The organism is Pseudomonas sp. 31-12 (assembly GCF_003151075.1).
In the GTDB taxonomy this organism is placed as follows: domain Bacteria; phylum Pseudomonadota; class Gammaproteobacteria; order Pseudomonadales; family Pseudomonadaceae; genus Aquipseudomonas.
The window spans coordinates 1,826,790-1,884,460 of sequence record NZ_CP029482.1; the positions used below are offsets into that span (position 1 = coordinate 1,826,790).

The 57,671-nt window shown below is 58.8% G+C and carries 43 protein-coding genes and 1 pseudogene (2 of these 44 cut by a window edge); 22 read left to right on the plus strand and 22 right to left on the minus strand.

Features of this window, described 5'->3' with window-relative positions:
* On the plus strand, positions 1-894 hold the 3' portion of the coding sequence (locus DJ564_RS08500) for an aldehyde dehydrogenase (NADP(+)) (RefSeq protein ID WP_109628476.1). Its footprint begins 687 nt before the window's first position; 894 of the gene's 1,581 nt are visible here — the last part of the coding sequence; its start codon lies beyond the left edge, outside the window; the stop codon is at positions 892-894.
* 128 nt (positions 895-1,022) lie between these two features.
* On the opposite strand, the gene DJ564_RS08505 is transcribed toward DJ564_RS08500, so the two are convergent.
* Entirely contained in the window at positions 1,023-1,931 is a 909-nt protein-coding gene (locus DJ564_RS08505) for a DMT family transporter (protein WP_109628477.1), read from the minus strand.
* Between the two features lie 156 nt (positions 1,932-2,087).
* On the opposite strand from DJ564_RS08505, the gene aceK reads away from it, so the two are divergent.
* The 5 genes from aceK (at position 2,088) to DJ564_RS08540 (ending at position 10,398) form a co-directional block, all read left to right on the plus strand.
* Complete coding sequence (aceK, locus tag DJ564_RS08510) at positions 2,088-3,806, plus strand: bifunctional isocitrate dehydrogenase kinase/phosphatase (RefSeq protein WP_109628478.1); 1,719 nt, start codon at positions 2,088-2,090, stop codon at positions 3,804-3,806.
* Positions 3,807-4,055: 249 nt separating this feature from the next.
* Positions 4,056-7,967 (plus strand): ATP-dependent RNA helicase HrpA, encoded by a 3,912-nt coding sequence (gene hrpA / locus DJ564_RS08520; protein WP_109628479.1) that lies wholly within the window; start codon positions 4,056-4,058, stop codon positions 7,965-7,967.
* Positions 7,968-8,280: 313 nt separating this feature from the next.
* A complete protein-coding gene (locus DJ564_RS08530; protein ID WP_109628480.1) occupies positions 8,281-9,402 on the plus strand; it encodes a beta-ketoacyl-ACP synthase III in 1,122 nt (373 codons plus the stop codon).
* Positions 9,403-9,556: 154 nt separating this feature from the next.
* Positions 9,557-10,168, plus strand: coding sequence for an RNA polymerase sigma factor (locus DJ564_RS08535; RefSeq protein ID WP_109628481.1), 612 nt, complete (start codon positions 9,557-9,559; stop codon positions 10,166-10,168).
* A complete protein-coding gene (locus DJ564_RS08540) occupies positions 10,162-10,398 on the plus strand; it encodes an anti-sigma factor (protein ID WP_109628482.1) in 237 nt (78 codons plus the stop codon). Before DJ564_RS08535 ends, DJ564_RS08540 begins: the two co-directional genes overlap by 7 nt.
* Positions 10,399-10,531: 133 nt before the next feature.
* Here the strand turns inward: DJ564_RS08540 and DJ564_RS08545 are convergent, their stop codons facing one another.
* Positions 10,532-11,848, minus strand: coding sequence for a putative porin (locus tag DJ564_RS08545; protein WP_109628483.1), 1,317 nt, complete (start codon positions 11,846-11,848; stop codon positions 10,532-10,534).
* 284 nt (positions 11,849-12,132) lie between these two features.
* Here DJ564_RS08545 and DJ564_RS08550 point away from each other — a divergent pair, with 284 nt between their 5' ends.
* A complete protein-coding gene (locus tag DJ564_RS08550; RefSeq protein WP_109628484.1) occupies positions 12,133-13,257 on the plus strand; it encodes a GNAT family N-acetyltransferase in 1,125 nt (374 codons plus the stop codon).
* A gap of 15 nt (positions 13,258-13,272) precedes the next feature.
* Here the strand turns inward: DJ564_RS08550 and aqpZ are convergent, their stop codons facing one another.
* The 5 genes and pseudogenes from aqpZ to DJ564_RS08580 all read right to left on the minus strand — a co-directional run bounded on the left by aqpZ (position 13,273) and on the right by DJ564_RS08580 (position 18,486).
* Entirely contained in the window at positions 13,273-13,968 is a 696-nt protein-coding gene (aqpZ, locus tag DJ564_RS08555; RefSeq protein WP_109628485.1) for an aquaporin Z, read from the minus strand.
* Between the two features lie 296 nt (positions 13,969-14,264).
* Complete coding sequence (locus tag DJ564_RS08565) at positions 14,265-16,097, minus strand: ABC transporter ATP-binding protein (RefSeq protein ID WP_109628486.1); 1,833 nt, start codon at positions 16,095-16,097, stop codon at positions 14,265-14,267.
* Positions 16,098-16,182: 85 nt separating this feature from the next.
* Positions 16,183-16,740, minus strand: coding sequence for a peptidylprolyl isomerase (locus DJ564_RS08570; protein ID WP_109628487.1), 558 nt, complete (start codon positions 16,738-16,740; stop codon positions 16,183-16,185).
* Positions 16,741-16,743: 3 nt separating this feature from the next.
* Positions 16,744-17,549: pseudogene (locus tag DJ564_RS08575) on the minus strand (alpha/beta fold hydrolase).
* A 13-nt stretch (positions 17,550-17,562) separates the two neighbouring features.
* Complete coding sequence (locus tag DJ564_RS08580) at positions 17,563-18,486, minus strand: LysR family transcriptional regulator (RefSeq protein WP_109628489.1); 924 nt, start codon at positions 18,484-18,486, stop codon at positions 17,563-17,565.
* Positions 18,487-18,535: 49 nt separating this feature from the next.
* Here DJ564_RS08580 and DJ564_RS08585 point away from each other — a divergent pair, with 49 nt between their 5' ends.
* The 3 genes from DJ564_RS08585 (at position 18,536) to DJ564_RS08600 (ending at position 20,826) form a co-directional block, all read left to right on the plus strand.
* A complete protein-coding gene (locus DJ564_RS08585; RefSeq protein WP_109628490.1) occupies positions 18,536-18,850 on the plus strand; it encodes a 3-phosphoglycerate kinase in 315 nt (104 codons plus the stop codon).
* Positions 18,851-19,015: 165 nt separating this feature from the next.
* The gene (locus DJ564_RS08590; RefSeq protein ID WP_102594234.1) at positions 19,016-19,615 is read left to right on the plus strand and encodes an FMN-dependent NADH-azoreductase; all 600 of its coding nucleotides are present in this window, start codon (positions 19,016-19,018) and stop codon (positions 19,613-19,615) included.
* A gap of 344 nt (positions 19,616-19,959) precedes the next feature.
* Positions 19,960-20,826: a carboxylate/amino acid/amine transporter gene (locus DJ564_RS08600; RefSeq protein ID WP_109628492.1), complete on the plus strand. Its 867-nt coding sequence runs from the start codon at positions 19,960-19,962 to the stop codon at positions 20,824-20,826.
* A gap of 47 nt (positions 20,827-20,873) precedes the next feature.
* Here DJ564_RS08600 and DJ564_RS08605 read toward each other — a convergent pair whose 3' ends face one another.
* Positions 20,874-22,172 carry a mechanosensitive ion channel family protein gene (locus tag DJ564_RS08605; RefSeq protein ID WP_109628493.1) on the minus strand — a complete coding sequence of 433 codons (1,299 nt, stop codon included), beginning with the start codon at positions 22,170-22,172 and terminating at the stop codon, positions 20,874-20,876.
* A gap of 193 nt (positions 22,173-22,365) precedes the next feature.
* On the opposite strand from DJ564_RS08605, the gene DJ564_RS08610 reads away from it, so the two are divergent.
* Entirely contained in the window at positions 22,366-23,712 is a 1,347-nt protein-coding gene (locus DJ564_RS08610) for a DEAD/DEAH box helicase (RefSeq protein WP_008153197.1), read from the plus strand.
* Between the two features lie 252 nt (positions 23,713-23,964).
* Here DJ564_RS08610 and DJ564_RS08615 read toward each other — a convergent pair whose 3' ends face one another.
* The 3 genes from DJ564_RS08615 to DJ564_RS08625 all read right to left on the minus strand — a co-directional run bounded on the left by DJ564_RS08615 (position 23,965) and on the right by DJ564_RS08625 (position 25,698).
* Positions 23,965-24,564 (minus strand): hypothetical protein, encoded by a 600-nt coding sequence (locus tag DJ564_RS08615; RefSeq protein WP_109628494.1) that lies wholly within the window; start codon positions 24,562-24,564, stop codon positions 23,965-23,967.
* Positions 24,565-24,576: 12 nt separating this feature from the next.
* Positions 24,577-25,161, minus strand: a complete 585-nt coding sequence (locus DJ564_RS08620; RefSeq protein ID WP_109628495.1) for a papain-like cysteine protease family protein — start codon at positions 25,159-25,161, stop codon at positions 24,577-24,579.
* 261 nt (positions 25,162-25,422) lie between these two features.
* Positions 25,423-25,698, minus strand: a complete 276-nt coding sequence (locus DJ564_RS08625) for a hypothetical protein (RefSeq protein WP_010462036.1) — start codon at positions 25,696-25,698, stop codon at positions 25,423-25,425.
* Between the two features lie 200 nt (positions 25,699-25,898).
* Between DJ564_RS08625 and DJ564_RS08630 the strand changes: the two genes are divergently transcribed.
* The 4 genes from DJ564_RS08630 (at position 25,899) to DJ564_RS32330 (ending at position 42,223) form a co-directional block, all read left to right on the plus strand.
* Entirely contained in the window at positions 25,899-27,605 is a 1,707-nt protein-coding gene (locus DJ564_RS08630; protein WP_109628496.1) for a ShlB/FhaC/HecB family hemolysin secretion/activation protein, read from the plus strand.
* Positions 27,606-27,629: 24 nt separating this feature from the next.
* Positions 27,630-40,388 carry a hemagglutinin repeat-containing protein gene (locus DJ564_RS08635; protein ID WP_162556187.1) on the plus strand — a complete coding sequence of 4,253 codons (12,759 nt, stop codon included), beginning with the start codon at positions 27,630-27,632 and terminating at the stop codon, positions 40,386-40,388.
* The gene (locus DJ564_RS08640) at positions 40,385-40,840 is read left to right on the plus strand and encodes a hypothetical protein (protein ID WP_109628497.1); all 456 of its coding nucleotides are present in this window, start codon (positions 40,385-40,387) and stop codon (positions 40,838-40,840) included. The genes DJ564_RS08635 and DJ564_RS08640 overlap by 4 nt, the downstream gene beginning before the upstream one ends.
* A 624-nt stretch (positions 40,841-41,464) precedes the next feature.
* On the plus strand, positions 41,465-42,223 hold the full coding sequence (locus tag DJ564_RS32330; RefSeq protein WP_256597484.1) for a transposase: 759 nt from the start codon (positions 41,465-41,467) through the stop codon (positions 42,221-42,223).
* Between the two features lie 25 nt (positions 42,224-42,248).
* On the opposite strand, the gene DJ564_RS08655 is transcribed toward DJ564_RS32330, so the two are convergent.
* Positions 42,249-42,983, minus strand: coding sequence for a thioredoxin family protein (locus DJ564_RS08655; RefSeq protein WP_109628498.1), 735 nt, complete (start codon positions 42,981-42,983; stop codon positions 42,249-42,251).
* A 178-nt stretch (positions 42,984-43,161) separates the two neighbouring features.
* On the opposite strand from DJ564_RS08655, the gene DJ564_RS08660 reads away from it, so the two are divergent.
* The gene (locus DJ564_RS08660; protein WP_109628499.1) at positions 43,162-43,551 is read left to right on the plus strand and encodes a transcriptional regulator; all 390 of its coding nucleotides are present in this window, start codon (positions 43,162-43,164) and stop codon (positions 43,549-43,551) included.
* Between the two features lie 63 nt (positions 43,552-43,614).
* Here DJ564_RS08660 and DJ564_RS08665 read toward each other — a convergent pair whose 3' ends face one another.
* The 3 genes from DJ564_RS08665 to DJ564_RS08675 all read right to left on the minus strand — a co-directional run bounded on the left by DJ564_RS08665 (position 43,615) and on the right by DJ564_RS08675 (position 45,688).
* Positions 43,615-44,484: a DUF6279 family lipoprotein gene (locus DJ564_RS08665; protein WP_109628500.1), complete on the minus strand. Its 870-nt coding sequence runs from the start codon at positions 44,482-44,484 to the stop codon at positions 43,615-43,617.
* A 78-nt stretch (positions 44,485-44,562) separates the two neighbouring features.
* On the minus strand, positions 44,563-45,279 hold the full coding sequence (locus DJ564_RS08670) for a TorF family putative porin (RefSeq protein WP_109628501.1): 717 nt from the start codon (positions 45,277-45,279) through the stop codon (positions 44,563-44,565).
* A 220-nt stretch (positions 45,280-45,499) separates the two neighbouring features.
* Positions 45,500-45,688: a hypothetical protein gene (locus DJ564_RS08675; protein WP_017337097.1), complete on the minus strand. Its 189-nt coding sequence runs from the start codon at positions 45,686-45,688 to the stop codon at positions 45,500-45,502.
* Between the two features lie 351 nt (positions 45,689-46,039).
* Here DJ564_RS08675 and DJ564_RS08680 point away from each other — a divergent pair, with 351 nt between their 5' ends.
* From DJ564_RS08680 to DJ564_RS08700, 4 genes are all read left to right on the plus strand, one after another.
* A complete protein-coding gene (locus tag DJ564_RS08680; protein WP_109628502.1) occupies positions 46,040-46,876 on the plus strand; it encodes a S1 RNA-binding domain-containing protein in 837 nt (278 codons plus the stop codon).
* Positions 46,877-46,922: 46 nt separating this feature from the next.
* Complete coding sequence (locus tag DJ564_RS08685) at positions 46,923-47,315, plus strand: DUF2177 family protein (RefSeq protein WP_109628503.1); 393 nt, start codon at positions 46,923-46,925, stop codon at positions 47,313-47,315.
* A gap of 376 nt (positions 47,316-47,691) precedes the next feature.
* Positions 47,692-49,137, plus strand: coding sequence for an NCS1 family nucleobase:cation symporter-1 (locus DJ564_RS08690; RefSeq protein ID WP_109628504.1), 1,446 nt, complete (start codon positions 47,692-47,694; stop codon positions 49,135-49,137).
* 251 nt (positions 49,138-49,388) lie between these two features.
* Positions 49,389-50,321 (plus strand): DMT family transporter, encoded by a 933-nt coding sequence (locus tag DJ564_RS08700; RefSeq protein ID WP_109628505.1) that lies wholly within the window; start codon positions 49,389-49,391, stop codon positions 50,319-50,321.
* Here DJ564_RS08700 and DJ564_RS08705 read toward each other — a convergent pair.
* Entirely contained in the window at positions 50,266-51,447 is a 1,182-nt protein-coding gene (locus DJ564_RS08705; protein WP_109628506.1) for an MFS transporter, read from the minus strand. The genes DJ564_RS08700 and DJ564_RS08705 overlap by 56 nt on opposite strands.
* Positions 51,448-51,550: 103 nt before the next feature.
* Between DJ564_RS08705 and DJ564_RS08710 the strand changes: the two genes are divergently transcribed.
* Positions 51,551-52,444 carry a LysR family transcriptional regulator gene (locus DJ564_RS08710; RefSeq protein ID WP_109635971.1) on the plus strand — a complete coding sequence of 298 codons (894 nt, stop codon included), beginning with the start codon at positions 51,551-51,553 and terminating at the stop codon, positions 52,442-52,444.
* A gap of 139 nt (positions 52,445-52,583) precedes the next feature.
* On the plus strand, positions 52,584-52,712 hold the full coding sequence (locus DJ564_RS32335) for a PA1414 family protein (protein ID WP_007914492.1): 129 nt from the start codon (positions 52,584-52,586) through the stop codon (positions 52,710-52,712).
* A gap of 207 nt (positions 52,713-52,919) precedes the next feature.
* Here the strand turns inward: DJ564_RS32335 and DJ564_RS08715 are convergent, their stop codons facing one another.
* From DJ564_RS08715 to speB, 6 genes are all read right to left on the minus strand, one after another.
* Positions 52,920-53,171, minus strand: coding sequence for a phosphopantetheine-containing protein (locus DJ564_RS08715; RefSeq protein WP_109628507.1), 252 nt, complete (start codon positions 53,169-53,171; stop codon positions 52,920-52,922).
* Positions 53,172-53,225: 54 nt separating this feature from the next.
* Complete coding sequence (locus DJ564_RS08720; RefSeq protein ID WP_109628508.1) at positions 53,226-53,951, minus strand: MBL fold metallo-hydrolase; 726 nt, start codon at positions 53,949-53,951, stop codon at positions 53,226-53,228.
* Positions 53,952-54,036: 85 nt separating this feature from the next.
* Entirely contained in the window at positions 54,037-55,416 is a 1,380-nt protein-coding gene (locus DJ564_RS08725; RefSeq protein ID WP_109628509.1) for a sodium:solute symporter, read from the minus strand.
* A gap of 261 nt (positions 55,417-55,677) precedes the next feature.
* Complete coding sequence (locus tag DJ564_RS08730) at positions 55,678-57,189, minus strand: cytosine permease (protein ID WP_109628510.1); 1,512 nt, start codon at positions 57,187-57,189, stop codon at positions 55,678-55,680.
* A 54-nt stretch (positions 57,190-57,243) separates the two neighbouring features.
* Positions 57,244-57,651, minus strand: a complete 408-nt coding sequence (locus DJ564_RS08735) for a nuclear transport factor 2 family protein (protein ID WP_010462006.1) — start codon at positions 57,649-57,651, stop codon at positions 57,244-57,246.
* Between the two features lie 9 nt (positions 57,652-57,660).
* Positions 57,661-57,671 carry the final stretch of an agmatinase gene (gene speB, locus DJ564_RS08740; RefSeq protein ID WP_010462004.1) on the minus strand. The gene runs 940 nt beyond the window's last position, so the window shows 11 of its 951 coding nt (coding positions 941-951); the start codon falls outside the window, past its right edge — the gene reads right to left on this strand; it ends in the stop codon at positions 57,661-57,663.

The following is a 57,671-nucleotide window of genomic DNA, read 5'->3' on the forward strand; positions in this document are numbered from 1 at the left end:
CACCCGGCGATTCAGGCCGTGGGCTTCACCGGTTCGCTCAAGGGCGGCAATGCCCTGAGCCACATGGCCGCGACCCGGCCGCAACCGATCCCGGTGTTTGCCGAGATGTCGAGCATCAACCCGGTGTTCCTGCTGCCCGAAGCGCTCGCGGTGCGCGGCGAGCAAATTGCTGCGCAGCTGGCCGGGTCGGTCACGTTGGGTTGCGGGCAGTTCTGCACCAATCCGGGCCTTGTCATCGGTTTGCGCTCGCCGCAGTTCAGCCAGTTTCTGGAAACGTTCTGCGCGAGCATGAACCAGCAACCGGCGCAGACGATGCTCAATGCCGGCGCGCTGGTCAGTTACAACCTGGGCCTTGGGGCGTTGCACGAGCATCCGGGGCTGACGCACCTGGCGGGCAAGCCGCAACAAGGCAATCAGGCGCAACCGCAAGTGTTCAAGGCGCACGTCAGCCTGTTGCTCAAGGGCGATGAACTGCTTCAGGAAGAAGTGTTCGGTCCGACCACCATCGTCATCGAGGTTGAAGACCGGGTGCAGCTGGCTGCGGTGCTGCACGGCCTGCGCGGGCAATTGACCGCGACGCTGATTGGCGAGGCGGACGAACTGCTCGAATACCGTTGGCTGGCGGAGTTGCTGCAGGAAAAGGTCGGGCGGATTCTGTTGAACGGCTATCCGACCGGAGTCGAGGTGTGTGAGGCGATGGTGCATGGAGGGCCGTATCCGGCGACGTCGGATTCGCGCGGGACGTCGGTGGGCACCTTGGCGATTGACCGATTCCTGCGGCCGGTGTGCTTCCAGAATTATCCGGATGCGTTGCTGCCCGAGGCGCTGCAGAACGCCAATCCGCTGGGGATTCGGCGGTTGGTGGATGGCGAGGTGAGTCAGTCAGCTTTGTAGTGTTTGGGCTGCCGCCATCGCGGGCAAGCCCGCTCCCACAGTGATTGGTGTCGTATACAGATTCTGTGATCAATACCAAACCCTGTGGGAGCGGGCTTGCCCGCGATGACGGCATCAGCCACACCCAATTACTTGGCAGCCACCGCCGCAGCCTTCACCACCGAAGGCTTCAACACCAGCCACAACGCCGCCGCAATCAACACCCCGCCATAAATGTGCGCCATCGACAACGGCTCATCCAGCAACAGCGCCCCCCACAACACCCCGAACGGCGGGATCAGGAAGGTCGTGGTCATCGACCTCACCGGCCCGATCGAGCTGAGCAGGCGGAAGTAGATAATGTACGCCAGCGCGGTACACACCAGCCCCAACCCGAGCAGTGACAACCAGACATTCCAGCCGCCCCAGCTCGCCGGTGGCTGGCTGATCACGCTGTAGCCGAACAACGGCAACAGGAACAGCGTCGCCCCGAGCATGCTGCCCAGCGCCGAAAGACGACTGTCGAGACCGCCCGCGTGATCGAGCCAGCGGCGGGCCAGGAACCCGGCAAAGCCATAACAGGTGGTGGCGAGCAGGCAGGCGACGGCGCCCATCAGCAATTCCATGTCGAACGCTACCGGACCGGCGCGGGTCAGGACGCCCACGCCAAGCAGCCCGAGGAATACTCCGCCAAGCTTGGCGGCGGTGAGTTTTTCATGGAAGAACAGGCCGCCGATCAACACGCCCATCAGCGGCGTGGTGGCATTGAAAATTGCCGAGTAACCGGCCGGCAGCACTTGGGCGGCCACCGAATAGAGGGTCGCCGGAATCCCGGAGTTGATTACCCCGAGCAGCATCACCGTCTTGAGTTTGCCTTTGAAGTCCCAGCTGATGCGCATCAGCCCGAGGATCACCAGCAAGCCGGTGGCGGCAATCGACACGCGGAAAAAGGCAGTGGGGATTGTGCCAATCACTGGGGCGATGATGCGCATGAACAGAAAGCTCGCGCCCCAGATCGCTGCCAGCGACAGCAAACGGAAAATATCGACAGGGCTCACGGTGCACTCCTTCCTTGATGGGGACGAGAGTGTTGCCGAGCGCCTGATCCATGGCAACCGAAAAACGAGCATTTAACCCGAGCCGAAAATTACGCTTCTCTGCATCCGGTTCACTGGCTAAGCTCAGGGCTCACGAATTCCCGCAGAGGTCTCACCATGCCGCAGCAATGGCCAGCCGCCGACATCGCCCGAATGATCCTCGATGGCTTTGACGATTACCGCGAGCATTTCCGCCAGATCACTGACGGCGCCCGGGCCCGCTTCGAACAGGCCAAGTGGCAGGAGGCGCAGGTAGCCTCGGCCGCGCGGATCAATCTGTACGAAGAGAAAGTCAGCGAAACGGTGGAACGGCTGCGCATCGCGTTCGACGCCGACACGCTGGACGTCAGTTGCTGGCCGCTGGTCAAAAGCGCTTACATCACCCTGATCGACCTGCGTTTCGACGATGAACTGTCCGAAACCTGGTACAACTCGATTTTCTGCGGGCTGTTCAGCCATGACCTGATCAGCGACGGCTGCATGTTCATCCACACCACCCGGCCCAGCCTGCGCCGGGCCCGCGCCGCGCAAACCCGGACCTACAAGCCTCAGGGCCAGTTGTCCGGCATGCTCGCGAGTATTTTTGCCGATTACAGCTTCAGCGAGGATTACGCCGACCTGGCTGGCGACCTGCACCGCCTCGAAGCGCAACTGCGCGAGAACCTGCCGGACTGGGTGTGCAAGGACCCGGAATTGAGCGTCGAGCTGTTTTCCTCTGTGCTCTACCGCAATAAGGGCGCGTACCTGGTGGGGCGCATCTACACCCGGGACGAACAATGGCCGCTGGTGATTCCGCTGTTGCACCGCGAAGGCCGCGGGATTCAGATCGATGCGCTGATCACCGATGAAGCCGATGTCTCGATCATCTTCTCGTTCACCCGCTCGTATTTCATGGTGGATGTGCCGGTGCCGGCCGAGTTCATTGGCTTCCTCAAGCGCATCCTGCCGGGCAAGCACATCGCCGAGCTGTACACCTCGATCGGTTTCTACAAGCACGGCAAGTCCGAGTTCTACCGGGCGCTGATCAATCACCTGGCCAACACCGACGACCAATTCATCATGGCCCCCGGTGTGCGCGGCATGGTGATGAGCGTGTTCACGCTGCCGGGTTTCAATACCGTGTTCAAAATCATCAAGGACCGTTTCTCGCCGTCGAAAAACGTCGACCGCGCCACGGTGATCGAAAAATACCGTTTGGTAAAAAGCGTCGACCGGGTCGGGCGCATGGCCGATACCCAGGAATTCGCCGACTTTCGCTTCCCGTTGAGCAAGTTCGAGCCGGCGTGTCTGGAGGAACTGCTTGAGGTCGCCGCGTCCACGGTGTCGGTGGAAGGTGACACCGTGCTGATCCGCCACTGCTGGACCGAGCGGCGGATGACGCCGCTCAACCTGTACCTGGAAAACGCCAACGACGCGCAAGTCCGCGAGGCGCTGGAGGATTATGGGCTGGCGATCAAGCAACTGGCGGCGGCGAACATCTTTCCCGGCGACATGCTGTTGAAGAACTTCGGCGTCACTCGGCACGGTCGCGTGGTGTTTTATGACTATGACGAGATCTGCTTCCTGACCGAAGCCAACTTCCGCCACATCCCGCAACCGCGTACGCCCGAAGATGAAATGGCGTCCGAGCCGTGGTATTCGATCGGGCCGCTGGATGTGTTTCCCGAGGAGTTTCCGCCGTTTCTGTTTGCCGATTCCGGGCAGCGCAAGTTATTCGACCAATTGCATGGCGAGTTGTACAACGCCGATTACTGGAAAAGCCTTCAGGAAGCCATCCGCGCCGGCAAGGTCATCGACGTGTTCCCGTATCGGCGCAAAGGCCTCGACAACGAATAGCCCGCTCTGAGATGACACCCTGTGGTGATGGGGCTTTTGTGGCGAGGGGATTTATCCCCGTTGGGTTGCGAAGCGGCCCTAAAACCATCCACCGCGGTATTGCAGATAAACCGCGCGGACCGGTTTACGATAGCTTCGCAACCGAACGGGGATAAATCCCCTCACCACAAAAGCGGTTGCATTCGTCGCCGTGGGCGCAAATCTGCGACAATCGCCCCCCTGCGCCACTAGACGACTTTTGCGTACCTGATGACTGACGAATCGCCTTCCATCGACAAACTGCTGAAAAACCTCGATCACGCCATGCTCGCCGACCGCCACCGGCTGCGGCGGCAGTTGCTTGAGCTGCGCAAGAAACCCGACGAGGCCAAGCTGGCCCTGTGGGTGACGCGTATGCAGGCGTCCTGTGACCAGGTGTTGGCGCGGCGCGCCAGCCTGCCGGTGATTCGTTACGACGACAGTTTGCCGATCGCCGCCAAGCGCGATGAAATCAAGGAAGCGCTGCTCAAGCATCAGGTGCTGATCATCGCCGGCGAAACCGGCTCGGGCAAAACCACCCAGTTGCCGAAGATCTGCCTGGAAATCGGCCGAGGCCAGCACGGCCTGATCGGCCACACCCAGCCGCGTCGAATCGCTGCACGCAGCGTGGCCAGCCGGGTTGCCGAAGAACTGGCGACGCCATTGGGCGCATTGGTCGGCTATCAGGTGCGGTTCGAAGACCAGAGCGATTCCAACACCCTGATCAAGCTGATGACCGACGGTATCCTGCTGGCGGAAACCCAGAACGACCGCTACCTCGAACGCTACGACACGATCATCGTCGACGAAGCCCACGAACGCAGCCTCAACATCGACTTCCTGCTCGGTTACCTGAAAACCCTGCTGCCGCGCCGTCCGGACCTGAAAGTCATCATCACCTCGGCGACCATCGACCTGGAGCGCTTCTCCAAGCACTTCGATGACGCGCCGATTGTCGAAGTCTCCGGCCGCACCTTCCCGGTGGAAACCTGGTACCGCCCGCTGACCCTGGAGCAGGACGAAGAGGGCAACCGCGTCGAGGACGACCTGACTGTGGATCAGGCGATCCTCGCCACCCTCGACGAAATCGCCGCGTTCGAACGCAGCGAGCGCAAGAGCCCCGGCGATGTGCTGGTGTTCCTGCCCGGCGAACGCGAGATTCGCGATGCCGCCGACATGCTGCGCAAGGCCCAGCTCAAGCACACCGAGATTCTGCCGCTGTACGCGCGGTTGTCGCCGGCCGAACAGCAGCGGATTTTCCAGTCGCACCCGGGCCGTCGCGTGGTGCTGGCGACCAACGTCGCGGAAACCTCGCTGACCGTGCCGGGCATCCGTTACGTGATCGACAGCGGCACCGCGCGCATCAGCCGTTACAGCTACCGCGCCAAGGTCCAGCGCCTGCCCATCGAAGCCATTTCCCAGGCCAGCGCCAATCAGCGTAAAGGCCGTTGCGGACGGGTCGAACCGGGCATTTGCATCCGCCTCTATGGCGAAGAAGACTTCATCGGTCGCCCGGAATTTACCGACCCGGAAATTCTGCGGACCAACCTCGCGGCGGTGATTTTGCAGATGCTGCATCTGCGCCTCGGCGAGATCACCGACTTCCCGTTTATCGAGCCGCCGGATGGCAAGGCCATCAGCGACGGCTTCAACCTGCTGCAAGAACTCTCGGCAGTGGACCGCAACAGCCAGCTGACCCCGCTCGGTCGCCAGTTGGCGCGCCTGCCGGTGGACCCGCGCATGGGACGCATGCTGCTGGAAGCGGCGAAACTCGGCAGCCTGCAGGAAGTGCTGATCGTCGCCAGCGCCATGTCGATTCAGGACCCGCGCGAGCGTCCGCCGGAGCGCCAGCAAGCGGCGGATCAGGCCCACGCACAGTGGAAAGACGTGGATTCGGATTTCGCCGGGCTGGTCAATCTGTGGCGAGGTTTTGAAGAACAACGCCAGGCGCTGACGGCCAGTCCACTGCGCAATTGGTGCCGTAAGAACTTCCTCAATTACCTGCGCCTGCGCGAATGGCGCGACTCGCACCGGCAGTTGAGCCTGATCTGCCGCGACATGCAGTTGAGCCTGAACAAAGAGCCGGCGGATTACCCGAAACTGCACAAAGCCGTGCTCTCGGGCCTGCTCAGCCAGATCGGCCAGAAAACCGATGAAGGCGATTACCTCGGTGCGCGTCAGCGACGTTTCTGGATTCACCCGTCATCCGGGCTGGGCAAAAAGCGCCCGCAATGGCTGATGACCGCCGAACTGGTGGAAACCACCAAGCTCTATGCGCGCATGGTCGCCAAGATCGATTCCGATTGGATCGAGCCGCTGGCCGGGCACCTGATCAAGAAAAACCACTTCGAACCGCACTGGGAGAAGAAGCGCGGTCAAGTCGTGGCGTTCGAGCAGATCACTTTGTTCGGGCTGATCGTGGTCGGTCGCCGGCCGGTGCATTACGGGCCGATTGACCCGGTGGTGTCCCGTGAGTTTTTCATTCGCGAAGGTTTGGTGCGGGGCGAGATTCAGTCCAAAGCCAAATGTTTGTCGGCCAATGCGCAATTGCTTGAACAGCTCGACGAACTGGAAGCCAAGGCTCGTCGCCGTGACATCCTGGCGGACGAAGAAACCCTGTTCGCTTTCTACGATGCGCGACTGCCGGCGGAGATTCACCAGACCGCGACTTTCGACAGTTGGTACAAGGTCAACAGCCAGAAAGACCCGCAGCTGCTGATCATGCGCGAAGAAGACGTGCTGGCCCGCGAGGCCAGTGAAGTCACCGCCCTGCATTACCCGGACACCTTGCACATCGGCGATCTGGAACTGGCCCTCAGTTACCACTTCGAGCCGAATCACCCGCGCGACGGCGTGACCCTGCGCGTGCCAGCGCCGTTGTTGCCGATGTTGCCGCCGGAACGCCTGGAATGGTTGGTGCCGGGCGTGATCGAGGCCAAGTGCATCGCGCTGGTGCGCAACCTGCCCAAAGCCCTGCGCAAGAACTTTGTGCCGGTGCCGGACTTCGTCAAAGCCGCGTTGCAGCGCATGACCTTTGCCGAGGGCTCGTTGCCGCAGGCGTTGGGCCGCGAACTGTTGCGCATGACGGGCGCGCGAGTCAGCGATGAAGCCTGGGCGGAAGCATCGCAACAGGTCGACAGTCATCTGCGGATGAACCTGGAAATCGTCGACGGCCAGGGCAAGTTCCTCGGCGAAGGGCGAGACCTGGCCGAATTGACCGCACGTTTTGCCGAAGCCAGCCAGGCCGCGTTGGCCGTGCCGCAAACCGCGAAAAGCCAGCAGCCGGTGGAGGCGAAAGTCTTCGCGGCGGTGGCGGAAAAGACTCAACAGAAGATCGCCGGGCTGTCGATGACGGTGTATCCGGCGCTGGTGGAAGAGAGCGGCACGGTCAGGGAAGGGCGTTTCTCGACCCCGGCCGAAGCCGAGTTCCAGCATCGCCGCGCCTTGCAGCGGTTGCTGATGCAACAACTGGCTGACACGGCCAAGTTCCTGCGCGGCAAATTGCCGGGGCTGACCGAATTGGGCCTGATGTACCGCGACATGGGGCGCATCGACAGTCTGGTGGAAGACATTCTGCTGGCCAGTCTCGACAGCTGCATTCTCGACGGCGAAGACCCGTTGCCACGCGATGGCGCCGGATTGGCGGCGCTGGCCGAGCGCAAGCGCGGCGGCTGGACAGAGCACGCCGAGCGTCTGGCCAAGTTGACGCTGGAGATTCTCAAGCACTGGCACGGCCTGCAAAAACGCTTCAAGGGCAAGATTGACCTGGCACAAGCCGTGGCCCTGAACGACATCAAGCAGCAGCTCAGCCATCTGGTGTATCCGGGGTTTGTCCGGGAAACACCGATGCAGTGGCTCAAGGAGTTGCCGCGTTACCTGAAAGCCGTCGAGCAGCGCTCTGAGAAAATCGGTGCCCAGGTGCAGAGGGATCGGGTCTGGAGTGGCGAATTGTCTGGCCTGTGGGCGCAATATCAGACTCGCGCCAGCAAGCACGCCCAGGAAGGCAAGCGCGATCCGCAACTGGAACTCTATCGCTGGTGGCTGGAGGAATACCGGGTTTCGCTGTTCGCCCAGCAACTGGGGACCAAAGTGCCGATCTCCGACAAGCGCTTGAACAAGCAATGGACCCAGGTCGAACCGTGACACTTCCCCTGTGGGAGCGGGCTTGCCCGCGAAGGGGCCGTCAGCTCCAGCATCAATGTTGACTGACACACCGCTTTCGCGGGCAAGCCCGCTCCCACAGGTACCCGTTTGTTCCAGCAAATAGGGTCAAAACCCAATGTTTATGGCAAACTTCGCGCCTATAAACGCCGGTCCCGCGGTTTTGAGCCTCTCAAGGTTCGGGCGGTACGGAATAAAGCGATGCCAGGTGTGCTTCCCGTGACGGGAACAGACCCTTTGTGTGTTGGTACGTCGGTGCCAATGCTTTCTGCCTGAACAGATTAGAGAAACGACCATGCATAACGTCGTCATCAGCGGCACCGGCCTGTATACCCCGGCCAACAGCATCTCCAATGAAGAGCTGGTGCAGTCTTTCAATGCTTACGTCGCGCTATTCAACGCCGACAACGCTGACGCCATTGCCCGTGGTGAAGTCGAAGCGTTGACCGAATCCAGCGCTGCGTTTATCGAAAAAGCGTCCGGCATCAAGAGCCGCTTTGTCATGGACAAGGACGGCATCCTCGACCCGCAACGCATGGCCCCGCGTCTGCCTGAGCGTTCCAATGACGAGTGGTCGGTGCTTTGCCAGATGGCCATCGGCGCGGCCGAACAAGCCTTGCAGCGTGCCGGCAAGACCGCCGCGGACATCGACGGTGTGATCGTCGCCTGCTCCAACCTGCAACGCGCCTACCCGGCCATCGCCATCGAAGTCCAGGAAGCACTGGGCATCCAGGGTTTCGGTTTCGACATGAACGTGGCCTGCTCCTCGGCGACCTTCGGCATCCAGGCCGCCGCCAACAGCGTGCAACTGGGCCAGGCCCGGGCAGTCCTGATGGTCAACCCGGAAGTCTGCACCGGTCACCTGAACTTCCGCGACCGTGACAGCCACTTCATCTTTGGCGACGCGGCGACGGCGGTGATCATCGAGCGTGCAGACCTGGCGACGTCCAAGTATCAGTTCGACGTGGTCAGCACCAAACTGCTGACCAAGTTCTCCAACAACATCCGCAACAACTTCGGCTTCCTCAACCGCGCAGCGGAAGAGGGCATCGGTGCCAAGGACAAACTGTTCGTGCAGGAAGGCCGCAAGGTGTTCCGCGACGTCTGCCCGATGGTCGCCGAGCTGATCGCCACGCACCTGGAAGAGAACAAGCTCAACGTCAGCGACGTGAAGCGCTTCTGGTTGCACCAGGCCAACCTCAGCATGAACCACCTGATCGTCAAGAAACTGCTGGGCCGCGAAGCCACCGAAGAAGAAGCACCAGTGATTCTCGACACCTACGCCAACACCAGCTCCGCCGGCTCGGTGATCTCGTTTCACAAACATCAGGACGATCTGCCTGCCGGTTCCCTGGCCGTGCTCAGTTCCTTCGGCGCCGGTTACTCGATTGGCAGCGTGCTGTTGCGCAAACGTTGAGGGGGAAGGCTGTCGTTTTTTACTTGGATTCGTGATGGCTTTTCCTACAGCCGAAACAGTCGGGACGCTGTAACTTTCGGAAATGACAGTAGGATGTTGCTGACGGCGAAGTCCTGCTGACTCATTTTTCGAGGTCAGGACAAGGGGTTTGTGAATGGCGGCTGACGACGCGAAACTGCTGGAACGATTGCTGGCAGGTGAGCAACAGGCCTTCAAAGAGTTGGTCAGCACTTATCAGAGCCCGATGCGTGCGGTGGCTTATGCGATCGTCGGCAGCCGGCATGCCGACGAAGTGGTGCAGGACGCGTGGCTGTCAGTCGTGCGCCATCTGAGCAAGTTTGAGGCGCGTTCGAGCCTCAAGACGTGGTTGCTGACCATCACCGCAAACTCGGCAAAAGGTCGCTACAAACAAAACCGTCGTGAAGTGCTGCTCGATGACCTTCCATCGCCGCATGGCAGCGTTGATGACGATCGTTTTTCCGCCGCAGACGGCCACTGGCTGGTGGCGCCGTTCGCCTGGCACCAAGACACGCCAGAGGCGCTGTTGACCGAAAACGAACTACGTGAATGCCTCGAACACACCTTGCTCAGCCTGTCGGAACTGCAAAGCAGCGTCTTGTTACTTCGTGAACGTCAGGGCCTGGAGCTGGAAGAGATCTGTAATCTTCTGGAAATCTCGCTCTCCAATGTTCGCGTGCTGCTGCATCGGGCACGGTTGAAGGTCTTTGCGACCGTAGAACATTTTGAGGAAACCGGTGAATGCTGACCTGTAAGGAGCAAGTGGCACGCTCCAGTGATTATCTCGATGGCCAGTTGAGCTTTCGGGAGAAGTTGCTGGTGCGGCATCATTTAATGTTCTGCCCCAATTGCCGGCGGTTCATTCGTCAGATGCGCTTGATGCAGGCGACGCTGCGCGTCTTGCCGGAGGAGGCTGTGCCGGAGGTCGATGCACTTGCCGAACGTCTCGCTGCGGAGCGTCGCAAGGACATTCCGTAAAGTCGTGGCGTTATCGCAGGGAAGAGAAGCAGGCCGGCGTGGATGCATCGAACGGATGATGGGGATCGATCCATCCACGCCAGACTGTAAAGCGCCTCAAGCGTCCATGACCTGAGACGTACAACGGTGCTGCTTAGAACTTGGCTTCGGCATCCAGTTGCAGGGTGTTGATGTCCGAATCCTTGAGGTTGGCGTTGGTGTAGTCAGAGTTAGCCATGAAGTACGTCGCGCCCAGGGCGAAGTTCTTGTCCAGCTCGTAACTCACTTTCAACTTGCTGCCACGCGAACCGGTGAAACCGTTGGCGAAGTCGGAGTCGGTGAAGGCACCGACCACCGCGTTACGCTGTACGTCGCGATAGTTGTAGTCCACGGCGAAGCCATAGAACTTGGTCTTTACACCCGCCAGCCAGGCAGAATCCTGATCGTTGCTGGCATCTTTGTTGTTGACGTACTGGCCGTACAGCGAGAGCGGCAGTGGCAGGCCGGTGATGTCGATCTGGCCAAAGCCTTCGTACAGTTTGAATTGCTCGTTCGGGGTGTTGCCGTTGGTGGCCAGCACGGATGGAATGCTGGTGCCGCCTGCGGTGATGTCGTCGTCGTTGTCGTAGCCGTAGACACTGCCGCCCAGGGTCAGTTTCAGGTTGTCGGTGAGGGCGAAACGCGCGCCCAACTGGCCGGCGTACAGACGCAAATCGTGCTTGAACTGCACGCCGTCGCCGTCGACGTTGTCCTTGAGGGTGTAGTGGCCGGCGCTACCGAACAGCTCGGTGCTGGCGCCCAGCGGGTATTTGTAAGTGAGTGCCAGGCCTTCGGGGCTGATGTCGCTATCCCAGATGATGTCGCCCATGCTCACCCATTGCTGTGGCATCTTGCCGCCCACGATGTGCAGGTTTTTGGCGAAGTCCGGGTGGTAGTCGACGTAACCCTGGTCCAGCCAGATCGACTTCTTGTCGAAGTAATTGTCCAGGCTCTGGTTGGTGGAACGGGCGTCGTCGTTGTTACCGGTGGCGATACGGATGCCGGTGTCGACTTGTGGGTTGATCTCGGTGTAGGCACCCAGGCGGGCACGAACGCGCTGACGATCCTGGTCGCGGTTGTTGGAAACGCCATCGTTCTTGACTGTCTCCTGGCGGAAACGCACGTCGCCCTTGAATTGGGTCTTGGCGGCCCAGGCCAGTTTCTGGTCGAAGGTGCTCAGTTCATTGGTTTTCTTCGCAGTGGCCGCGATCTGCTCGTTGGTTTCCTGCTGAGCCTGACGGGCGATTTGCTGGTCTTTCTGATCCCTGGCTAACTCGGCTTGCAGTTCGCTGTATTGCGCGTTGGTAATCGAGCCGTTTGCCTTGAGCATGTCGAGCAGTTTGGCGTCGACTGCGGCGCTGGCCGGAACGCTCATGGCCAGCAGCAGACCGCCACACAGGGCCGCCGCAGTTTTCGTGGAAGCAAGACGCATATCAATCTCCGAAGATGTAAGGGGATGACTGAGCCATCCGGGACACAACCGACCATTGACGGACGGAAACAGTGGCCGGGTAGAACCCGACGCTCTAAAAACTGGCGCCAGTATCGCGATGGTTTATTACAGAGCAGTGGCAAAGTGATGGCTTCTCGATGACGATACAAAGACCATCTGAACTTTTGATCCAGAGCCCTGTCGGCGCTTTTTGACGGATGTGTAATGGCGGGCGATAGGCGATACTCGCCGGGCTGTTACGCGAAGAAGTCGAGAGGGTGTCAATGCCGCTGCAACGTCTGGAAAGTCTGTCCGATATTGGTCCGCGCACGTGGGATGCCCTCGTGCCGGATAATCAGCCGTTTCTGCGCCATGCCTTCCTCAGTGCGCTGGAAGACAGCGGCAGCCTCGGCCCGCATTCCGGCTGGCAGCCTGAGCACCTTTTGCACATCGAAGAAGGGCGGCTGATCGCCGCGCTACCCAGCTACCGCAAGTGGCATTCCTACGGCGAGTACGTGTTCGATCACGCCTGGGCCGATGCCTGTGAGCGTGCCGGCATCGACTATTACCCGAAGCTGTTGACCGCCGTTCCGTTCAGCCCGGTCAGCGGGCCACGGTTGCTGGCGCGCAGTGTCGAGGACGGTTTCGAGCTGCTCAAGAGCCTGCCGGGCTACCTGGAGATCGAAGAACTCTCCAGCGCTCACATCAATTTCACAGACCCTTTCACCGACGCGGCATTGGCCGAACAACCCGGCTGGTTGCAGCGGATCGGCTGTCAGTACCACTGGCAGAATCGCGGTTATCGGGACTTTCAGGATTTCCTCGACGTCCTCAGTTCGCGCAAACGCAAGCAGATGCGCAAGGAGCGCGAGCAAGTGGCGGGGCAGGGGATTGATTTCGAATGGCTGGAAGGCAAGCAGCTGGATCAGGCGCAGTGGGATTTCGTCTATGCCTGCTACGCCAATACCTACGCGGTGCGTCGGCAAAGGCCCTATTTGACGCGGGAGTTTTTCAGTCTGCTGGCCGAGCGCATGCCCGAAGCCATTCGCGTGGTGCTGGCCAAACAAGGTTCACGACCCGTGGCCATGGCCTTCAGCCTGGTGGGCGGCGACAGTTTTTACGGGCGTTACTGGGGCTGCCTGGCGGAGTTCGACCGTTTGCATTTCGAGACCTGTTTCTACCAGGGCATGGACTACGCGATTGCCAATGGCTTCCAGCGTTTTGATGCCGGCGCCCAAGGCGAGCACAAGTTGATTCGCGGCTTTGAACCGGTGATCACCCATTCCTGGCATTACCTGCGTCACCCCGGACTGAAAGCCGCGGTCAAAGATTTTCTGCAGCAGGAACGTCTTGGGGTGTTGGCCTATGCCGAGGAAGCGAGGACCGCGTTGCCTTATCGGCAGGCATGATCCTCGCCCGTCGCCTCAAGTACCTTCCTTGCCCAGCCAGCGATACGTCACGCCGCCAACCACAGCGCCAAGCAGCGGCGCCACCCAGAACATCCACAATTGCGCGATGGCCCAGCCACCGACCATCAACGCCGGACCGGTGCTGCGGGCCGGGTTGACCGAGGTGTTGGTGACGGGAATCGAGATCAAGTGAATCAGTGTCAAGGCCAGGCCGATGGCAATCGGTGCAAGCCCGGCGGGCGCACGTTTGTCGGTGGCACCGAGGATGATCAGTACGAACATTGCGGTCATCACCAGTTCACAGACAAAGCCTGCGGCCATTGAGTACTTGCCCGGGGAGTGTTCGCCATAGCCGTTCGAGGCCAGGCCGGCGGAGAGGTCGAAACCTTCCTTGCCGCTGGCGATGTAGTAGATCAGCGCGGCGGCGATGATCGCGCCAATCACCTGGGCGATGATGTACGCAGGCAACTCCCGGGCCGGAAACCGGCCTCCGACACACAGGCCGACGGAGACGGCAGGGTTGAGGTGACAACCGGAAATATGGCCAATGGCGAAGGCCATGGTCAACACGGTGAGACCAAACGCGATGGCCACACCCAGCACCCCGATCCCGAGGGGCGAAGACGCGGCGAGCACCGCACTGCCGCAACCTCCCAATACGAGCCAGAACGTACCTAACAGCTCAGTGACTGAACGTTTGAACAGAGGCATGAGAGCGTCCTTGATAGGCGACCTATCGAGACTGTATCGCGTGATGCATCCTGCAGGCTTACGACAGGCTCATCTCCAGAACCTTGGCTGAGTACAGCAGGGATTTTGCGGATTTCCAGCGGCCACAAAAAACCGCCAGGGCCTGTGGTTAGCAGGCTGTGGCGGTTTGTCGGGTGTAGATAGTCCCCGTGGGAGCGGGCTTGCTCGCGAAGGCGGTGTGTCAGGCAACATTGATGTTGACTGATACTCCCTCTTCGCGAGCAAGCCCGCTCCCACAGGGTGGGTGGTGAGTTCAATCAGTCGATCCCGACAAACCCACCCGTCTGGTGCTGCCACAGCCGCGCATACAATCCGCCGTGCGCCAACAGTTCGGCGTGGGTGCCGGTTTCGGCGATCCTGCCTTTTTCCAGCACCACCAGCCGATCCATCCGGGCGATGGTCGAAAGCCGGTGGGCGATGGCGATCACGGTTTTGCCCTGCATCAGGGTTTCCAGGCTTTCCTGGATCGCCGCTTCGACTTCCGAATCCAGTGCCGAGGTCGCCTCGTCCATGATCAGGATCGGTGCATCCTTGAGCAGCACGCGAGCGATCGCAATCCGCTGACGCTGGCCGCCGGAGAGTTTCACCCCGCGTTCACCCACATGCGCATCGAAACCGGCACGGCCTTCGGCGTCCGACAGCAACGGAATGAACTCATCGGCGCGGGCCTTGTGCACCGCTTCCCACAGCTCGGCGTCGGTGGCATCGGGTCTGCCGTAAAGCAGGTTGTCGCGGATCGAACGGTGCAGCAACGAGGTGTCCTGGGTGATCATGCCGATGCGCTCGCGCAGGCTTTCCTGGCCGACTTCGGCGATGTTCTGCCCATCGATGAGGATTCGCCCGCCCTGCACGTCATACAGGCGCAGCAGCAGGTTGACCAGGGTCGACTTGCCCGCGCCGGACGGTCCGATCAAGCCGATTTTCTCACCGGGTTTGATCGTCAGGTTAAGGTCGCCAATGATCCCGCTCTTCTTGCCGTAGTGAAAATCCACATGTTCGAAGCGCACTTCGCCACGGGGTACGGTCAGCGGTTTGGCCTGATCGCGGTCGGTGATGCTGACCGGTTGGGCGATGGTGCGCAAACCGTCCTGGACCATGCCGATGTTTTCGAAGATGCCGGTGACTACCCACATGATCCAGCCGGACATGTTGACGATACGGATCACCAGGCCTGTCGCCAGGGCAATCGCGCCGACCGAGATCAGCGACTGCGTCCACAGCCATAGGGCCAGGCCGGTGGTGGTGACGATCAGCAGGCCGTTCATGCTGGTGATGGCCACGTCCATGCTGGTGACCACGCGCCCGGCCAGTTGCGCTTTTTCGGTTTGCTCCTTGATGGCTTCCTTGGCGTATTGCTGTTCATGGTTGGTGTGGGCGAACAGCTTCAAGGTGGTGATGTTGGTGTAGCCGTCGACGATCCGTCCCATGAGTTTGGAGCGCGCATCGGAGGATTGCACCGAGCGGTCCTTGACCCGCGGCACGAAGTAATAAAGCGCGCCGATGAACCCGGCGATCCAGGTCGTCAGCGGGATCATCAGGCGCCAGTCGGCTTCGGCAAACAGCACCAGCGCGCTGATGGCATAGATCAGCACGTGCCACAGGGCATCCACCGCTTGCACGGCAGAGTCGCGCAGGGCGTTGCCGGTCTGCATGATGCGCTGGGCGATGCGCCCGGCGAAGTCATTCTGAAAGAAATTCAGGCTCTGTTTGAGCACGTAGCGGTGGTTCTGCCAGAGAATCAGGCTGGTCATGCCGGGGTTCAGCGTCTGGTGCACCAGCAGGTCGTGCAGACCGAAGAAAATCGGTCGCAGAACCAGGGTCACCACCACCATCCAGGTCAGCTCAAGTGCGTGCTCCTGGAAGAAATCCGGGTTCGGCGTGCCTTGGGCCAGGTCGATGATGCGGCTCAGGTAGTTGAACAGCGCGACTTCGATCAAGGAGGCGAACAAGCCGACAATCAGCAGGGCGGCAAAACTCGGCCAGACCTGCTTCAAGTAATAGGTATAGAAGGGGAGAACCCGATCCGGCGGAGCCGTCGTCGGAGCGTCGCGGAATATGTCGATCAGTTTCTCGAAACGGCGATAAAGCATCAGTTCTCCGCCCGCGCACGGGCTCTCCTTTAAACAATATGAGCGGCGCCGGATACCGGTAGCCGCTCAAGCACTCCTGTGCAGATTAGTCGATAACTTTGGCGGACTTGATGAACACAGGGTCGGCCGGTACGTCTTTCATGCCGCTTTTGGTGGTGGTCTGGGAGTTGACGATGACATCGACCACATCCATGCCTTTGACGACTTTACCGAACACGGCATAACCATCTCCGCTGTCGAGGAAGTCGTTGTCCTTGACGTTGATGAAGAACTGGCTGGTGGCCGAATCAGGGTTCGAGGTGCGAGCCATGGACAGCGTGCCACGCACGTTATGCAAGCCGTTCTTGGATTCGTTCTTGATCGGCGCCTTGGTTTCTTTCTGCTGCATTTGTTGCGTGAAACCACCGCCCTGGACCATGAAGCCCGGAATCACACGGTGGAAAATCGTGTTGTTGTAGAAGCCGCTGTTGACGTAATCAAGGAAGTTCTTGGTACTGATCGGTGCCTTGACCGAGTCCAGTTCGATTTCGATCTGGCCGTTGGTGGTTTCCAGCAACACGTGTGGCGCCTTGGCGGGCGTTGCGGCCATCAGGTTGGCGGCAAACAGAACGGAGCCGGCGACGAGGGCGATTTTTTTCAGCATGGGTCAGTGATCCTGAGTGAGGTGGTGTCGACTGCGGTGAGAAACTCGAGCAGGGTTTGGTTGAAGCGTTCGGGTTGATCCAGTGGGGTGGCGTGACGCGAATCGGCGATCACCACCAGCCGTGCATCGGGCAGCAGTTTTACGTAGGTTTCCTTCAGCGAGACCGGCGTGTAATCGCGGTCGGCGGTGACGATGAGGGTTGGACAGGCGACTCTGGAAAGTCGTTCCTGAACACCCCAGCCAACGAGGGCATCGAAGCTGGCGAGATAAGCATGTTTGTCGTTTTTTGCCCAGCGCTCGGCCATCTTTTGACGCAAATCAGCTTGTTCTGGTTTGGGAAATAGCTTGGCGCCCAGGGCCTTGCCGATGGTGCCCAGACTGAGGACACGCATCAGGCTCCAGCGCTTGAACCACTGCCAGTAATCGTCGCGGCTGCGCAGTTTGACTTCGGGTGCGCTGTTGACGATGCACAGGCTTTTGAGCATGTGCGGCTGATCCACGGCCAGTTGAAAACCGATCATGCCGCCCATGGATAAGCCCACATAATGCGTGGGGCCGAGGTTCAGGTGCTCCATCAGGGCGACCAGGTCGGCGCTGAATCCGGCGATGCTGTAGCGTTCGCGGGGTTTATCGGATCGACCGTGACCGCGTACGTCCGGGACGATCACGCGGTAATGAGCGGACAGCGCCGGGATCTGCTTTTCCCAGTCCAGGGTGCTGGACCCCAGCCCGTGGACCAGCAGCAACGGCGTGCCGTGGCCGTATTCCTCATAGTGCAGGTTGCAACCTTCATGTTCGAAATAGGCCATGCGGATCTCCGTGTCAGGCTTGTTCAGGGGCGGCGAACGGCGCATCCAGCGGCGCGGTGTCGAAGGTGCGCAGCAGTTCGATCAGGATTTGCGTCGCCGGGCCCAAGGGTTTGTCCTTGTTCGAATACAGATAGAAGCTCGGGTTGCGGCTGCCGCCCTGGTCCAACGGTAGCAGCTTGAGCGTGCCTTCCCTCAGCTCGCGTTCGATCATGTGCCGGGGCAGCCAGGCGAAACCCAGGCCACTGCTGACAAACGTCGCCGCGGTGGCCAGGCTGCCGACGGTCCAGCGCTGTTCGGCGCCGAGCCAGCCGACGTCCCGTGGTTGCTGGCGACCGGAGTCGCGGATGACCACTTGCATCTGGGTTTCCAGGTCCTGGAAGTTCAGTTCGCGGTTCAGACGATGCAGCGGGTGATCGGGATGGGCAACGGCGACGAATTCAACATCGCTCAATTCCGCGCCGAGATAGCCGGGAATGCTGAAGCCGGTGATCGCCAGGTCGGCCACGCCTTCGAGCAACACTTCTTCGACCCCCGACAGCACTTCTTCGCGCAGACGCACCCGGCAGCCACGGCTTTGCGGCATGAACGCGGTCAACGCACGGACGAGGCGGGCGCTCGGGTAAGCGGCGTCGACCACCAGCCGCACTTCCGCTTCCCAGCCTTGCTCCATGTGGTGGGCCAGGTCTTCCAGCTGGCTGGCCTGTTTCACCAGTTGCCGCGAGCGACGCAGCAACACGCCGCCGGCTTCGGTCAGCACTGCTTTGCGGCCGTCGATGCGCAACAGCGGCACGCCGAGTTGGTCCTGCATACGCGCCACGGTGTAGCTCACCGAGGATTGCGAACGGTGCAGCGCTTCGGCGGCCTGGGCGAAACCGCCGTGGTCAACCACGGCTTGCAAGGTTCGCCATTGATCAAGGGTCACGCGGGGCGCTTTCATGAATAGCTCCTCTTGTCCTAAGCTGGCAGTCCTTATTGGAGACTGCTGAATGAAAAAATTCTGTTATGTGGTGCTGGCGCTGCTGCCGTTGACTGCGTTTGCGTATCCGATCGATGTGACAAAGCAGCTTAATGGCATGAAGATCGACTACAACGCGTTCGATACGGATAACGACATCGCCTCCATCCAGGTCAACAACTACGGCGACACCGATGCGATCTGTAAGGTGGTTTTCAATAATGGCCCGGAAGCGCCGCGCACCCGCTCTATCGAAGTGGCCGCCGGCAAACACAAAAATGCCACCGCCAAGTTCACCCGCACCATTATCAAGATGCGAATCAACCTGACCTGCAGCCCCAAATGACTTTCAACTCTGTGGGAGCAACAGGCTCGCTCCCACGGGGCATGCTCAGCTTATAAACGAATTTATTGATGGGTTGTAGCAGTTATTTGCGCTTTTTCATCGATATGACTCTGTTTAACCTTCACTCCATCGCCTTACAGCATTCTCAGATGGAGCCTACAACCCATGTCACGCGTTCTGATCATCGAAAGCAGCGCCCGTCAGCAAGACTCGGTTTCCCGTCAGTTGACCCAGACCTTCATCAGCCAGTGGAAAGCCGCGCACCCGAACGACCAGATCACCGTGCGTGACCTCGCCGTCAACCCGGTTCCGCATCTGGACATCAATCTGCTGGGCGGCTGGATGAAACCTGCCGAACAGCGCAGCGATATCGAACAGGTCTCCCTGGAACGCTCCAACCAGTTGACCGACGAACTGCTGGCCGCCGATGTGCTGGTCATGGCCGCGCCGATGTACAACTTCGCCATTCCGAGCACCCTCAAAGCCTGGCTCGACCATGTGCTGCGTGCCGGCGTGACCTTCAAGTACACCGAGACCGGCCCGCAAGGTTTGCTCAGCGGCAAGCGCGCCTACGTGCTGACTGCTCGCGGCGGGATCTACGCCGGCAGCACGGCCGATCACCAGGAACCGTACCTGCGTCAGGTCATGGGTTTCATCGGGATCCACGACGTGACGTTTATTCACGCAGAAGGCATGAACCTGGGCGGTGACTTCCAGGAGAAAGGCCTGAACCAGGCCAACGCCAAGCTTTCCCAAGTGGCTTGAGGCTTTAATCGCCAGATAATCCCTTGATGTTCAAGTGGCCTGGCGCAACCCCTTCAAGGCTTTACGCGCATCGAACCTCCCTTTGCACTTGTTGCTCCTGAGTGCTGTCGCCCGATTGAACGCTTTAGCGAGATCGGGCTTTTTTTTGCCTGGGATTTGACGGGCATACCCATAACCCTGTGGGAGCGGGCTTGCCCGCGATAGCGGTGTATCAGGCAGCATTGAAGTCGAATGACACACCGCAATCGCGGGCAAGCCCGCTCCCACAGGGTTTTGTGTTGCCTGACGGTTCGCGATGACGGGAAAAACCCGCTATCGTCGCCGCCATTCGAAACGAGGCGAGCATGGGCTATCTACTTTTTGTCACGCTGATCCAGGCGTTTTCCTTCAGTCTGATCGGCGAATACCTGGCCGGCCATGTCGACAGTTACTTCGCGGTGCTGGTGCGGGTGCTGCTGGCGGGGCTAGTGTTTATTCCGTTGACCCGCTGGCGCTCGGTCGAGCCGGCGTTCATGCGCGGCATGCTGCTGATCGGCGCGTTGCAGTTCGGCGTGACTTACGTCTGCCTGTACCTGAGCTTCCGGGTGCTGACGGTGCCGGAAGTGTTGCTGTTCACCATCCTCACGCCGCTGCACGTAACGCTGATCGAAGATGCCCTGAACCGGCGCTTCAATCCGTGGGCGCTGGTGGCGGCACTGGTAGCGGTGCTCGGCGCGGCGGTGATCCGTTACGACCGGATCAATCCGGATTTCTTCATGGGCTTCCTGCTGCTGCAACTGGCCAACTTCACCTACGCCGCCGGGCAAGTGCTTTATAAGCATCTGGTGGCGCGTCATCCGAGCGATCTGCCGCACTACCGGCGCTTTGGCTACTTCTACCTGGGCGCGCTGGCGGTGGCATTGCCGGCGTTCCTGATGTTCGGGAAACAGAATTTCCTGCCCGAAGCACCGTTGCAGTGGGGCGTGCTGGTGTTCCTCGGCCTGGTCTCGACCGCGTTGGGATTGTACTGGTGGAACAAGGGCGCCTGCCTGGTGAATGGCGGGACGCTGGCGGTGATGAACAACCTGCATGTGCCGGTGGGGTTGCTGATCAATCTGCTGATCTGGAATCAGCATGAAGAGCTGGGGCGGTTGTTCTTTGGTGGATCGGTGATTCTGATGGCAGTGTGGATCAGTCGGTTGGGCATACGTAAACCTCTGACCGTCCACTAAATCCTGTGGGAGCGAGCAAGCCCGCTCCCACAAGGGGATACGCGGTGCTACATGATGTGTTTTTCGGGCTCGGGAATGTGGCTCACGCCTAACATGGCCGGTAGCAACCCGGCCCTTAAATCCCCGCCACTCGGCTGCTGATACAGATTCAACCCAAACTCCGGCAGCACCGCCAGCAGGTAATCGAAAATATCCCCCTGAATTCGCTCGTAATCCGCCCACGCGGTGGTGCGGGTGAAGCAGTAGATTTCCAGCGGAATGCCCTGCGCAGTGGTTTGCATCTGGCGGACCATGCAGGTCATGTTCGGCTGGATTTCCGGGTGGCTCTTCAAATATGCCAACGCATACGCGCGGAACGTCCCGATGTTGGTCATCCGCCGCCGGTTGGCCGACATCGCCGCGACATTGCCCTGAGCCTCGTTCCAGGCCTTGAGTTCGGCCTGCTTGCGGCTGATGTAATCGGTCAGCAGATGCACCTGCGACAATTTCAACTCTTCGTCATCGCGGATGAAGCGCACACCGCTGGCGTCGATGAACAGACTGCGCTTGATCCTTCGGCCGCCAGACTGCTGCATGCCGCGCCAGTTCTTGAACGATTCGGACATCAGGCGCCAGGTCGGGATCGAAACGATGGTCTTGTCGAAGTTCTGCACCTTGACCGTGTGCAGGGTGATGTCGACCACGTCACCGTCGGCACCGACTTGCGGCATTTCGATCCAGTCACCGACCCGCAGCATGTCGTTGCTGGTCAGCTGCACGCTGGCGACGAACGACAGCAGCGTGTCCTTGTAGACCAACAGAATAACCGCCGACATGGCACCCAGACCCGACAGCAGCAACAGCGGCGAACGGTCGATCAGCGTCGCGACGATGATGATCGCGCCAAACACGTACAAGACCATTTTCGCCAGCTGCACGTAGCCTTTGATCGAGCGAGTGCGGGCGTGTTCGGTGCGCGCGTAGATGTCCAGCAGGGCACTGAGCAGGGCGCTGACCGACAGCACCAGGAACAGGATGGTGAACGCCAGTGCGACGTTGCCGAGGAATATCAGGCTGGTCTTGCTCAGCTCCGGCACCAGGTACAGCCCGAACTGGATCACCAGCGACGGCGTCATTTGCGCCAGGCGATGAAAGACCTTGTTGTGCCGAAAGTCGTTGATCCAGTGCAGGGCCGGTTGGCGACCGAGCATTTTGGTCGCGTGAATAATGAGGTAGCGCGCCACTCGTCCGAGGACCAGCGCCACTACCAGCAGCAACATCAGCGCCAGGGTGGAATGCAGGAGCGGGTGCTGATCGAGGGCACCCCAGAGGTCTTGGATGTTGAGCCAGAGCTGTTTGATATCCATGGGCGAAAACGGTTCTTCTGTAGGACGCGACGGGGCGATTAGAGCATCTAAGACGCTTTGCATGACGTTTTGAGACAAATCAGGCAACAAAAAAGCCACTGTTTACCGCCGTTTGCATAAAGAAACTCGGCCTCGGCGCTCGAAACCGTTACCCTATGCAGCTGTTTTTTTGTATTTCTTCGAGGTAGCACCCGTGTTTTCCCAATTCGCCCTGCACGAACGCCTGCTCAAAGCCGTGGCCGAGCTTAAATTTGTCGAGCCAACGCCTGTGCAAGCAGCGGCTATTCCGCTGGCGCTCCAAGGGCGTGACCTGCGGGTGACAGCGCAAACCGGTAGCGGCAAAACCGCTGCATTCGTTTTGCCGATCCTCAACCGTCTGATCGGCCCGGCGAAAGTCCGCGTCAGCATCAAGACCCTGATCCTGCTGCCGACCCGCGAGCTGGCCCAGCAGACCATCAAGGAAGTCGAGCGCTTTGCGCAGTTCACCTTCATCAAGTCCGGCCTGATCACCGGCGGTGAAGATTTCAAGGTCCAGGCCGCCATGCTGCGCAAGGTGCCGGACATCCTGATCGGTACGCCGGGCCGGATGATCGAGCAACTGAACGCCGGCAACCTCGACCTGAAAGAAGTCGAAGTACTGGTGCTCGACGAAGCCGACCGCATGCTCGACATGGGCTTTGCCGAAGACGTGCAGCGTCTGGTGGAAGAATGCACCAACCGTCAGCAGACCATGCTGTTCTCGGCCACCACCGGTGGTTCGGGCCTGCGCGAGATGGTCGCCAAGGTCCTGAACAACCCGGAACACTTGCAGCTGAACAACGTCAGCGATCTGAATGCGACCACCCGTCAGCAGATCATCACCGCTGACCACAACCAGCACAAAGAACAGATCGTGAACTGGCTGCTGGCCAACGAGACCTATCAGAAGGCCATCGTGTTCACCAATACCCGGGCCATGGCTGACCGCATCTACGGTCGTCTGGTGGCGCAGGAATACAAAGCGTTCGTGCTGCACGGTGACAAAGACCAGAAAGACCGCAAGCTGGCCATCGACCGCCTGAAGCAGGGCGGCGTGAAAATCCTCGTCGCCACCGACGTCGCAGCTCGCGGCCTCGATGTGGAAGGCCTGGACCTGGTGATCAACTTCGACATGCCGCGCAGCGGCGACGAATACGTTCACCGCATCGGTCGCACCGGCCGCGCCGGCAACGATGGCCTGGCCATCTCGCTGATCTGCCACGGCGACTGGAACCTGATGTCGAGCGTCGAGCGCTACCTCAAGCAGAGCTTCGAGCGCCGCACCATCAAGGAAGTCAAAGGCACCTACGGCGGACCGAAAAAGGTCAAGGCCTCGGGCAAAGCCGTTGGCGTGAAGAAGAAAAAGGTCGACGCCAAGGGCGACAAGAAGAAAACCGGCGCCAAGGCACCGACCAAGCGCAAGATCGCCAACCGCCCGAAGACCGACGCTTTGTCGCTGGTCAGCAAGGACGGCATGGCCCCACTCAAGCGCCGCAAGCCGGAAGCGCCGGCTGCTGAATAAACCGCTGTCAGTCAGTTAAGGTACGGCGAGCACAAAACCTGTGGCTAGGGGCTTTTGTGGCGAGGGGGCTTGCCCCCGTTGGGTCGCGAAGCGGCCCCCCATGCTCTCTGGAAAGAAGGGACTGCTGCGCAGTCCAACGGGGGCAAGCCCCCTCGCCACAGGGTTAGTGTCGTGCCTGACTGATCGCCAATAGCTGTAGCTTTTCAATAAAAAACCCGGACAGTGTCCGGGTTTTTTTACGTCCAGCGTTTGTCAGCTCCCCAACAGCCCACTGGTGTCCGCATCAAAGCGTTGCTTGGCTTGATCAGCCTTCGGTTTGAGTAACGCGAGCAGCGCGGCTTCGCTGTACAACTGAGTGACTGCCAGTTCCCTGGGCGTCGGCTCAATCGGGATCAGCACGTCTTCAGTGTCGGCATGCAGCCAGATCGCCACAAGGTGCAGCGCCGAAACAAACAACACCCGCAGTTCCACTGTTTTACCCTGCAGTTGCGGCGACTGTTCCGCCAGTTTCAACGCGCCGACCGTCGCGGCCGCCATGGCCCCGTGGTTCAGCGAGGCGAACTCGACATGGCCGCGGACGTCGGCCAATTGCGCATCGGCAATCGTCACGCCATTGGAAAACACCAGGTAATGCCAATCGCCCACCTTGGCGTCTTTCAGGCCTTTGCCCTGGCTCACATCCTCCAGGCTGAGTGAGTAACCCCGGTAAGCCTCGCTGAGGCTGATCTTGCCGGGCGTGGCGTTGGCAAACTGGCGATTGACGCCGAAGCCTTGGGTTTGCAGGGCAGCTTGCAGCGCCGGACGCAAGGTCTGCACGCCGTTGGAAGGCGCCTTTGGATAAGTCAGTTGCATGATGTCGCCCTCCTAGTTTTTAACGGTGAAGTAAGTGTTGGTCCAGTTGCCGCCGCCGTTGTAAGAACCGGGGAACGAGTTCAACGCGCGGGTCGAGTAGCCGTAGATCGAGTCTGCGACCAGCACGTAGTTGCCGTTGGTGCCATAGATCGTCAGGAAGTGCGCACCGCCACCGTACCAGGCACACCGCAAACCGATCGGTCGGCCCATGTTGATCTGGTTCTGGATGGCCGACATCTGCAGCGAACCCTGGTTCATGCCGTTGAAACTGCGGGTAATCCTCAGGGCTGTATCCAGATAGCCGTACACGTTGCACGGCCCCGGTTGATTGCAGCAGTTGCGGTCGAGTGCAGTGGTGGCCACGCCACATTGGGTCCAGGACCCGGTGCCGTAATAGTTGCCAACCGAGGCGGAAACCGCCGCCCAGCACCAGTTGGTCTGGGTTTGCTTCTGCATTGTGAAGTTGAGACTGGCAGCAGCCAGTGCGCTGAGGGGGGCAGCCGATTCGACATCGGACAGTTGCGGGTTAAGCAGGTGACCGGTCAGGCACCTTGGCAGGGTTTCGCCGGTGAATGACGTGGCTTCAGTGGTTAACATTTTTTCAATCCTCCATGAGTGAAAACAAGCGTCCAGCTTGTGGGTCTGTAGCGGTGTAACAGAGCGATCGGCGTGTGCGGTTTGCCATGTTGTATGGCCGGCTCCGATCCAGGCTCGGGGTAACCTTAGGTAGATATATGCGTCTGTGCAAATAATTAAATGCACTAGTGCAAATTCCAGATCGAAAGGACGGCGCCTTTGGCAGCGCCGGAAGAAGCGTCATTTTTGCGTCGGAGTGACCGAAGGCTGCAATCCCTGGTTTCAGCTCTCGGCCTTTTTATCTGCCGTCTTCAGCTCTTTCAGCCGCTGATCAATCAGCTGGCATTTGTCGGGAAGATCCGCGCTGGCGGTGCCCAAATCCATCTTCTGCAACTCGGCGTTGATCTCTTTGGCCTTGGCCGGGTTCTGCTCGGTGAGTTTGGTCACTTCCTTGGCCAGTTGTTCACGCTTGGCTGTGGCTTCTTCAGGAGTGCAGGCCCAAGCGGGGAGGGCACAGGCGAGGGTGGTGACGAGGGTGAGTTTCAGCAGGGTTTTCATTGTGAGCCTCGGTTCCGTTTCGGGCGGTTAAACGGTTGAGGCTGTTGGGCTATTAAAGTTCACTCATCATCCTTTAGTCGGGTAGACATTACCGTTCGTCGACTTTTTATCTCCTCTGGATCCAAGAATTGACGTCAGAATGATGGCACTCTAGTATCGCGCCACTATTGTGCTATCAGTCTCCATTCGAGGGATCGAACATGTACCCACCCGCCCTCGTGGCGAGGTTGTGCCTAGCTTTGCTGTGCCTTTCTCCGCTACATCTTGCTCATGCCGCCCCCACTCCAGGGGAAACCGACCTCATTCGTGAACGTCAGGACCGCTTGCTCGAAGAGCAACGTCGGCGTCTCGAAGAGCTCAAGGAATTACCCGGCAAGGACGTCAAACCCGCCGCACCAACGGCGCCAGCCGACACCCGTTGTTTCCCGATCAAGGACATCGAACTCAAAGGCGCCGACAGCCTTTCCGAGCGCGAGAAAAACCGTCTGCTCAAGCCCTACATCGGCCAATGCCTGGGCGTCACGCAGCTCAATGAGTTGCTGAAAGTCATCACCGATCACTACATCGAAAAAGGCCTGGTCACCAGCCGCGCCTACTTGCCGCAGCAGGATTTGTCTGGCGGGCATTTGAAGGTGTTGGTGGTCGAAGGCAGGCTCGAAGGGTTGAAAGGTGCCGACGGCAGTAAGCTGTCGGACCGTGAACTGGCCATGGCTTTTCCCGGCAAGACTGGCGAACTGGTCAACCTGCGGGAAATCGAGCAACTGGTCGATCAACTCAACCGTTTGCCATCGAATCAGGCACAGATGGAATTGGCTCCGGGCAAGAACGTCGGCGGCAGCGAAGTGCTGGTCAAGAATACCCCGCAAAAGCCCTGGCGTGCCGGGTTGTCCCGCAGCAACGACGGCCAGCGCAGCACCGGCGAGCAGCAGTGGGGCACGACGTTTGATTGGGACAGCCCGCTGGGCCTGGCCGATCAGTTGAATCTGCGCGGCGGTCACGATGCGATGACCGATCACCAGCACACCTCCAACAACGCGCTGCTCAATTACAACCTGCCGTGGGGCTGGTGGAACTTCAATTACACCTACAGCCAGAGTGAATACCGCTCGCAGGCGCAAGCCAACGGTTTCAACTTCAAGCAGACCGGCGACAGCGAAAACCATCAATTGCGCGCCGAGCGGGTGATCCATCGCGATGCCGTGAGCAAGACCTCCCTCAGCACCGGCCTCTCGTACCTGCGCACCAATAACTTCATCGAAGACAGCAAACTCAAGCTGAGCAGCAACCGCATCAGCGAAGCACAGTTCGGCATCAACCACGGTCGGCGAGTCGGCAGTGCCTTCGTCAACCTTGACCTCGGCATGCAGCAAGGGATCGGCGCGTTCGATGCTCAGGGCAACGGTCACCCGGGCCCGGGCGAACCGGATGCGCGCTACCGCAAATACACCGCCACCGCGAGCTACCTGCAACCGTTCAAGGTGTGGGGCGAATCGTTCAGTTTCAGCAGCCTGATGACCGGCCAGCGCAGTGAAGACGTGCTGTTCAGCCCGCAGCGCACCAGCCTCGGCGGGCAGTCGTCGATTCGCGGTTACAAGGATCAATCCTTGTCCGGCGACAGCGGCGGTTACTGGCGCAACGACCTGCGCTGGAGCCGTCCGGTGACCCTGGAATGGCTGCGCCCGGTGTTCGCCGAATACGGCACCAGCCTCGGTTACGACCAGGGCGTGATCCGTGGCGATCGCTACAACGGCGACCAGCACGGACGCCTGTCCAGCAACTCGGTGGAGGTGTTTGCCCGCGGTCAGCACTTGGCCGCCAGCGTGACCTTTGCTCATTCCCTGGAACGTCCGGACACCCTGACCGAGCGCGAAGCGCCGATCTATTTCCGTATGGATTTCTTCCTCTAATTTCGTTGCATCGAGACCTTCCACATGGACGTTCGCCACTACGCTTTTCTCGCTCGCCAACCTTCTGCCGCCGTGAAAACCCGTGAGCACTTCTGGGGTATGCCCAAACGCGGACTGGCGTTTCTGTTGGCGAACGTGATGTTCTGGCAACCGATGTGGGCGCAGGCCGAAGGGATCGTCGTGGCCTCGCCAGGCACCAGTCTCGGTCAGGCGGGCAACGGTGTGCCGATCGTCAATATCGCCACGCCCAATGGCACGGGCCTGTCGCATAACCAGTTTCACGATTACAACGTCGGCACCCAAGGCGTCATCCTCAACAACGTCGCCAACCAGACTGGTGCGACGCAATTGGGCGGCATCATCGTCGGCAACCCCAACCTCACCAACAGGGTCGCCGCGCAAACCATCCTCAATGAAGTGGTCGGCGGCAGCCCGAGCCAGCTACGCGGTTACACGGAAGTGGCGGGGCAATCGGCGCGCGTTATCGTCGCCAACCCGTATGGCATCAGCTGCAACGGGTGCGGGTTTATCAACACCCCGCGTGTGACGTTGACCACCGGCAAACCGGTGCTCGACAGCGGCCGACTGGATCGCTTCCAGGTTGATCAGGGCAGCGTCTCCATCGATGGCGCCGGGTTGAACGCCAACAACGTCGACAGCTTCGAAATCATCACCCGCAGCGCGAAGATCAACGCCGAGATTCAGGCGAAGAACCTGACCATTGTGGCCGGTCGCAACGACGTCAATGCACAGACGCTCAACGCCACCGCTCGTGCCGATGACGGTAGCGTCAAACCGCAACTGGCCATCGACTCGTCGGCGCTGGGCGGGATGTACGCCGGGGCGATCAAACTGGTTGGTACGGAGGCCGGGGTCGGGGTGAAGCTGGCCGGCAACCTGGCCGCCAGTGGCGGTGATATTCAGATCGATGCGAATGGCCATTTGAGCATGGCGCAAACTTCTGCTGCCGGCGCGGTAAACGTCAAAGCCGCGAGCCTCGACGCTCGCGGCCCGGTCTACGCCGGCACGGCGCTCAACGTGCAAACCCAAGGCAACCTCACCAACCAGCAAACCCTCGCCGCCCGCGACAGCATCGCGCTGAGCGCTGGCGGTCAGTTGACCAACAGCGGCGTCATCGAGGCCGGGGTCAACGCCGACAGCGGTCGCAACGGCAATGGCGATGTCAGCCTGACGGCGCAGAACCTCAACAACAGCGGCAAAAGCGTGGTTGCCAGCCGCAACCTCACCGTCAACACCGCACAGACCTTGAGCAACCAGGGCGGCACGCTGAGCGGACAAACCACCCGCATCACCGCCGCAACGCTCGACAACCAGAACACCGGGCGAGTGTTGAGTAACAGCACGTTGAGCCTCGATGCCAATCAGGTGTTCAACACCAACGGAGTGATCAGCAGCACGGGCCTTCTCACCGGTAATGTCGGTCGACTGAACAACAACAGCGGTGAACTCAGCAGCTTGGCCGACATGACGCTGAGCGTGACCGCACTGGATAACGTCGCCGGTCTGGTGACCGCTGGACGTCTGCTGCACATCACGGCCAGCGGCGCCATCAACAACAACAGCGGCACCCTGGGGGCGCAACAAGCCCTGACCGTCCGCGCGCAAAACCTCGACAACAGTCAGCAAGGAAAGCTGAGCAGCGCAGGTCAGTTGACCACCCGCGTCAGCGGCCTGCTGAACAACCAGAGCAAAGGGCAGATCCAGGCCAATGGCGCGATGGATGTGCAGGCCACGCGCCTGGACAATCGCAACGGCAAGATTTCCAGCCTGAATACCCTGAACGTCAGCAGCAACAACATCGACAACCGTGGCGGGGTGATTCGTGCCGATCAGGCGGTGAAACTGCAGGTCACCGAACTGGATAGCCGCGACAAGGGGCGGGTGGAAAGCAAGGCGGCGTTGACCTTTGATGGCAGCAAACTGGACAACCGCAATGGTGGCCTGCTCACAGCCACCGGACCGCTGTCCATCAAGGCCAAAGACGTTGCCAACGATGGCGGCCGTATCTCCGGCAAGGGTGATATCGAAGCCAATATCGATGCCTTGAGCCAGCAGGCTGGCGAGTTGATTGCCGAGGGCAACCTGACGTTGACCGGCAAGTCGCTGGACAACCGAAAGGACGGTCTGGTCGCGTCCCTCAAAACACTGAACGTCAACGTCGATCAAATCGACAACCGCAGCGGTTCGCTGTCCAGTCAGACCGACCTGCACATCAACGGTGCGGCCCTGAACAACAGCGACAGCGGCAAAGTACTGTCCAACACGACCCTGGCACTCAAGGTCGATCAGATCATCAATCAGGCTGCCGGCCAGATTGTCAGCAAAGGCGCGGTTACGCTCACGGGTATCGGGCTCGACAACTCGGGCGGCAAGATCGTCAGCCAGAACAACCTGGCGTTGACCTTCGACGGCATCAAGAACAACCAGCAAGGCCTGATCAGCAGCGAAGGCACACTGGTGCTCAACGCCGGCAGCCTGGACAACCGACTGGGCAACCTGTCTAGCTTCCAGGCCATGTCGCTCAACGTCGCGACAGCCCTGCAAAACCAAGGCGGTTTAATCGGCTCGCAAAAAGGTCTGACGCTGGTCAGCGCCAGCCTCGACAACAGCGACAAAGGCTTGATCAGCGCCAAAGCGGCATCGACCGTCACCACGGGTGAATTCAACAACAGCAACGGCGGCAGTCTGGCAGCCGACGGCACCCTCGACCTGACGGCCAGGCACTTAAATAACTCGGCCGGGCAGATTGGCAGTCAACAGCGGCTGAACGCTTCGGTCACGAGTCTGGATCAGGACGGCGGCGAGCTGTTCAGCAACAGCGACCTGACCCTCGACTTGAACAACGGCCTGCTCAACAACCAGCGCGGCAACCTCCACACGCCCGGTCAGTTACTGTTGAAAAACCTCAACGAGGTGAACAACAACGGCGGCGAAATTTCCGCGGCCAAGGCCTACAGCATTAACGCCAAAAGCCTGAACAACGACGGCGGCAAGCTGCTGAGCAATGAAAAACTCACCCTCGTCATCGACCGCGCACTGAGCAACATCCAGGGCCTGATCAAGGCGGCCGGCCTCGCCAGTCGAAGTGCGAGCCTGGACAACAGCAAGGGTGAAATCCGTGGTCGTGGAGAGGTTGATCTGACGGTCACCGACGCCTTCAATAATCAGGGCGGCCTGGTCATTGCCGATGACGGCCTGACCGTGAAAGCCGCCAGCCTCGATAACCGTCAGGAGGGTTTGGTAGGGGCTACGAAAGCGCTGAAACTGACCGTCGACAACCTCGATAACCGCAATGGCGAGTTGTCGAGCAAGGCGGACGTGACGCTGATTGGCCAACAACTCGACAACAGCGATGCCGGTTACATCCTGGCCGGCGGCAACCTCGCGCTGACTGTGGGCAAGGTTATCAACCGAAATAAAGGCCTGTTGTCCGGCGATACCGGGCTGACGCTGACCGGGCAGACCCTGGAAAACAGCGGTCGCCTCACCACCCAGAAAAACCTTGCGCTCACTCTGTCGTCCGATCTCGACAACAATCAGGGCAGCCTCATCAGCGAAGGCGAACTGGCGCTAAACGCACAAAGCCTGAGCAACAACGGCGGTACGATTTCCAGTGCCAAGGCGCTGACTGTCGTCACCCAGAGTGCCATCAGCAATCAGGGCGGCAAGCTACTCACCGACTCGACGCTGACCCTCAACAGCGCCAGCCTCGATAACCAGCAAAAAGGCGCAATCAGCAGCAAAGGCGCCGCCAGCATCACCACCGGCGTGCTCAATAACAGCAACCAAAGCACGATTTACGCAGGCAATCGTCTGGACCTGAGCACCGGGCAAGTCACCAATACCGGCGGCAGCGTCAGCGCGGCCACCTCGCTGATCGCTAACATCACGGGACTGGATCAGCAGGGTGGCAGGCTGTTCAGCAAAGGCACGTTGAGCCTCGACCTGAATGGCGGGGCGTTGAACAACCAGGACGGTTTCATCAGCGCGCCGGGCCAATTGCTGCTGAAAAACCTTGCCGACGTGAACAACCGCCACGGCGAAATTTCCAGCGAAGAGGCCTTTATTCTGGCGGCCAGGCAACTGGACAACAGCGACGGCCAACTGCTTAGCAACCAGAAACTCACCCTGCAAATCGACAACGCGCTGACCTCGGTCAAAGGCAAAATCGCCGGTGCTGCCTTGCAGGTTCGTGCCGCGAGCCTCGATACCAGCGCCGGTAAAATACTCAGCGATGGCGATATTCAAATCACCGTCGACGGGCTGCTGACCAACCAGATCCAGGACCTGACCAGAGGCCTGATCAAAGCGACCGGGCAACTCTCTCTTAACAGCAACGGCTTGAACAACCTGGGCGGTAACCTGTTCGGCGGCACCGGTATCAATATCGATCTGGGCACCGCTCCGGCCGACCTGAACAACCAGGATGGTTTGATCAACACCAAAGGCGTGCTGAGCATCGCTCACCTGCGCGACCTGAATAACCAGCAAGGCGAAATTTCCAGCGTCCACAGCTTCGGTTTGAGCGGTAACCAACTGGATAACCGTGGCGGCAATCTGATCAGCAACGATCAACTGACGCTCAACGCCTCCAGTTTGAACAACCAGGGCGGTCTGGTTTCCGGCTGGAAGAAACTGGTCGTGACCGGCGGCAGTCTCGACAACAGTCAGGAGGGCTCGGTTTCCAGCCAGTTCGGTAACCTGGACATCAACCTCGGCGGTGCGTTGATCAACACCGACAAGGGCGTCAAGGGCGGCATCGGTGCCGACGGCACCGTGACCATTACCGCGGCCAGTCTCGACAACCGCAATGGCATCGTCAGCAGTAACGGCACGCAAACACTGACCATGACCCAAGGCCCGATCAATAACGCTGCGGGCGGCGTGATCGAAAGTGGCGACACCCTGGACATCAATGCGTCGGGCCTGAACAACAACGCCGGGAAAATCACCGGCAATAAAGCCCTGACATTCACCGGTACAAGCCTGGATAACAGCAACGGTAGCCTCGTCGGCAGCGACAGCGTCACCCTCGATTTGCTCGGTGCGCTGACCAACGTCAATGGCGCGCTCGGCAGCACCGGCCCGCTGGTGATCAAGCGTTCCGCCAGCATCGACAACCGGGGCGGCCAGTTGCTCAGCGAAAGCCTGTTGACGCTGTTGACCGGTGATTTGAATAACAGCCAGCACGGCACCTTGTCGGCCAACGGGCAGCTTGACCTCACCGCCTCCGGCACCGTCCGCAATGACGCCGATGGCCTGATCAACAGCCGCGACGCCGGGCTCACCCTCAACGCCAAATCCCTCAATAACGCCAGCGGCGCGCTGCAAAGCCTGGGCGCAATGACCCTGGACGTGACCGGCGGCGACATCAATAACCAGAGCGGCAAAATCATCGCTCAAAACGGCGACCTCAACATCACCGCCGCCAATCTCGACAGCCGCAGTGGTGTGCTCTCGAGCCTCAAAGGTTTACTGCAAACCCGCCTCACTGGCGTATTGCGCAACGGCCAGGGCGGCAAGATCGAAGGCCGCCGTCTCGACCTGCAAGCCTTGGGCGGCATCTACAGCGACGGCGGCCGCATTGCCGCCAACACCGGCGATATCTTGCTCAATGCGGGCAATGCCGCAGTCGATAACAGCGGCGGCGGGATCCACGCCAAAGGTCTGGTCAAAGTCATTGGCAACTCGCTGAACAACAACGCGGGGCAGATCAGTGGCCAGACCATCGATCTAGGCCTTAATGGCAACCTCAGCAACCTCAGCAACCTCAGCAACCGCAGCGGCCTGATCGAAAGCACCAGCACCCTGGCCGTGCGCGCCACCAGCGCCGATAACCAGGGCGGTAAACTGCGTGCGCTGGGCAACAGCGGTAAAACCAATTTTCAGATCGGCAGACTGTTCGATAACCGCAACGGGTTGCTGGAAACGGCCAACTCTGACCTGACGCTGGCCACGCCAGGCTTCCTGAACGCCGGCGGCACCGTGACCCATGTGGGCGTGGGTGAGTTTGATATCTCCACGGCCAACGTCTTGAACGCTGGCGGCACGATGGTGACCCGTGGCGGGTTGACGCTGAATGCGGACAGCTGGACCAACAGCAGTGTGATTCAGGCGGGGCGGTTGACGGTTAACGTCAACAATTTTGTGCAGACCGCAAGTGGTCAATTGTTGGCTTCCAGTCATCTGGAAGGGCGGGGCGCGAATTGGACCAACGACGGGTTGATTGCCAGTGATGGCAGCTTGAATCTCAATCTGGGCGGCACGTACACCGGTAACGGGCGGCTCTCCAGTTTGGGTAACCTGACGTTGACTGCCGCGCAACTTGGCTTGTTGAGTGCAACCAGCATTGGCGGGGGCGCGCAAACCACTTTCAATATTGGTGGGCAACTGACGAATGCCGGGCGGTTGACCTCTAATGGCGGACTGACGATCAACGCCGGCAGTGTCAGCAACACGGGCACGTTAGGGTCAGCACAAGACCTGACTATCAAGACATCGAGCCTGCTGAACAACCGCAGCCTGATCTTCAGTGGCCGCAATATGAACCTGCTGCTCAATGACTTGACCAACCAGAATGGTGATGTTTACAGCATCGGGGATCTGACGATCGCCGGGCGCGATGGCGGTCGAGCCAATACGGTTAATAACCTGGCGGCATCGATTAATGTGGATGGTGATTTTTCACTGTCGGCCAATAGTTTCAATAATAAAACCGAAGGGGTCATTGGCGAAGAGAAGCTTCTGTCCGGCGATATTACGTTTGATCCGAATTCCGCCACTTTTTACGTCAACGAAAACTTTGTATCGCAATCAACGATCACTGGTCCCCAAGCGTCGCTCACTGTGGCGGGAAACCTGACCGGTAATGTGGGGACTTTCACCAATACGGCTTCGCAGATTTCAGCCGGCAAGAATATCAAGCTGGATGTGGACACCTTCAATAACTTTGGACTGCAGTCTGGCAATTTCACCCGCTCGCGCACTTTCAAACTCGCAGGTCTTCCAGATCGCCAGGATGGTTGGACAAGCACGGATTTGCAGGCTTACGCAAAAAGAAACTCCACCCATGTATATAAATATTCAAGAACCTGGCATGAGCCTGATAAGGGCGGGACGCATTGGGGCTATGTTGATCTGGACAAGCAGCTAACCAGCACGATCAACCCGAACTACGGTATAGGGCCTGAAATAGCGGTGCCTGCGCCCATTCTGTCCGGCGAGCTGAAAAACGATGTCAGGGTCTTCACCAATGGCGGAGGCAGCGTGTCCTCCATCGTTCAAGCCGGGCAAGCCATACAGATCAACGCAAAGAACACGATCGACAACAGTAATCTCAATCCATACACGAGTTTTGGCGGGACGACCAAGGGCACAGCGGATACCGGCGTTCAGAACGCTGCTAAACCGACCATCATCTTTTTGAACCCGCAGCTACCGCCAGACCTGGCTCAGCAACAGGTCAACCCATTGGCACTTCCTGGTTTCACCTTGCCGACCGGCGATAACGGCCTGTTCCGTCTTAGTCGTAAAGACGGCACCGAGCAAACGGCAGTTCCGGGTAACGGCTGGACCATCGGCACCATGGAATCAGACCTGGTCCAGCGCGATCAGGACTCCACGTTGGTGAAGGCTACCGAGTTCAAGTTCGACAAAAATGACCCGGTATCGGTCAAGGCCCGCGACCTTGCCCTGGCGAGTCGTCCGCCGGTGGACTCCAGCGACAAAATGGCAATGGTCAGTGTCAACGCTGCCGCCAGCGATAGCCCGGTGGGCGTGTTGTTGCCGAACCGCACCAGTGGACCGATGAGCGTTCCGCGCGTGCAGGGTTTACCCGACACCAGCGTGCGTTCAAACCCACATAAATACCTGATCGAGACCAACCCGGTACTCACCGACCTCAAGCAGTTCATGAGTTCGGATTACCTGCTGAGCAATCTGGGCTACAACCCGGACACCAGCGCCAAGCGCCTGGGTGATGGCCTGTTCGAACAACGCCTGGTGCAGCAATCGATCGTGGCCCGCACCGGCCAGCGTTTCCTCGACGGTCAGACCTCTGACGAAGCCATGTTCAAGTACCTGATGAACAACGCCATCGCCAGCAAGAACCAGCTGAATTTGTCGATGGGCGTCACCTTGACCTCCCAGCAAGTCGCGGCGCTGACCCACGACATCGTCTGGCTCGAAGAGCATGTGGTGAATGGCGAAAAAGTACTGGTGCCGGTGCTGTATCTGGCCCAGGCCAACAATCGTCTCGCGCCCAATGGTGCATTGATCCAGGGTGGCGATGTGACCCTGATCGCCGGTCAGGATTTGAACAATGCGGGCACGTTGCGAGCGTCGAACAACCTCTCCGCCCAAGCCGGCAACGACCTGACCAACGCAGGCCTGATCGAGGCAGCTGATCGCCTGACGCTGAAGGCGGGTAACAATATCGTTAACAAGTCGGGCGGCATTATTTCCGGTCGTGACGTCACCCTCACGGCAACCAATGGCGATGTGATCAACCAGCGTGATGTGACGGGAGTCGACTCGACCTACAACGGGAAATCTATCCATCGCGACTATCTCGATAACGCGGCGCGGATTGAGGCGGCTAACGATTTGGCCATCCAGGCCGGTCGCGATATCAACAACATTGGCGGCGTGATCAAGAGTGGTCAGGACCTGGAGCTTGATGCTGGCCGAGACGTCAATATCACCTCGGTTCAGGACCGAAACACCACGTCACGTGGCAGCAATTTCCTCAATCAGACCATTACCCAGTACGGCGCAGAAGTGTTGTCTGGCCGTGATCTGTCGATCAGTGCTGATCGCGATGTTGCTGTCGTTGCCAGTCGCCTGGACGCCAAGCGGGATATCGGTGTCGATGCAGGCAACGACATCATCATTACCTCGGCGGCGAACGAAATCGATTACGTCTCGCGCAGCAAGAAGCGGACGGAGGAAACGCACCGCGCCACCCAGCAGGCGGCCGTGCTGAATGCCGGTCGCGACATTGCGCTTAATGCCGGCAACGATCTGGGGATTATTGCCAGTCGCATCAAGGCTCAGGAAGACATTAGCCTGGATGCGGTTCAGGACATCACAGTAGCCTCGGCAAAAGACGAGAGTTCTTCCTACTACTACAGGAAGAAGACCGGTTCGTTCGGCCGCAGCAGCACTACCCAGAAAGAGAGTTACGACAGCACCAACGTTGCCTCAGTGATCGAAGCCGGCCACGACCTTACCGTAAACACTTCCAAGGATGAGGATGGTGCAGTCAGCCTGGATGGCGGCCGCAATGTCACCATCATCGGAAGTCAGTTGAAAGCGGGTAACGACCTGGTGGTGGGGGCAACTAACGACGTAGCGGTTCTTTCTGCCACCGAAGAGACCGGCGACTACAGCAAAAAGACAAAAACCGGCTTGTTCGGTATGTCGAGCAGCGGCAAGAGCCAACTGCAGACGACCGTCACTCAGATCGGTAGCGAGCTCAACGCCGGGCATGATGCCGTCGTCATTGCGGGGCGTGACGTGCGCTTGAACGCGAGTGAAATTAACGCCGACAACGATGCCGAGTTGCATGCCGGACTGGTGGATAAAACGGGTGATATCACGCTTTCATCCGCCGATGACCTGGCTTACAGCCGCGCTGAGGAATACAAGAAAAAGCTTGGCCTGACGCTCAAGGATGCAATGGGGTGGGCGGTCGGTACACCCAGTTTCGGAGGTGACATTACTTTCAATGCATCACACAAGGAGGGACGCGAAGTCGTCAGTTCCAACAGTGTTGGCAGCCAGGTGAATGCAGGGCATGACGCGATTTTGAATGCCGCTCGTGACATCAACATCATTGGCAGCGGCATCAGCGCCGATAACAACGCGAAGCTGGGTGCCGGCCGCGATGTGAACGTGGTCGCTTCTACCGACCGGCAGCGCAGCAACAGTTGGGAAACCGACAAAAGCTTCGGCCTCAAGCAAACCGTCGATAACAACGGGTACACCACGTTTGTCGGCAATGAAACCATCAAGCACGGCGTCGACAGCAGCGGTTACACCGCCGCGGGCAGCTCCATTGATGCCGGATTGAACCTCAATGTCACTGCCGGTCGTGATATCAACCAGCAAGGGTCCGACCTTGAGGCCGGAAACAACATAAAGCTCAAAGGCGGTCGCAACATCAATATTGATGCGGCGGAACAAGCCAGCATCGTCACCACCCGTGACAGCGTGAAACGCACGGGCAGTACCACAACAGTCGCTTACAACTTTGGCAACACCGTTGATAGCCTCAAAGGTACCGGCAAAGGTGAGGATGGGGTCAGCAAGGGTTCCAGCGTTCTGAAGTCGGTCGATGCACTGGATAATTTTTTCAGCGGGCCGAAGTTCGACGGGCACATTGGCAGCTCGAGCACCAGCGAGACGCTAACCCAGACCTCCGTGACTCATCGTCCATCCAGCCTCTCGGCCGGTGGCGACATCACGCTTGAAGCTGAAAATGACGTCAATGTGAAAGGCAGCCAATTCGATGCCGGTCGCGATATCAATGTCACTGGCCGCAACATCACCTTTGATGTGGCGCACGGTGCCGAAAACAGCGAAGACAATCAGACCCAAAGCAAGGGCGGCATCAAGGGCGGCACCACTGGTGGTTTCAAACTGGGCGTCGGTATCAGTAATGCCGGCAACGAGGGAGAGTCGAGTCAAGGCACCTCTACGGCGACGCAACTTAATGCCGGTGGCAGCATCAAGCTGGATGCGAAAAACGACCTGACGCTCATCGGCACACAGGCGACTGCCGAAAGGGACATCAAACTCAAGGCCGGCAACGACCTGAATATCCTGTCGGCACAAAACGCCTACAGCAGCGAAAACACTCGTCGCAGCTGGGGAGCAGAAGGCGGCATCATTGCTGGCCAGGACGGTTTTGGGGTCTATGGCTCTGCCAACGTCGGTATAGGCGATCTTGACCGCAAAGGCGTCAAGCAGCAGGAAGCCTATCTGCACGCAGGTAATAGTCTGAGTTTCGAAAGTGGCCGTGATACTACGATCGCGGGTGCCACATTACGTGGTGACGAAGTGATCGGTGATGTCGGGCGCAACCTCACCGTGACGTCGGTGCCGAACACCGGCAAGGTCGAGGGCAAAGAGTTCGATGCCAGCCTAACCGTGGCAGTGAGTTTCGGCGTAACGGCCAGCGGCTCTCTGGGTTATGGCCAAACTAATGGCAAAACCAATTGGGTCGAAAATCAGACTGTCATCAGCGGCAAAAACAAAGTCGATATCCGCACCGAAAACCACACCCAACTCGATGGTTCTGTGATTGCTGCTGATAATGGCAATCTCAAACTCGACACAGACACTTTGGGTTTCCGCAATATTACCGGCAAGGACAACGAGCACGGTTACTACCTCAATGTCAGCGGTAGCTACGGCAGTAGCGGCGGGGCTCAGACGGACAAGCCCAATAAAGGCATGGAAGGAGGGGATAAAAACAGCTGGGCGGCGGAGGGTTACAACTACACAAAGGATCGCGAGCAGACACTGAACGCTACGGTGGGGGCGGGCGAGATTGTTGTGCGTCACGACAAGGCTACCGGGCAGGACTCCACGGCTGGGCTTAATCGAGATGTGACCAAGGCCTACGAAGTGACTCGGGACGAGGAGCATCGTACGGATCTGTATGTCAGCAGTTCTTCAGTTGGAGCGGTAAGAGATCCGGTAAAAACACTCGATAGATGGACTAGCAATGTCATCAACTTCGACGAGATCCAGAAAAAACAGGCTACCGAGATTTTTGGTTCCATTGCTTCCAGATGGAATGAAATTCAGGCTCAACATGTAGACATTAATGACGTGCCGCAAAAGGTTCGTGAAGCATTTGGTGACGAGCGCGCCCTCGCGATTACCAAAAACCTCGTTCTAGAAGGTATCGACCCGGAAACTTTTGATCTGCTGCCAGAGGGGCTTCTGAGCGCACTGGACAAGTTTGCAAAAGAAGCGGCGGTTTTTGATGGGAAGGTCGAAGCCTGCCAGACGTGCAAAGTCGTCACACAAGACAACTGGCGGCGGGGTCAGGTTGTGGAGCTGGGGGTAACAAACATCAACGATCTCCCCCGCAACGCGGGCGAGGCCATGCTCAAGCCGATCATAAGTGCATTGGAACTTGCCCACAAGCTCCCCCCAGAACAAATGCAGTTCGTAACGCTGTCTATTCAGGCAATCATGGGACCCTTGAAACTAGCGGTCGGCGTGGCAATACACACATTGATCGAAAAGCAAGTAGGGGACCAATACAAGGCGCTGAAAGAGGAAGCTGCGATCGACTTGGCAGCCGCGCTGACTAACCGTGATCCAGTTTTCATGAGGGAAGAGCACGAGAAGGCCAAGAAAGCCGGCGGCGTTCTTAAAGGCGAGCCTTACGTCATGGCTATCGATTTCCTGATTGATACTGTGGTAGGTGAGGGCATAAAGGGGGTTGGTAGGGTTCTATCCGTTCGAGCTGATACGGCCAAAAACCAAGGCGGGACCGAGCATTCTACAGATATTAAAAGAGGTGCTGGTTTCAAAGAGGCAGCTGCTGAACTGGGTTATGATCGACGAATCCCTCCACAGAAAGCCCCTTTCGATTCACACGGGCAGCCAGTTTTTTTTAATGGCAAAGAATATATAACACCTGATGTCGATGGGCATAACGTTACAGGGGGGTGGAAAGTGTTCGACCGGAAAGGTAGACGTGTTGGCACCTACGATGCAGATCTGAACAGGATAAAAAAATGAGTTTTGATATTTCGCTGGATAAAGAACCTATAGAGTCTTTTGGTGTGCAGGTGTTGGTGGGTCGTATAAAAATGGAGGGAGTTGAAGAGTGCTTCCATTCTCCTGTTTCTTATTGGGGGAGAGAAGAGTATCTCCAGAGTTGGTATTCTTCTCTTTGTCGAGGGATCAACGATAGGCGACACTCGGTCCTGGTTACTTCCATGCTAGACCCAAATAAATCAAATTTTTTGATGGTGTGGGTTTTATATTATGTTGGTGAGAGTGTTTGCATTCAAAACTCTGTAGTGTTTTTAGATGAGATGGTGGCTAGTTTCAATATAGATGACGTCAATACGTATGTTGGTGAGCGAGAAATATACAATGAGGATGGTGTTGAAATCTCGGAATGGATCGTACCAATTTCAGAGGTTTTGAGCTGCAAGGACAGGTTAAAGAAGCAAGTTGAAATTTAAGGGGGCTGGATAAGGGGATAAATTTGAATGGCACTTACTTAACATGTTTAGCGTGCCCATTTTTCCTGACATCCGCCCTTGCTGACCGATGTGATTTGGTCAGCAAGGGGTAGGCTTGAGGTCTTTGTTTTACAAGAAAAAAGGGGACACCCATTAGCCGGTCTCGAGTCAAGGCTAAAAGCCAACTTGCCCTGCAGCTCTTGCTGCAGGGTTTCTCCTATAACTAAACCCGACTGGTTGAACCCGTCGTATCCGTTTCCTCATCGTTGGCTACGACCAAGTCGTGCCTGACACCCATGTGGATCAAGCGGTAGCGATACACCTAGCACCGCCCTGGCAGTCAACTGCCCCAGAGAAACGTTGGTGCCGCCAAATGTCCAAAACGTGTCACAGATCTGTGGTTCGTGCAAAAAGCACGTCCAGTCTCGACGGGCTCACTTGGCAGACGACCCGGTTAAAACACACTCAGGCGGTGACAGCCGGCCGCCACTCAGATTTTATGGCTTACGCCAGTCCCTTTTTGGTTGATCGGCCATCACCTTAACTCGCCCTTCAGGCGAAACAGCGCTTGGCATCAAAAGGCTGTTTCTCCTTTAAAATGTGGTAACTCGCCCGCGCCAGTTTGTGCGCCAGTGCTTTGGTAGCGACCACGGCGTTGGTCTTGGCTTTCTTTTTCTCAAAAAAACGTTTGGCGTCCGCACTGAAGCGTCGCGCAAAATTGGCCGCTTCGATAAATGTAGAAAAGGGGACGGATTTATTTTATTTGGTTGTGAGGTGTCTAGTCCTGAAATAGGTTTACACCTGTTTCAGGACGGGACAAGGCCGGCAAATAAATCTGAGAATCATCTGGCCGGCCTCCCCACCTCACGGAGGTGGCGCAAAATTCAAGGTGCGAACTTAGACTTTTGCTGTGAGGAGGCCGTGATGAAATTCTGTGGCATAGACCTGCATTCGAACAACAGCGTTGTTGTGGTTACCGACGAAACGGACCGAGTTTTGATCAGCCGACGCTGCCCCAATGAGTTGACGCAAATCCTCCCGCTACTCGAACCACACCGTGGAGAATTGCTCGGCGTCGTGGTCGAGTCTACGTACAACTGGTATTGGCTGGTCGACGGCCTGAAGGCGGCAGGCTTCGAGGTAAAACTGGCCAACCCGGTGGCGATGCAACGCTACAACGGCTTAAAGCATTCCGACGATAAGGATGATGCAGCGTTCCTGGCGCATTTGCTGAGGCTAGGGATATTACCCACTGGCTATATTCATCCGCCACAAGAGCGAGCGCTGCGCGATCTGGCACGTAAACGGATTCAATTGCTACTCCGTGTACACCACGGCCGATGGTGTGATCCGGTCGTGGCGGTTCGAGACATCGCGGCCTGAAAGTTGTTATGTGTTCTAGCGCGCACTACCCTCCGTGACAGCAACTGGACGATGTCTTGTCGTCGTATTTGTCGTGGTGCTGCACCCACTCCATGATTTCCTCTTCATTACGGCCCTTGGGCGTCAGGTCGAGGTAGTTGTAGGCGCCGACCAGCAGGTCGAGACCACGGGCATAAGTGGAATAGGTGTGAAAGATCTCGCCGGCTTCATTGCGATAAAACACGCTGAGGCCAGGGAGTTCTTCTTCCGCTCCGTCGGATTTTTCGTAGTTGTAGGTGGCTCTGCCAGCAGCGACATCTTCGGCTCGGGCAGAGACGCCAAAGTCGTAGTTGAAATCGCAACCTTCTGACGACACCCAATCAAACTTCCAGCCCATGCGCCGTTTGAAGGCCTGGAATTCGGCGAACGGTGCGTGGGAAACCGCGACCACGGCGACGTCATGGTGAGCCAGATGCTGGTTGGCGCCGTCGATGTGGTCGGACAGGAACGAGCAGCCGGGGCAGCCTTCGTCCCATCCCGCGGCGAACATGAAGTGGTAGATGACCAACTGGCTGCGGCCGCCGAACAGGTCGGCGAGTTTCAGTTCGCCTTGGGGGCCCTGGAAGTGGTAATCCTTATCGATTTTCACCCAGGGCAAGGCGCGGCGTTCGGCACTGAGCTTGTCCCGTTCTTTGGTGAAGGCTTTTTCGTGGGCCAGGTGTTGTTTGCGGGCGGCGAGCCATTCATCGCGGGACACGACGGGATGATTCTGAACGTTCATCAGGTTTTCTCCTTCGCAATGCTGGGAGGTGACTTACACAGCCTAGTCGTTTGACCTGCGTCCAATTCGACATGCCGTCGGTCGGCAGCCGCAAAAAACTCGGCTGAACGGCTGCGCGCGGTGCCGGTCACAACTTAAGAAGGCCATCTCACTCACAGGCTTTGGAGGTTGAATCAGGATGACAACTTACAACTGGGATTTGATTGAACGCTTGCTGCACGAAGTGCAACACGGTGAGTCCAGTTTCACGCCGCGCCCGTATGCCGAGCAGTACGCTGCGGAGAAAGCGTCGGAAGGCGAAGCGACTGAAAACCTCGATCACCTCAAGGCTGTGGCCGGCGAGTACGAAAAATTACTGCTGGAGCGCGGCTATATCGAGCCTAGGCCTGAAGAGCAGGGCGGCACCGGCTCCAATTATATTTTGACGCCGCGGGGCTCGAGTTTGTTGAGCCTGATCGACAGCAGCATTCCGGGTAATGATCATCCGCGGCAGGTATTGGATGAGCAGGAAGATGCACTGGATGAGCTGACGTTTGATGAGGTGGCGTCGAAGGCGCAGATCGCCTGAAGACCACCCATAACCAATGTGGGAGCGAGCAAGCCCGCTCCCACATTGGATTTGTGTTGTGTTTTAGCCTTGTTGCGCTGCTTTCAGGCATTTCAGATCGTTGAAGTCCTTGCGAACCCCTTCAATTTTCTTCAATAAGCGCTGGCGCTGTACCGGCGTACTCTCAGCCATCAAATCCACAAACAAGCTTCGTGCCTGCGCTTCGGTATTGGCGTAGGCCTGACGGTAAGCCGGCGTCCACAAACTCTCGCGATTCACCAGAAGTGTCTCGATACGCTGTGGGAATTCCGGACTCTGGCGTTGCGCAACGGCCGCACTGAACTGCTTCTGCCAATGGACACGGTTGGCGATCCATTGCGTGTTCTGGTCACCCAAGGCGTTTGACCATGTCACCACCCGTTGTCGCTGGGTCGGGCTGAGCGGTCCAAGCCAGTCGTTCAGGCGCTTTTCCATGCGCGCGCCGCGCTGCTTGATCTGCTGATCGAGAGACGGTTTAACGTAATCCTCCTGGCGTTTGCGCTGATCCTTGTCGAAGGCGTCGTTCATTTCCGCGACTTGCTTGTCATCCAGCCCCTGCAACAGCTCGATGGCCGAGGGCGTGATTTCTCGGGCGGTCTGGGCGATGGCGGCTTTGGCTTCCTGAGTGCGGGTCTGCAGTGCGGCGTCGGAGACCTGATTGGTCTCGACCATGCTCTGCAAGCGGTCCAGCCAGTCGAGATAGCCCGGCAATTGCGTGGTGCAGTGCCAGCTCAAGTGTTCCCCGAGGCGCTCGTTGAACCAGCCTTTCTGTTCGCCATTCATGTCCAGGTAGTCGCTGAGCGTCCACGGAATGATCACGTCGAGGTTGCGGTAGGCCAGGCCCACGCGGCTACAGGCGCCAAGAGCGAGGCTGAGGGTGATGATGACGGCGAGATACTTCAACCAGCGCGACATGGGCGAATCCTTGCGAAAGCCTGGCTTCGTGAGGGGGATTCTTATGTGAACGCAGAATGTGCCCGGCAGTTCAGCCGATCAATAAAAGGCGCGCTCCGCCCTGATAGTGACCAGCCCGTCGCACTGGCTGTTGTGCCCGGAATAGGCGGAGCAGTCGCTGCCGCTGAGGCTTGAGTCGCTGTAGATCAGGTCCAGATCGACGCCCATGAAGGGGCGGGAGAGTTGCACGGACCAATCGGTGAAGCTGCCGATATACCCGCCGTCGACAGACGCCGGCGTGTTGAGCTGATGGGTGGTGTATTTCATGCTGATCCCGATGCCGAACGGCTGATTGCCACCCAGGTCCGCGAACACGGTGCTGTTCTGTTTGTCCGGGTCATTGCTGAAGGCTGCGCCGAAACGGCTGCCGAGAAAGGTCAGGCCACCGAACAGCTCCTGGCTGTCGAGAGTGTCCACTTTCGGATAGCTGTAGCGGATCAAGCCGACTTCGTACCCGAGGGTATTATCGAAAGGCTGTTTAAAGCCCAGGTAGGAATCGACTTCAAGGTTGGCCCCAGGGGATAAACCCATGCTCGGCGCCCATTGCCCCACATAAAAACCGCTGTCGTGGCTCAGGTCGAGGCCGCCGTGGAACGAGCCGGTGCTGGAAGGCTTGACCAGCCCCTGGGCCATGCTGCGGCTGGGGGTGGTGCCGAGTTTGAGGTCGAAGTCGCCCAATTCACGCTGGAAGATTTGCGCGTTGGCGACCGAACACGACAGCAGGGTGCCGAGCAATAAATGGGAGGGTTTGAGCATGCGTCACTCCATGACCGCGAGGAGCAGGAACAAAAACCTACTGAAACGCTTGATCTAGACGTGTGCAAGCATACCGGCGAATGCTCGGCATTGAAGGCCGTTCGTCGATTTTTGAAATATTGATGTGTTTGGCGGGGTGTGGCGAGGGGGTTCCAGCCCAAGCGCTTCGAAGCTCAAAGCGCTTACGGACCAGGTGACGCAGCGGATCTTTGGGGGAGTGTTACTTCTTGCCCAAAGTGATCTGCTTGGACGGGCCGAACGTCTGGCCGCTGACGCCTTTGGCAATTTGCTGGATCTCGCCGCCGGACTTGAGGAACGCAGCAATCTGGTTGTTGATCGATTCGCTGGTTTCAACGGCTGGAGCTGGCTTTGCTTTGCTGTTGGATGCTTTTACACGCATGGCGGCCATTAACCTGTAGAAAATTAACTTGGCCAGGCATCGTACAGGAAATACTTGACAATTGCTTGGCAAATATCCCCTCAAAATACACATCGTAGCGACGAAATTAATCACAAGTTATTGTCCAAAATACGTACCTAAGCTGCTGTTTTAACTAAAAACGACGGTAGATAAATACGATTTTTTGAAGGTTCGGCAGGGGTGATGTTCGCCCGTTCGGCCTGACGAGCGGCCAAACGCCTAAGGCAAACCCAGGAAAATGAAGGCCTTCAGAAGAATTTCTGGTGTCACCCGGCTGGCCACGGGAACGTCGCCCGCAAAACCGGGTAGAATGCCGCCCACGCAATGAGGGTATTGGAAATGGCTTTAGTCGGGCGCTACAACAGTTTGCAAGTGGTTAAACACACTAACTTCGGTTTATATCTTGACGGTGGCGCGGATGGCGAAATCCTCCTGCCTAATCGTTATATTCCCAAAGATATTCCCAGCGAAGATGAAGATTGGCTCAACGTTTTTGTTTATCTGGACAGCGATGACAAACTCATCGCAACTACCGAAAAGCCGAAAGTTCAGGTCGGTGAGTTCGCCAGTTTGAAAGTCGTTGAAGTCAACAGCATCGGTGTTTTCCTGGATTGGGGCCTGCCGAAGGACCTGCTGCTGCCGTACTCCGAAGAAAAGCGCCAGATGACCGCCGGCGAATATGTCGTGGTGCACGTCTACCTCGACAAGCACACCCGCCGCATCACCGCGACGGCGCGCCTGGATCGTTACCTCGACAAGACCCCGGCCAGTTACACCCCGGGCCAGGAAGTTGATTTGCTGGTGGCCGAAGCGACCGATATGGGTTTCAAGGCAATCATCAACAACAAGCACTGGGGCCTGATCCACAAGAACGAAATCTTCAAGTTCATGCGCGCCGGCAAGGAAGAGAAAGGCTTTATCAAAGAAGTCCGTACCGACGGCAAGATCAGCCTGAGCCTGCAACCAGTGGGCGAAGAGGCCGCCACCAGCCTCAACTCGAAGATCCTCGCCAAGTTGCGTGAAAACAACGGCACCCTGCCGGTCAGCGACAAGAGCGATCCGGCGGTGATTACCAGCCTGTTTGGTGTCAGCAAAGGCAACTTCAAGAAGGCCATCGGTGCGCTGTACAAGAACGGCCAGATCGTCATTCATGCGGATCGCATTGAACTAAGCTGACCGCGCGCCGGCCCCATGTAGGTCAATTACACGGGGTTGGACTGCGATGAAAAAAGCACTCTTGGCTTACGTCAGCACCTTGTTGGCGTTTCTCGTGCTCGACGGCCTCTGGCTCGGCGTGCTCATGGCGCCGACCTATCGCGCGCTGCTCGGTCCGCTGATGCTCGACCAACCGCTGCTGGCCCCGGCAGCGGTGTTCTATCTCCTTTATGTATTCGGTTGTTTGGTGTTCGTAGTGTTGCCGGCAAAGACCTGGCGACGAGCCTCGGCGCTGGGCGCGTTGTTGGGGCTGGTGGCTTACGGCACCTATGACTTGAGTAATTGGGCGACGTTGAACGGATGGTCGGCGCAGTTGGCGTTGATGGACATGGCCTGGGGCACGTTGGCTACCTGCATTGCCTGCACTGTTGGGTATTGGACTACGCGAAAGGTGCTGTGATTCCCGTTGCCTTCAATGACGCCTTCGCGGGCAAGCCCGCTCCCACAGTGGATTTGTGTTGAGCCGAAGATGTTCATGGCGACGAATATCCTTGTGGGAGCGGGCTTGCCCGCGATTGCCCGCACAGCAGCACTCATCCAAGTTGTATACAGATAAATTTGCACTGAATGCAGGCATTCATGCCCTGTTGATGGGCGTTATCTACGCCGAGATCTGTCTGAGACCTCGCTCTGCCTCGTGTGAAAGCCGCGACTTGTCACACATTCAATGCCTATGGCACGCATTCTGCGTAGCAACTCGTATACAAACCACGCCAGCTCCCGTGCGCAGTGTGGTCGCCGCATCAATTCCGGGGGCTGCTTCAAGGAGTCCCGCGATGACCGAGCAATTGCCCAACGGCTACAGCCCCCGCCTGTATAACCAGGACTTGGGGCCGGTGCCGCAGAAATGGAACTGGTACAACATCTTCGCTTTCTGGATGAGCGATGTGCACAGCGTCGGGGGTTATGTGTTCGCCGCCAGCCTGTTCGCCCTGGGCCTGGCCAGTTGGCAGGTGTTGATCGCGTTGCTTGGCGGAATCTGCATCGTGCAACTGATCGCCAATCTGGTGGCCAGGCCGAGCCAGCAAGCGGCGGTGCCGTACCCGGTGATCTGTCGCCTGGCCTTCGGCGTGTTCGGAGCGAATATTCCTGCGGTCATCCGCGGCCTGATCGCCGTGGCCTGGTACGGGATTCAGACGTACCTTGCGTCCAGCGCCTTGATCATCGTCGTGTTGCGATTCTTTCCTGCAATGGCGGCCTACGCCGAACCGCATTTTGCCGGTTTGTCCTACCTTGGCTGGTTCGGTTTCCTCAGCCTGTGGTGCTTACAGGCGATGGTGTTCTGGGCCGGCATGGAGTCGATCCGACGTTTCATCGATTGGGCAGGTCCGGTGGTTTATGGGGTGATGTTCATGCTCGCCGGTTGGATCGTCTGGCAGGCCGGCTGGAGCAACATCAGTTTCACCCTTGCGGAAAAATCCCTGTCCGGCTGGGAAGCGTTCGGACAAGTGATTGTCGCCACGGCGCTGGTGGTGTCGTACTTTTCCGGCCCTACCCTGAATTTCGGTGACTTCAGTCGCTATTGCCGCAGCATGAAGGACGTGCGGCGTGGAAACTTCTGGGGCTTGCCGGTCAATTTTCTCGCCTTTTCCCTGGTCACCGTGGTCATTGTTTCCGGCACCTTGCCGGTGTTCGGTGAAATGCTGCACGACCCGATCGCCACCGTGGCGCGCATCGACAACAGTGTTGCCGTGCTGCTCGGTGCCTTCGCCTTTGTCACCGCGACCATCGGCATCAACATCGTCGCCAACTTCGTGTCCCCGGCATTCGATTTCGCCAACGTAGCCCCGAGCAAAATCAGCTGGCGTGCGGGCGGGATGATTGCGGCGGTGGCCTCGATTTTCATCACCCCGTGGAACCTGTTCAACAACCCGGAAGTGATTCACTACACCCTCGACGTGTTGGCGGCCTTCATCGGCCCGCTGTTCGGGATTCTGTTGGTGGATTACTACCTGATCAAAAAGCAGCAGATCAATGTCGATGCGCTGTTTGATGACGGCCCCAACGGTCAGTATTACTACAGCGGCGGGGTCAATTGGACCGCGGTGAAAGCGCTGATTCCTGCAACCCTCTTGGGCGTGGCGATCACCTTCACCCCGGTGCTGCAACCGATGGCCAATTTTGCCTGGTTCACGGGTTGCTTCCTCGGTGGCGCGATTTACTTCGTTTTGGCTTGGCGCGAGCAAACCCATCAAACGGCAGCGGTTGCCACCGCGGGATAACGCAACCCCCTGGGAGCGGGCTTGCTCGCGAAGGGGTTGGGTCAGTCAGCATTGATGTTGTCTGGCACACCGCCTTCGCGAGCAAGCCCGCTCCCACAGGAATTGCCTTTAACCGGCCTATCTCTTACAGGCGGCATTTTCTGGCCATCTGGTTAATAATCGACAGCATAATTTTTCGCCCCAGCCTTGAGCTGGGGCTTTACTTTTTACTGTCGAGTCCCTGCCATGGATTGTGTTTTCGAGGTCTTCCGGTGAACGCCACCCGGCGTAGCGCCGATGGGTTTGCCCTGCAAGTGATGATCGGGTTGTGCCTGATCTGGGGCGTGCAGCAGGTGATGATCAAATGGGCGGCGCCCGACATCGCACCGGTCATGCAGGCGGCGGGGCGGTCGGGTATTTCCGCGTTGCTTGTAGGACTGTTGATCTGCTGGAAGGGTGGCTGGGACCAGGTCAGCAGCACCTGGCGCGGTGGCTTGTTGGCCGGTGCGTTGTTTGGTCTGGAGTTCTTTTTCATTTCCGAAGGTTTGCAACTGACCACGGCAGCGCATATGTCGGTGTTCCTTTACACCGCGCCGATTTTTACCGCGTTGGGCGTGCACTGGCTGCTGCCGAGCGAACGTCTGAGGCCGGTGCAATGGCTGGGGATTTTCCTTGCCTTCGTCGGGATCGCCATCGCGTTTGCTGGCGGCGTGTCCTGGGACAACCTCGATCACCGCATGCTGATGGGGGATGCGTTGGGCGTGCTGGCCGGCGCATCCTGGGGCGCGACCACGGTGGTGGTGCGCGCTTCGCGACTGTCAGAAGCCCCGGTCACGTTGACACTGTTCTATCAACTGATCGTCGGCTTCGTCGGTTTGCTGCTGATCGCGATCCTCAGCGGCCAAGTAACCCATGTCAGCCTGACCACCGTCGCGGTGGCCAGCGTGCTGTTCCAGGGATTGGTGGTGTCGTTCTTCAGCTACCTGACATGGTTCTGGTTGTTGCGCCGTTATCTGGCGGCGAACCTGGCGGTGTTTTCGTTCATGACGCCGCTGTTCGGCGTCACGTTCGGCGTGGTGTTGCTGGGTGAAGAGCTGAGCCTGAACTTCGTCATCGGCGCGGTGCTGGTGCTGCTGGGCATCACGTTTGTCAGCGCTGAGCAGTGGGTGCGCCGTCGTTTGCGCAAAGCCCTTGGGCAGCAGTGACGGGACGCAGTAACAACCCACCGGCGACAAGCAAGCCGCTGCCGGCAACCACCAGCGCTGGCTGCAAACCACCACTGAAATGGCTGCTCAGCGCTGCCAGCAACGGTCCGGCGAGCTGACCCACGGCAAAGCAGGCCGTTAGCATCCCGGCGTTGCGTTGAGTAGCGTGGGGCGCCAGTTCCCGGGAGCGTTGCATCACCAATTGCATGCAGGCCAGGAACGGCGTGCCGCAAAGAATCACCCCAAGCGCCAGGCCCGACCCGCTGCCCAACAAGCAGGCAAAGACGCCGGCGGCTTGCAGCCACAGCGTCACCATCAGCCAGTGACGAGTGCCATTCGGGGTTTGCCGACGCAGGCTGACCAGCACCACCCCGATAGCCGACGCCAGACCGAAGCACGGCCAGAACAGGTCTGCCTGCCATTGGCCATGGAACTGTGCGCTGGCCATTTGCGAAAGGAACGTGGCGGGGATGATGTAGCCCAAGCCGTACAACCCGTAGATCACACCTAGACGACCAATGCCTCGCTGGTTCGAAGTGGCTGTGCTCGGTGCGGCAACCGCAGTCGCGGTCGATTGCGGCAAAAACGGCAGAATCCCCAGCAGCATTGCCAATGCGACACCGGCATACACCAGCCACAGGGTTGCAGACGTCTGCCCCAGCAGGTGCGAGCCCAACGCCAACATTCCTGTGAGAAAAATCCCCAAACCAGGTCCGGCAAATACCTGGGCGCCCAGTCGTGGGCGGCCGGCTGCCGCTGCCAGTGGCTGGCTCAACGCCGTGATCATCACCAGCACCCAGGCGCTGGCCACGCCGGTACCGAATCGCAGCACCAGGTGCGACCAGAACCCGTTGGCCCAGAACGACGCCAGCGTCAGCAGCACACACAGCCACAACCCACCGAGCAGTCGCCGACGAACTTGTTCGGGACTGCGAGAGAACATGGCGTCCACGGCGCCGACGAAGTAGCCGAGGTAGTTGGCGGCGGCAATCAGACCGGCGGCAGTCAGGTCGATCTGACCTTCGCTGAGCAAGTGCGGCATTTGCGGCGTGAGGGCGAAACGCCCGATGCCCATGGCCATCATCAGGGCAATAAAACTGGCGAGTAAGCGAATCAAGGGAGACATGGTCTGGATTCCGGCAAAGGATCAATGACCGTCAGGCTAGGACTGATTGACTTTCTTTAAAAATGAATAATAGTGAGTAACTTGTTCTGATTTGGAGAAGATCGTGGAGTTCAGCCAGTTACGAATCTTCCAGGCCGTGGCGCAAGAGGGCTCGATCACCCGTGCTGCCGAACGATTGCACCGGGTGCCATCGAACCTGTCAACGCGGCTCAAGCAACTTGAAGAGCAGCTTGGTGTAGAGCTTTTCGTCCGTGAGCGTCAGCGCCTGCAATTGTCGCCTGCGGGAAAAGTCCTGCTGGACTACACCGCCAAACTCTTCAGCTTGCGCGACGAAGCCCAGGCAGCAGTGCAGGGCGGGCAACCGGCCGGGGACTTCGTGCTGGGCACCATGTACAGCACGGCGGCGATTCATTTGCCGGGACTACTGGCGCGTTATCACCGCACGTATCCGGCGGTGAACCTGCAAGTGCAGTCCGGGCCCAGCGGCGAATTGCTTGAAGGTTTACTCACCGGTCGTCTCGACGCGGCGCTAGTGGACGGCCCGCTGGAGTTGGCCGGCCTGGACGGTGTGCCGTTGTGCGACGAGCGGCTGGTGCTTATCAGCGAGGCCGATCACCCGCCGGTGCGCAGCGCACTGGATGTCGAAGGGCGCTCGGTGTTTACCTTTCGTCAGGGCTGTTCCTACCGAATGCGCCTTGAAGCCTGGTTCGCCCATGACCACGCGGCCATGGGCCGGGCGATGGAGATTGAATCCTATCCGGGCATGCTGGCTTGTGTGATTGCCGGCTCGGGCGTGGCGCTGATGTCGGAGTCGATGCTTGCCAGCCTGCCGGGCCGCGAAAGCGTGGCGGTGCACCCCTTGGCGGAACCGTTTGCCCACGCGACGACCTGGCTGATGTGGCGCAAGGGCATGGTCGGGGCCAATCTGAACGCATGGATTGAGCAGCAACAGGCGATCTATCCGTCGGCGCCGATGCAGGCTGCGGCGATTGCTTGAACTATCGGTCAGGTATTTTGATCCATTCAGTAACAGATCATTGCGGATTTGGCCGAGCATTGCGTAGGACTTCGGACTATTATCAGTGCGAAGGGGCTACAGAATTTCAGCCGCTCGGCACTACCCTGAAGGGGGCACCATGAAAGAGAAAATCCAAAACTGGCTGCACGATCTGGGTGTTGCACTCGGTTTGATCGAACCGCCTCTGCAACCTGTGCCTATTCGCACTGACGACGAACAGCGCCGACGCCAGCAGCGCCGTCGGTGACTGCCAACACAGGGCCCGTGACGAGCGGGCTTGTTGTGGCGAGGGGATTTATCCCCGTTCGGCTGCGAAGCAGTCGTAAATAGCTTGACGCAGTCAGCCAGATACAACCCGGTTGAATGGTCTTGGGGCTGCTCCGCAGCCCAACGGGGATAAATCTCCTCGCCACAGGTCCACTGTTCACCACCAGAGCGTGTTGGACATTCGGATTCAATCCCGCCCAATCTCCACCAAAAACCGACTCAAATCATTCGCCGTCCTGGCGTCCTTGAGCATCCGGTCTTCTTGCGCCGTAAATGCCGTCAACCCCAGCTCATCTTCCAGATGGAAGATCAGCTCTTCAATATCCTGTTTATCCAATCCCAACTGCGCCAGGCTGGCGTTGTCGTCGAAGTCATCCTGACTCTCCAACAGGCGGCTTATGAAGCGATGCACGGCAGCACGAACGGCAGCTCTTTTCATGGTTGTCTTCGAGGGCGTTATTGTTGTTTTCCCTGTGCTTGAGTACAGCAGTCTTCAGGCGTGTGAGCGCTGCCACTCGTCAATCATCGTGCGCAAATGATCCCCGGAAAAACTGCCGAAATGCCCGCCGTGCACCGTGCGTATCGGCAACGCGCGCAGGCGTTGCAGGCTGCGAGCGTAGTCGTCGAGATTGGAATGGTAAGCGTCTTCGATCAGCGGCCCGTCGTAGATGATGTCCCCGCTGAACAAGGTCTCGGTCGCGGCTTCATACAGGCTGATGCCACCCGGTGAATGCCCCGGCGTGTGCAGCACTTGCAGCACCCGATTGCCCAGATCCAGCACGTCGCCTTCTTCAATCATCCCAGTGGCCGGCGCGGCTTTGACCCGGTATTCGGCGTAGCACAACGGGCAGTCCGGGTGCGCCTCGAACATCTCGTCGCCGACAAACGCCCGGCTCAAATCGTTTTCGCCGTCAGGTGCCGCCAGGATGTCGGCCTCGGCCGGATGCACCAGGCGTTCGGAAAATTCGTGATGCCCGGCAATGTGGTCGAAATGGCAATGACTGGCCACCGCCACCAAGGGCCGCTCGGTGATCCACGGCAGTTGCTCGCGCAGACTGACCAGCCCGGAACCGCTGTCCAGCAGCAAGTCCTTGTCGCGGCCCTGAATGTGCCAGAGGTTGCAGCGATAGAAAGGCCGGATGTAAGGCTCGTGAATCAGCCGAATGCCGTCACTGAGCTGTTTGACCTCGAACCACTGATCGCGGCTGACGATCTTCATAAGCAGTTTCCTTCAGACGAAAAAAAACGGGTGTGGCAACCGACGCCACACCCGTCGAAGAAAGCATCAAGTCGTTATGTTCAGCTTAGATGGCGCTCGCCACCGCTGTCGGACGACGGGACAGCAAGCTGACCACGACGAAGCTCACCAGGCTAACGCCGAGGCTGTAGTAGATCGGGGTATTGGCGTCCATACCGTCTTTGATCATGAATACCAGCGCAGTGGCAAAGCCCAGGCCCATGCTGGCGATAGCGCCGGCGGTGGTCGCGCGTTTCCAGAAGATCGCGCCCATCAGCGGGATCAGCATGCCGCCCACCAACAGGTTGTAGGCCAGGGTCAATGCGCTGATTACGTCGTTCACCACCAAAGCGATGCCGAGTACTGCAATGCCGGTCAGCAGGGTAAACAGGCGGTTAACGTTCACGTTCGATTGTTTGCCGCCACGCAGTTTCGGCAGCAGGTCTTCGGTCAGGGTGGTGGATGCGGCAAGCAGGCCGGCGCTGGCGGTGGACATCATGGCAGCCAGGGCTGCAGCGATTACCAAGCCACGGATGCCGTCCGGCAGTGAGACTTTGACGATAGCGGCGAAAGCGTTATTGACGTTGTCCAGATCCGGGATCAGTACGTGAGCGGCCATGCCGATCAATGCACAGACCAGACCGTAGATGATGCAGTAGATGCCCGCAGTGGTACCGGCATACTTCGCAACTTTTTCGCTTCGTGCGGTGAACACCCGTTGCCAGATGTCCTGGCCTATCAGGATGCCGAAGAAGTAAATCATGAAGTAGGTGATGATGGTGTCCCAGCCGATGCTGGTGAAGCTGAAGCTGGCAGCCGGCAACTGTGCAACCAATTGATCCCAGCCACCCACTCGGTACAAACAGATTGGCAGCAGCAGGAACATCAGGCCGACGGTCTGGATTCCGAACTGGACAATGTCGGTCAGGGTCAGCGACCACATGCCGCCGATGGTGGAGTAGATCACCACCACACCACCGCCCAGAATCACCGACATCCAGAACGGAAGGCCGAACAACACTTGCAGTACGGTGCCGATGGCCAGGATCGAGGTCACACCGATCATCAGCGCATAGGCCAGCATGATGCTGGCGCTTGCGGTACGAGCCATTGGGTTGTAGCGCTTTTCGAGCACTTGGGTAACGGTGAATACCTTCAGCTTCAGCAGCGGTTTGGCGAGGAACAGGTTCAGCGCGACGATCCCGCAACCCAGTGCGGCGCAGAGCCAGAAACCGGAAATGCCATGAACATAACCCAGGCGTACGGTGCCCACGGTGGACGCGCCGCCCAGAACGGTGGCGGCCATGGTGCCCATGTACAGGGTCGGGCCGAGGTTTCGACCGGCGACCAAGTAGTCTTCGTTGGTTTTGGCCTTGCGCATGCCAAAGTAGCCGAGTATCAGCATCGCGGCGGCGTAGATGAGTACGACGAATAAATCCAAAGCCATGATGGCGTGTCTCCGATTGTCTTTTTTATGGTGAGGCGAAAATCAATGTGGCAATCAGTCCGCTTTTTGTGGCGAGGGAGCTTGCTGTGGCGAGGGGGCTTGCCCCCGTTGGGTCGCGAAGCGGCCCCAAAACCTGCAACCGCAGTTCTTTGATCAGAACTCGTTACTGCCTTGCGACTGCTGCGCAGTCGAACGGGGGCAAGCCCCCTCGCCACAAAGCTCCCTCGCCACAGAGGTCCGTTGACCATCGTTTGTGTTGAATCAGGCGGCTTGTCGCAGCGCCGGTTTACCGAGCGAATCCGTGCCCTTGCTACGTGCATCATTCGGCCCGAACACCGCAGCCGGTTCCGGGAACAGACTCAGCAGCGTCAGGTACACCAGCGATGCCAGGCCGAGAGTCACTGGCAGGCTGATGTCGATACCACCCGCCAGTTCACCCAGCGGGCCAACGAATTGCCCCGGCAGGTTCACAAAACACAAACCCACCAGTGCACTCGGGATCCACGCACCCAGCCCACGCCAGTTCCAGCCGTGGGTGAACCAGTAGCGGCCACCTTTCTCGCCGCGGGTGAACACTTGCAGGTCATCCGGGCAGTAGAAGCCACGGCGCACCAGCAGGCCGATGATCATGATCACCATCCACGGGGTGGTGCAGGTGATGATCAGCACGGCGAACGTCGACACGCTCTGCACCAGGTTCGCCGCAAAGCGCCCGATGAAGATGAAGGCAATCGACATCACGCCAATCAACAGCGTCGCCTTGACCCGCGACAGCACCCGAGGGAACACGCTGGACATGTCCAGCCCCGTGCCATAGAGCGAAGTGGTGCCGGTGGACATGCCGCCGATCACCGCGATCAGGCACACCGGCAGGAAGAACCAGCTCGGCGAGACCGCCAGCAGACCGCCGACGTAGTTGTTGGCTGCGATGTAGTCCGGGGCCTTGATCGCCACGATGGTGGCGGTGGCGAGGCCGAACAGGAACGGGATGAACGTGGCGATCTGCGAGATCACCACGGCGGCCATGATCCGGCGCTTCGAGGTGTCACGCGGGATGTAGCGCGACCAGTCACCGAGGAACGCCCCGAAGGAAATCGGGTTGCTCATCGCCACCAGCGCTGCGCCGATGAAGGCCGCCCAGAAACCCGGTTGCCCCAGGCTCACGGTGCCGGCGTAGTTCACATCGAACGGCCCGACGAACGCGAAGATACCCAGCAGGAACAGCAGGCTGGCGCTCCACACCGCAATCTTGTTTACCCACAACAGGAAGCGGAAGCCATAGATGCAAACCGTCAGCACCAGAATCGCGAACAGACCGTAGGCCAGGCCCAGGGTCAGGTCGGTTTCCGGCAGGCCGATCAGGCGTTTCGCACCACCGATCAGCGCATCACCCGAACTCCACACCGAGAGCGAGAAGAAGGCGATGGCGGTCAGCAGCGACAGGAACGAACCGACGATTCGCCCGTGCACGCCGAAGTGCGCACCGGAAGACACGGCGTTGTTGGTGCCATTGAGCGGCCCGAACAGGCCCATTGGCGCGAGGATCAGCGAGCCCAGCAACACGCCCAGCACAATCGCCCAGACGCCGGCCTGAAAAGACAGGCCGAACAGCACCGGGAAACTGCCGAGCACGGCGGTGGCAAAGGTGTTGGAACCGCCGAAGATCATCCGGAACAAATCCGTCGGGCCTGCGGTGCGTTCGTTGTCGGGGATCTGTTCGACCCCGTGGGTTTCAATCTGCGTAAGGCTTTGGTCTTTGTTGTTGTTATTCATGATCAGCTCCGATCATAAAGGCGCGCTCATCGTGTGTGAGCGTCACCTGTTTGGCTAAGGGGGTGGCAGCCCTTCCGGCATCGCGGACAAATGTTCGTGGCAGGCCAGCCATAGGCCTTGTTGTTGTCGTCGAAACACAATCGTCTCGCGCTCCTGGCTGAAGTGTTGCTCCCCTTGCATGCGCAGCTCGGTGGCCACGTCATGGATGAAAATCGCCACGTCACCCTGCAGGCTGACGAAGGCGTTGCTCGACGTGCACGCAAGCACCTCGAAGCCATCCTCGGCGCGCCAGGTGTCCCACAACGCCTGATAGGCATCGCGCGACAGCAGGGGCTGCTCGAGGGTGTAGAACACGAAGCTGGCATCGGCGCTGAACGCGCCGAAGTAGGCTTCGCGATCGTTACGGGCGAAGGCTGACACCAGATCGGCGGCGGCTTTCAAAACCTGATCACGTTCGGTCATGACCGATCCTCAGCGGTGGG

Excerpts from the sequence above, each read along its gene's own strand:
- aceK (WP_109628478.1), top strand. The coding sequence starts at position 2,088 with ATGCCGCAGCAATGGCCAGCCGCCGACATCGCCCGAATGATCCTCGAT.
- hrpA (WP_109628479.1), top strand. The coding sequence starts at position 4,056 with ATGACTGACGAATCGCCTTCCATCGACAAACTGCTGAAAAACCTCGAT.
- DJ564_RS08530 (WP_109628480.1), top strand. The coding sequence starts at position 8,281 with ATGCATAACGTCGTCATCAGCGGCACCGGCCTGTATACCCCGGCCAAC.
- DJ564_RS08535 (WP_109628481.1), top strand. The coding sequence starts at position 9,557 with ATGGCGGCTGACGACGCGAAACTGCTGGAACGATTGCTGGCAGGTGAG.
- DJ564_RS08540 (WP_109628482.1), top strand. The coding sequence starts at position 10,162 with ATGCTGACCTGTAAGGAGCAAGTGGCACGCTCCAGTGATTATCTCGAT.
- DJ564_RS08545 (WP_109628483.1), bottom strand. The coding sequence starts at position 11,848 with ATGCGTCTTGCTTCCACGAAAACTGCGGCGGCCCTGTGTGGCGGTCTG.
- DJ564_RS08550 (WP_109628484.1), top strand. The coding sequence starts at position 12,133 with ATGCCGCTGCAACGTCTGGAAAGTCTGTCCGATATTGGTCCGCGCACG.
- aqpZ (WP_109628485.1), bottom strand. The coding sequence starts at position 13,968 with ATGCCTCTGTTCAAACGTTCAGTCACTGAGCTGTTAGGTACGTTCTGG.
- DJ564_RS08565 (WP_109628486.1), bottom strand. The coding sequence starts at position 16,097 with ATGCTTTATCGCCGTTTCGAGAAACTGATCGACATATTCCGCGACGCT.
- DJ564_RS08570 (WP_109628487.1), bottom strand. The coding sequence starts at position 16,740 with ATGCTGAAAAAAATCGCCCTCGTCGCCGGCTCCGTTCTGTTTGCCGCC.
- DJ564_RS08580 (WP_109628489.1), bottom strand. The coding sequence starts at position 18,486 with ATGAAAGCGCCCCGCGTGACCCTTGATCAATGGCGAACCTTGCAAGCC.
- DJ564_RS08585 (WP_109628490.1), top strand. The coding sequence starts at position 18,536 with ATGAAAAAATTCTGTTATGTGGTGCTGGCGCTGCTGCCGTTGACTGCG.
- DJ564_RS08590 (WP_102594234.1), top strand. The coding sequence starts at position 19,016 with ATGTCACGCGTTCTGATCATCGAAAGCAGCGCCCGTCAGCAAGACTCG.
- DJ564_RS08600 (WP_109628492.1), top strand. The coding sequence starts at position 19,960 with ATGGGCTATCTACTTTTTGTCACGCTGATCCAGGCGTTTTCCTTCAGT.
- DJ564_RS08605 (WP_109628493.1), bottom strand. The coding sequence starts at position 22,172 with ATGGATATCAAACAGCTCTGGCTCAACATCCAAGACCTCTGGGGTGCC.
- DJ564_RS08615 (WP_109628494.1), bottom strand. The coding sequence starts at position 24,564 with ATGCAACTGACTTATCCAAAGGCGCCTTCCAACGGCGTGCAGACCTTG.
- DJ564_RS08620 (WP_109628495.1), bottom strand. The coding sequence starts at position 25,161 with ATGTTAACCACTGAAGCCACGTCATTCACCGGCGAAACCCTGCCAAGG.
- DJ564_RS08625 (WP_010462036.1), bottom strand. The coding sequence starts at position 25,698 with ATGAAAACCCTGCTGAAACTCACCCTCGTCACCACCCTCGCCTGTGCC.
- DJ564_RS08630 (WP_109628496.1), top strand. The coding sequence starts at position 25,899 with ATGTACCCACCCGCCCTCGTGGCGAGGTTGTGCCTAGCTTTGCTGTGC.
- DJ564_RS08635 (WP_162556187.1), top strand. The coding sequence starts at position 27,630 with ATGGACGTTCGCCACTACGCTTTTCTCGCTCGCCAACCTTCTGCCGCC.
- DJ564_RS08640 (WP_109628497.1), top strand. The coding sequence starts at position 40,385 with ATGAGTTTTGATATTTCGCTGGATAAAGAACCTATAGAGTCTTTTGGT.
- DJ564_RS08655 (WP_109628498.1), bottom strand. The coding sequence starts at position 42,983 with ATGAACGTTCAGAATCATCCCGTCGTGTCCCGCGATGAATGGCTCGCC.
- DJ564_RS08660 (WP_109628499.1), top strand. The coding sequence starts at position 43,162 with ATGACAACTTACAACTGGGATTTGATTGAACGCTTGCTGCACGAAGTG.
- DJ564_RS08665 (WP_109628500.1), bottom strand. The coding sequence starts at position 44,484 with ATGTCGCGCTGGTTGAAGTATCTCGCCGTCATCATCACCCTCAGCCTC.
- DJ564_RS08670 (WP_109628501.1), bottom strand. The coding sequence starts at position 45,279 with ATGCTCAAACCCTCCCATTTATTGCTCGGCACCCTGCTGTCGTGTTCG.
- DJ564_RS08675 (WP_017337097.1), bottom strand. The coding sequence starts at position 45,688 with ATGGCCGCCATGCGTGTAAAAGCATCCAACAGCAAAGCAAAGCCAGCT.
- DJ564_RS08680 (WP_109628502.1), top strand. The coding sequence starts at position 46,040 with ATGGCTTTAGTCGGGCGCTACAACAGTTTGCAAGTGGTTAAACACACT.
- DJ564_RS08685 (WP_109628503.1), top strand. The coding sequence starts at position 46,923 with ATGAAAAAAGCACTCTTGGCTTACGTCAGCACCTTGTTGGCGTTTCTC.
- DJ564_RS08690 (WP_109628504.1), top strand. The coding sequence starts at position 47,692 with ATGACCGAGCAATTGCCCAACGGCTACAGCCCCCGCCTGTATAACCAG.
- DJ564_RS08705 (WP_109628506.1), bottom strand. The coding sequence starts at position 51,447 with ATGTCTCCCTTGATTCGCTTACTCGCCAGTTTTATTGCCCTGATGATG.
- DJ564_RS32335 (WP_007914492.1), top strand. The coding sequence starts at position 52,584 with ATGAAAGAGAAAATCCAAAACTGGCTGCACGATCTGGGTGTTGCACTC.
- DJ564_RS08715 (WP_109628507.1), bottom strand. The coding sequence starts at position 53,171 with ATGAAAAGAGCTGCCGTTCGTGCTGCCGTGCATCGCTTCATAAGCCGC.
- DJ564_RS08720 (WP_109628508.1), bottom strand. The coding sequence starts at position 53,951 with ATGAAGATCGTCAGCCGCGATCAGTGGTTCGAGGTCAAACAGCTCAGT.
- DJ564_RS08725 (WP_109628509.1), bottom strand. The coding sequence starts at position 55,416 with ATGGCTTTGGATTTATTCGTCGTACTCATCTACGCCGCCGCGATGCTG.
- DJ564_RS08730 (WP_109628510.1), bottom strand. The coding sequence starts at position 57,189 with ATGAATAACAACAACAAAGACCAAAGCCTTACGCAGATTGAAACCCAC.
- DJ564_RS08735 (WP_010462006.1), bottom strand. The coding sequence starts at position 57,651 with ATGACCGAACGTGATCAGGTTTTGAAAGCCGCCGCCGATCTGGTGTCA.